Genomic DNA, 44,943 nt, shown 5'->3' on the forward strand with positions numbered 1-44,943 from the left:
AACTGGCCAAGGCCCGGCAACTCGACCCCGCCACCGGTCGGCCGCTGCCGGGGTCACCCCACTTCATCACGGTCGATGCACCCGCGCCGGTCTGCGACAGCGGCCAACCCTGCCTCCACGCCGGCTACTGGCAAGCCGTGGCGCTGACCCAGAATCGTCTGGCCCATCTCCACGACGGCGCCATTCGCCGCTTCGAACAGGGCGAAATCCTGCCCACGCTGCTGGTGCGGCAGAGCCATCGCCGCCTCTGGCCGCTGCCCGACAGGGTCACAGTGGGCGAGGAACTGGTTGAGTGGAGAATGCTCGGTGAAGCCTAGGGCTTGGGTGCTGGCTGTTTTGTTTTTGCTCCTGGCCGCCTGCGGCGGCCATGGACTCAAACTGAAAAAGGATTCCGCCCTGGACCCGGAACCGAGCATTTCCATCAGCCAGTCTTCGTTGATCGCCAGGCCGAGTTGACTAACATCTTGACCAGGTTGGCGTAGCGGTGAAGTCCAACCAGAGCGTCCGGGAGGCGCGACTTTCTGGCCGGCAGTTACTCCCTCCACCCATGTGTACAAGAACATTGCAGGTATCGGTTGGCCATCGGTAGGCGAATCAAGCAACTGCATTGCCCGTAGGAGCTGGCTTGCCAGCGAATGGCCCGTTTCGCTGGCAAGCCAGCTCCTACAAGGCTCTTGGCCTGCTGGTAAATTTCTCGCATCCGCTAACGCAGATATAGCGAATTCATTCGCCCAAGAGATGGGTTATCACAGTCATTCCCCGTCTTCTCCAACCGTCGCGTTCTCTTCCTTGGCCTTGGCCATGCTGTGGTGGAGGAAGGCCTGGGCGATCACTGCGCGGAGCTGGTCGTCGTCCCAGGGTTTGGTGAGGAACTTGTAGATGGCCCCCTGGTTGATGGCGTCGGTAACGGACTTCAGGTCGGTGTAGCCGGACAGCACGATGCGAATGGTGTCGGGATAGAGGTCCTTGACCCGGCTGAGGAACTCGGTGCCGTTCATTTCCGGCATGCGCTGGTCGGAAAGGATGACCTGGATGTCGTGCTTGGCCAGTTGCGCGAAAGCGTCCTGGGCGCGGGTAGCGGTGAGAATCTGGTAGCCGTCGCGGCGCAGTACGCGGGTCAGCGCGCGGAGGATGTTTTCCTCATCGTCCAGCAGCAGCAGGGTCTGGGTGTTGCTGGTGCCGGAGCGCGTGTCCAGGTAGGACGCCGGGCTCTTGTGATGTTCGTGGAGGAACTGGTCGAGCTGCTCGAAGGGCATGGGGCGGGCGAAGTAGTACCCCTGGAACTCGTCACAATGGCTCTTCTTCAGGAAGGCGAACTGGGATTCGCTTTCCACCCCTTCGGCGATCACGCGCAGTCGCAGGTGGTGGGCCATGGAGATGATGCCCTGGGTAATCGCCGCATCGTGCCGGTCGCTAATGATCTCCTGGACGAAGGCACGGTCGATCTTCACCTTGTCGATGGGCAGCCGCTTTAGATAGTTGAGGCTGGAGAAACCGGTGCCGAAGTCGTCGATCGACAGACGCACGCCCAGGGTCTTGAGTGCCTGCAAGGTGGCGATGGCGCGCTCGGCGTTGTCCAGCAGCACGGTTTCGGTGATCTCCAGTTCCAGCAACTCGGCCGGCAATCGCGTTTCTTCGAGGACGCGCCGCACGCTGTCGACGAAGATGTTGCGCTGGAAGTGCACTGCCGAGATGTTCACCGCCACCACCGTGCCGGTCATGCCCCGATCCAGCAGTTCACGGCAGTCGCGACAGGCGGTGGCGAGAACCCATTCGCTCAGGGGGATGATCTGCCCGGTGTCTTCGGCTACCGGTACGAACTGCGCCGGCGAAATGAAGCCAAGCAGCGGGTGCTGCCAGCGCAGCAGGGCTTCGAAGCCGGTGACGCGACCGTTGCGGCCGTCGATCTGCGGCTGGTAGTAGAGCATGAAGGCGTTGGCTTCCAGGGCCTTCTGCAGCTCATTGCGCAGGGTCACCCGTTCGCTGACTTTCTGTTCCAGGTCGGTGGTGTACCACTGGTAGCAGTTGCGTCCCTGTTGCTTGGCCTTGTACATCGCCAGGTCAGCCTGCTGGATCAGCTGCATGGGCTGCTGCATGCCTTTCTCGCTCACGGCGATGCCCAGACTGGCGGTGATGTGTATTTCGCTGCCGGCTATGGGATAGGGGCGGGCGATGCAGTCGATGACCCGCTCGGCCACCTGCAGCACGTCTTCCTCACGGGCCAGGTCCGGCAGGATCAGGATGAACTCGTCGCCCCCCAGGCGCGCCACGGTATCGCCGGGGCGAACCTGCTGGGTCAGCCGCCGCGCCACTTCCACCAGTATCTGGTCGCCGATGCCATGGCCCATGGAGTCGTTGATCGGCTTGAAACCGTCCAGGTCGATGAACATGACCGCCAGCTTGCGCTGGTAGCGCTGGCTGATCTGGCAGCCCTGGCGCAGGCGGTCTTCCAGCAGCGAGCGGTTGGGCAAGCCGGTGAGTACGTCGTGGCTGGCGTTGTAGGCCAGCTCGGACTCCACTCGCTTCTGCTCGGAAATGTCGTTCTGTACACCGATGAAGTGCGTGATCTCGCCATGCTCGTTGGGGACCGGGGCGATGTAGAGGTCGTTCCAGAATGGCGTGCCGTCCTTGCGGAAGTTACGCAGCACGACGTGGACCTCACGCTTCTCCGCCAGCGCATGGCGGATCTCGGCTATGCCGGCCTGCTCGTGGTCCGCGCCCTGGAGGAAGCGGCAGTTTCGCCCCATGGCCTCGGCTGCGGTGTAGCCGGTGATGCGCTCGAAGGCCGGGTTGACGTAGACCACCGGCAGGTCGCTGGCGGTGGCATCGCAGATCATCGCGCCGTTGTAGCTGGCCTCGATGCTGCGCTGGAGGATGCGCAGCTGTTTCTCCGACTCCTTGGCGCGGCTGATGTCGCGGAACGCAATGACCCAGCCGCCGAGGGTCTGCGCGTGCAGGAGCGGCGCGCAGTCGTAGGCTATATGGCGCTCGCCGTCCAGGCTGACTTCACCATGGCGACCCGTGGTGGCGGGAGTGCTGTAGAGGTCCAGTGGCAGGTGATCGATCAGGGCCTGGCCAAGCAGGGCCTCGGGGCTCTGGCCGAGCAGTTCGGCGGCAGCCGGGTTGACGAAGTTCAGCCGTCCCTGGCGATCCACCGCGAGCAGTCCCTCGCCGACGCTGTTGGTGATGGCCGAGGTGAAGTCCAGTTGCTCCTGCAGGCGCTGTTCGCCGGAAAGCACCTGTTGCACCAGACGGATGTTTTCCAGCGCCGCCACGGCCATCTGCGCGAACTGCTGGGCAATCGCCAGGTCGTCCTGGTTGAAGTCGCCGTCGTACTTGTCGGAGAGCTGGATCAGGCCTAGATGGCGCCCGCCGTGGTCGATCAGCGGCACCGCCAGCCAGCCCTGCAGCGGTAGCTGGCCGCTGCCCGCGTCGCCTGCCGCATCCAGTTCGGCACGAGTCAGCAGCACCGGCTGGTTGCCGACGCAGGTTCGGGCATAGAGCGCGACACCTTCAGCAGGCAACTGCGGTGTCTGCCAGTCCTGGTACTTGGGTGATAGCGAGAAGGCGCCCGGACCCTGGCCATCGCCGAGGTCGATCAATGACTGATGGGAGCCCACCAGCAGGCGCAGTTGCTCGCACATGAAGTCCAGCAGGGTGCGGGTGTCGAGAATGCCGCCAATACGCAGTGCAGTGTCGCTGAGACCGTGCAGGAGCAACGCCTTGCGCTCCGACTGGACGAGCGTGTCCTGCAGGGCGCGGGTCATGCGGTTGCGTTCGCCGATGTTCTTGGCGATGCCGAAAACCCCGACTATCTGCCCTTCGACGACGATGGGCAGGTGGGTGATGTCCAGCTCCAGCGAGCCGCCAGCCCGGTCGTGGCAGCGCACTTCGAAGCGCTGCGCCTTGCCCTTGAGGGCGCTGCGGAAATGCTCGCGGACGTGTTCGATTTCGGCGTCGAGCACCAGCCGGGAAAACGATTCGCCGAGCAGGTCTTCGGCGTTGAAGCCGATCAGCTCGCAGCCGGCCTGATTGAGACTGAGGAAGCGACCATTGCGGTCCAGGGAGAACACCGGGTCAGGGTTGAAGATGAACAGGGAGCGGTAGCGCTGCTCGCTTTCCAGGAGCCGCAGGCGATCGTTCTGGCGTTCGATGGCGATGGCCGCGAGCTGGCCGGCGGTGCCGATCAATTGCAGGGACTCGTCGTCCGGGGAGCAGGGCTGGTGCAGGTAGACGGCGAATGTGCCGAGTACGTCGCCGTGGTGGGAGATCAGCGGGATCGCCCAGCAGGCGCGCAGGCCGTGGCGCATGGCCTGGTCACGGTGTTCGTGCCAGAGGGGGTCTTCGCTGATGTCTTCGCTGACCACCATCTGCCTGCGGAATACCGCGGTTCCGCAGGCGCCGGCCAGGGGGCCGATGGACTGGCCGTCCAGCGCCTGGTTGAAGGCGTCCGGCAGACTTGGCGCGGCGCCCAGGCGCAGGTGCTTGTGATCGCCGCTAACCAGGAGGACCGAGCACAGGGCTGAGGGGTCGAGGGTTTCGCTCATCAGGCAGATGGCCTTGAGGATCTCCGCCAGCGGCTGGTCGGTGGAGATCATGCTGAGGATGTCGCGCTGGTCCTCGGCATAGGCTTCATGACGCACCAGGCTGGTGATGTCGTGGGCGACGGCGAACAGGGTGCGCTCGCTCTCCGACCAGCCGGCGGACCAGAGGAGGTGGACGACGCTGCCATCCTTGCGCTGGCAGCGGTTGCGCACGGCATCCCATGACTCTCCCTGGATGATGGCTTCGATATCGCCGCGTGTGCGCTCGCGGTCCTCGTTGAGGACGAAGTCGGTGTAGGGGCGGCCGATCATCTCCTCCGGCCGATAACCGAGCACGCTGTGGCTGGAGGGGCTGACCTGGGTGAAGCGCTCGGAAGCGTCGATGGAGCAGAGCACATCCATGGAGTGGTCCATGATCCGCTGGTTCTGCGCCTGCAGGCGAGCCTGGTGCTGCAGGCTCAGTTCCAGTTCGCGGTTGCTTTCGCGAAGGCGCTGGCTGCGTTCGAGGGCGAGCCGGGAGAAGCTCTGGCTGACCATCAGGAGGAAGGTGAAACCCAGGCCGAACAGCATGAACAGCGGTGGTAGATAGACCGAGGCGTAATCGCTGCGCGGCAGGGCCTGGTAGGTGCGCATACGCCAGCGGCCCTCCGGGCCCAGGTCGGTGAACTGCACGCCCACCGGGAACAGGCTGCGGCCATCTCTGCCCGTGCCGGACTCATAGATGCGCCGCTGGCCTTCGAAGACCTCCAGTACGAATCCATCCAGGTTCCTTCCCAGTTGGCGATCCAGGGTGGCGCTGATGTCCAGGCTGGCCACCAGCAGCGCCTTGGGTTGGCCGTCGATGTGCAGAGGTGTAGCGACCAGCGTGCTGTTGTCGGTGGCGCTGAAGCTCTGCGCCGGGCTCATCTGTGCAGCAGTACCCTGACGCACCTGTTGAAGCCAGTCGCGCAGCTCGGACTGGGCGAGGAAGCGCGCCAGCCAGTCGTCTGCCACGCGGTTGCGTCCTTGCTGCAGGAGTGGCTTGAGATCGGCGTCGAGTACGGCGATCAGGTTGAGGTTGGGGAAGTCCCGCAGGTAGCTGTCCGCTTCCTGTTGCCAGAGTCGCTCCGGCGGCATTCCTTCCAGGGTCTGCCAGCGCTCGGCCATGCGCTGGACGAGCTGCCGGCGCACGGTAACGGTATTTTCGATGGTGGATTGGGCGCGCAGCAGAAGCTGGTGGCTGTGGGCATTGAGGGTGGAAATCTCATTCAGGCTGAGGAGGAACCAGCCGATGCAGGTGGTCAGCGTGCCCAGAATGCCGGTGGCCATGGCACGCCGGTTCAGCAGGCTGCGCTGGTCCTGCGGCAGCGCACAGAGAATCAGCACGGCGGTGCCGAGCAGGGCGATGAAAAGGTGGGTGACGTGCCCGGATTCCGGCCGGAAGGCGAAGCGAGGCAAGCCGTGGCCGGCGCCCAGCAGCGACAGTTCCGAAAGCAGTGCCAGACCGATCAGTGTGATACCACAGAGCTGGCTGAGCCAGCGGCCACCCTGGCGGGTGACGGCCAGGAGCATTGCCAGGCCGAAGAGGCAGGCGACGATCGCCAGTTCACTGCGAATGCGCCAGTACCCACTGATTAGCGAGCGGCCATGGTCACTGCCGCCGGACAGCACGTTGTGTCCGAGGCTGTAAGCGGCCAGGGCGACCAGGGCCAGTCCCGCCAGCCACGAGGCGCGGCGCCAGGCGCGGGTAGCGCTCAGCAGGGCGCTGCCGGCGAAGATGGTGATCATCGCGCTGTCGGGCAGCAGTACCAGTTCGTAGCGCGCCGGATTGGTCATGACCGCGAAGGCGACCATGCTGGTGACGCCCAGCGCGATCAGGGCAAAAGCCAGGCAGTGCAGGTAAGCCTGGTAGCCGAGGTTGCGGTTGTGCTTGGCCATGGGGGCGTGCCGTTCCGGTGGCGGGGGTGGTACTGGCTGACCGGACTCAGTCATCCAGGTCGCAGTCCTCGAGCAGCACGGCGCCATCGGCGTCGCGGCGCACACGAGTCAGCCCCGGGTGCTCGCTTTCCAGGCGCAGCAGTTCACGGTGCTGGCGCTCCAGGGTGTCCTGCTGGCCACGAACCTGTTCCAGTAGGCGACGGTTTTCGTCGCGCAGCAGGAAGAGGTCGACGGCGGCCTGCAGGGCGCTTTCGATGTCGTAGTTCTCCCAGGGTTTGGAGAGGAAGCGATAGACCTCGGCACGGTTGATCGCCTGCATCAGCGTGGCGCGGTCGCCATGGGCGCTGAGCAGCATGCGCAGGGCATCGGGCTGTCGCTGACGAGCGAACTGCAGATAGGTCAGGCCGTCCAGTTGCGGCATGTTGAGGTCGCAGATGATGGCGGCGTACTGGTGTTCGGCCAGCGCAGCCAATGCCGTTTCGGGGTTGTCGAAGGGGTGCAGGACCCAGCCCTGCGGTCGCAACAGGCGTTGCAGGGCGCTGAGGATATGGGGTTCGTCGTCCACCAGCTGGATCTTGATCATCGTGGCTGCTCCTTTGCCGTGCTCCCGGCTGCCTCCGGCAGGCGGACGTGAAGGGTATAGCGCGCGCCTTCGCTGGCCTCGAAGGCAATGAGCTTGTCGATCAGGGTGCGGCTGAGCTGTTTGCCTGCGTTGAGCAGGAGCATGCCGCTGTCGGCCCGGAGATTTCGGGTCAGGACCATGCCCGGTTCCAGGCGACGGGTGTCGACGGCGAGGATGCCGGGATCAGCCTCAAGCAGGTCCGGCGCATGGCGGGTGCATAGATCGATGAATTGCCGGCAGAGCGCCGGATCGTAGAGGCGTCCTGCGTAACGGGCGAGAAGTTGCAGGGCTTCCGGTCGGGGCACCGGACGCTGCAGTACCAGCCCGCACTGCAGCTCGACGAAGTCCACTGCCAGTTTGAGCAGGCGTGCGCCGTAGGGAATGACTTCGCCGTGCAGTTGATCCGGGAAGCCGGTGCCGTTCCAGCGTTCCTGGTGGTGGCGGATAAGCCGCCCAGCGTCGTGGAGCGGCTCCAGTGCCATGAGCAGACTTTCGCCCAGCTGCGGATAGCGGCAGTAGCGCTCCCGCTCCTCGCGGTGCAGCAGGTCGCTGGGCCGGTTGAGCAGGTGGTCGTCCCAGGTCAGCTTGCCGAGGTTGTAGAGGGCTGCTGCCATGGCCAGGTCGCGGGTATCCGCCTCCGGCAACTGATGTTCGTTGGCAAAGGCCCGCACCAGGGCGATGACCTGGGCATTACCCTGCTTGTCGCCTGGAAGGCGCTGGGAGAGTAGGGAGGAGAACACTTCTGTGGCGGTCACGTAGCTGTGCCGCAGTTCGTCGTAAGCCAGGTCGAGCATGTCGGCGGTCTGCTGCAGCTCGGCGGTACGGTCGCGGACCCGCTGCTCCAGGCTGGCGTTGAGCTCCTGCAGGCGCTGGTTCTGTTCCAGGGTGAGGCGCTCGAGCCGCTGGTGCTCGCGCTCGGCATGCTGATGGGCGAGGGCCTGGCGCAGGGTGAAACGCAGCTCGTCGTCATTCCAGGGTTTGCCCAGATAGCGGTAGATCTGTCCCTGGTTGATGGCGCGGATGCTGGTGTCCAGATCGGTGGCGCCGGTGAGCATCAGCCGCAGTGTGCCGGGCCAGCGCTGTTGTACTTCGGCAAGCAGGGCGGGGCCATCGAGCCCGGGCATGCGGGCGTCGGAAACCACCAGGTCGACCTCGTTCGCGGCCAGCAGACCGAGTGCCTCAGTGCCTCCGTTGGCGGTGAGCAGTTCGTAGGGTTCGCCTCGCAGGACACGTCGAAGGGCGCTCAGGATGTGTTCCTCGTCATCCACCAGCAGCAGGGTGGGGCGGTACTGGGCTTCACTCATGCCTGCGTCCCGCCGGGCAGGGGTTGCTTGCGGGGCAACCAGACGCGGAAGCGCGTGCCATGGCCGGGCTGGCTCACCACTTCGATGCGGCCGTTGTGTTTCTGCACGATGTTGTAGGAGAGCGCGAGACCCAGCCCCGTACCTTTACCCACCGGTTTGGTGGTGAAGAAGGGCTCGTAGATACGATTGAGAATGGCCGGGTCGATGCCCTTGCCGTTGTCTTCTACCTCCAACCAGACCCAATCGCCTTGTTGGCCGCTGCGCAGGCAGATGCGGCCGAAACTCTCGATGGCATGGGCAGCATTGATCAGCAGGTTCATCACCACCTGGTTGATCTGCGATGGGATGCACTCCACCAGCGGCAGCTCGCCGTAATCGCGCACCACTTCGGCCTTGTACTTGAGTTCGTTGTTGACCAGATTGAGGGTACTGTCGAAACCCTTGTGCAGGTCGGCGGCGCGGAACTCCTCTTCTTCGATGTGGGAGAAGTCCTTGAGGGCGGTAATGATTTTCTTGACCCGTTCGATGCCATCCTCGGACTCGTGGATCAGGGCCTCGACGTCGTTGCGGATGTAGTCGTACTCCAGGCTGCGCTTGAGCTGCTGGAGTTCTTCCAGGCTCCCGACGCCGTCTACCGCGTCGACGATGCGCAGCAGGTCGTTGACGTAGCCGGTGAGGGTCTTGAGGTTGGAGAACACGTAGCCGATGGGGTTGTTGATCTCATGGGCCACGCCGGCGGCCAACTGGCCGATTGCTGCGAGCTTTTCCGACTGCAGCAGCTGGGCGTTGGCTTTCTCCAGCTTGTGTACCAGTTGTTCCTGTTCCAGCTGCTTGCTGCCCAGGGCGTTGAGAGCGGCGGCCAATTGCTCGTTGGAACGGGCGAATTCGGTGGTGTCGTAGAGCAATAGCCCCAGGCAGCGTTCACCGCCGCAATCGAAGGGAAACAGCAGGGTGCTCTGCAGGCGCAGGGGGGTCACCTGACCTTCGGGGCTGTAGGGGAGCTGGATCAGGTAGGGATCTTCCCGCCAGTGGGTGTAGGCGTGCAGACCCTGGTCGCGAGCCCTGGCCACCATCTTGCCGAGGCGTGGCGTGTCCGTTTCCGGGAAGACAGCGGTCAGGGGTTGTCGCAGGGCCGGGCCCAGGACTTTTCCGCTGCGCTGGCTGACGAATTCGTTCCAGTGAAGGATGCGCAGCTCCTGGTCGAGGATGATGACGCCCACCTCGATCTGTTCTACCAGGGCTCCGGCAAGGTCCAAAGGGCTGCTTTCCATGATGTCGCCCGCTTTTTTCGCTGTGGAACGGTTGGCAGGGTTGAATTCTGGCGCTTGTCCGACTTTGTTGTACGAAGTGTATGACAGATTTCAGGCGTCTGAATCCTGTCGAAGATTGCGCCTGATGGCGCCTGGGAATCCCTTCAACTGGAATGCAAGGTTAGACCATGGGGCTGGAGCCAAGGGCTGAGGCACAGGTTCGCTACGAATTCGGGTTTCCCGACGGCCGCCTATGGGTGCATGAGGTGGACCTGGCGGGGCAGAGCGAAAGCTCGGATAACGCGCCTGAATGGGCCCGGCTGGGCTTCGGGCAGTGCACCCATTGCCCGCTGAAGGCGACGGAGGTGCGCGATTGCCCCTTCGCGCGGGTGCTGGCGCGGCCGGTGGCGGTGCTGGCGCGTTCACCGTCTTACGAGGAAGTACGGGTGGCCGTGTTCTGGCGGGGCCGGGAAATTCGCCAGCAGACCACCTTGCAACGTGCGCTCGGCTCGCTGCTGGGACTGCTCGGGGCGACCAGCGGTTGCCCGCATACCCGGATGTTAAGGGCGATGGCCTGGTTCCATTGGCCATTCAGCAGCTCGGCGGAAACGCTTTATCGTGCCCTGGGCACCTACCTGCTTGGGCAGCACCTGCGCAGGCAGCGCGGGCTGGAACCGGACTGGGACATGGATGGCTTGCGCGAGCAGTACCGTAACCTGCGGCTGGTCAATCTGGGGATGGCCGGACGCCTGCGCGCTGCCGCGGAGGAGGATTCCAGCCTCAACGGACTGATCCTGCTGGACCTGCTGGCGGCCGACACCCTGTATTCGCTGGACAGCTACGAAGGGGAGCTGGATGGGTTCTTCGCGGAGTTTTTCGAGGACAGTTGAAGCGAGCTCTGTTGTGGGGGCGAATTTGTTCGCCAAGGGCAGCGACGTTGCCCCCTCGAACGCATCAGGGCGGACCTGTGGCCCGCTTGGCGATTGAAATCGCCCCTACAGAAGCACTCCAGCCGAGCGGTCAGCCGTTGAAACCCAGGCGTTCCTTCCAGCGCTTTTCCAGCGCCTTGGTTTCGTGGTCGAGCGGGTGGAATCCGGGGCGGTAGTAATCCAGATAGGGCTTGATCATCTTCGGGAAGTAACCGTTGCGCGGGCCGAGAAGCGTCTTCAGGCCACGGGCCCAGCTGCGCCAGTTGAACAGCTGGCCATCCTTGCGCATCAGGTGGACCTGGAAGGTCATGATCACGCCGAAGAACAGAAGCGTGGTCAGCACCATTGTGCCGGTGCGGATCAGGTAGCCGCCGCCAATTGCGTTGTAGGCGTCGTAGCAGACCGCCTTGTGTTCGTTTTCCTCGATCGCGTGCCACATCCACAGCTTGTACATCTTCGGGTCGTCCATCTGGGTGTTGATGTCTTCCCGGCGCAGCAGTTGCTCGGCCATGGTGGCGGTGAAGTGTTCCAGCGCGCATGTGGCGGCCAGGCGCTGCTTCCTGGTGGTGATGCGAGTGACCCACTCCAGCAGTACCTTGATGCGAAGTTCCAGGCGCTCCAGATCGATGCCGTGCTCGGCGGCGTAGTCGTTGTAGGTCGCGTGCTCCTTGGAGTGCATGGCTTCCTGGCCGATGAAGGCGCTGATGTCCTTCTGCAGCTGGGGGTCACTGACCTGGTCGCGCACGGCGCGGACGCTGTCGACGAAGAATTTTTCGCCGTACGGGAAGAGCGAGGAGAGGTTGTTCATGAAGTGCGTCATGAAGGGATCGCCACTCCACCAGTACTTCTGGGTCGACGCAAAGCTGAAGTCCATGCGGCGGACAGGAAAGTTGGCCTTGGGCAGGGGGGCGCTGGCGCTGGCTGTCATGCGGGAATCCTCTCGGGCTCGGCGAGCCGTCCATTCGTTGTTATCGGCGGGCACGTCAACCGTGCCATCAGTCGATGTAACTATTGAGGATCGAGCGAGGAGGCGCGAGGGGCTGGGCGCCAACTTTCGGCGGGTGATTGCGGCGTGGCGTGGGGTGAGGAGTAACGCCAGCCGGAAGCGATGTAACCCGCAGCGGCTGGCTGTGCTTCGGTTGGGGCCCGCTGGCGCAGGCCCGCAAGTCCGATCAGCGTTCGTCGAGGGCGAAGGCGGTTAGGGCGAAGGTGGGGATGCCGGCGTCGGCGAGGCGTTCGGAGCCTCCCAGCTCGGGCAGGTCGATGATGGCAGCGGCCTCGAACACGCTGGCGCCCATGCGCCGTACCAGGCGGGTGGCGGCCAGCAGGGTACCGCCGGTGGCGATCAGGTCATCGAAAATCAGTACCCTGTCGCCGTCGCACAGGCTGTCGCTATGCACTTCGAGGAAGGCTTCGCCGTATTCGGTCTGGTAGGGCTCGGAAAGCACGTCGGCCGGAAGTTTGCCTTGCTTGCGGAAGAGCACCAGGGGCTTATTGAGTTCGTAGGCGATGATCGAGCCGATCAGGAAACCACGAGCGTCCATCGCACCGATGTGGCTGAAGTCGGCTTCGACGTAGCGCTGGATGAAGCTGTCGGCCACCAGGCGCAGGGCGCGGGGGGACTGGAACAGCGGTGTGATGTCGCGGAACACGACGCCGGGCTTGGGGAAGTCCGCAACAGGGCGGATCAGTGTCTTGATGGAGAAGTCGTCGAAGATCATCGTGGATGCCTGATGGGAAGGGCGGGTGGAACAGGCGGGGCCGTCAGATTGGCGGGCCCGCAACAATCAGCTTTCGATGGTCCCGCCAGCCATGGCGCAGAGTTCGATTGGGTCGAGGATATGCACTTCCTTGCCCTCGGCAGCGATCAGGTTGGCCTGCTGGAATCGGGTGAAGACCCGGGAAACGGTTTCGACCGCCAGCCCCAGGTAGTTGCCGATTTCGTTGCGCGACATGGCCAGGCGGAACTGATTGGCGGAGAAACCACGGGCGCGGAAGCGGGCCGAAAGGTTGACCAGGAAGGTGGCGATGCGCTCATCGGCTGTCTTCTTGGAAAGCAGCAGCATCATCTGTTGGTCGTCGCGGATTTCACGGCTCATCACACGCATCAATTGGCGGCGCAACTGCGGCAACTGGACCGAGAGCTCATCGAGGCGCTCGAAGGGAATTTCGCACACGGAGGTGGTTTCCAGTGCCTGGGCGGAAACCGGGTAAAGCTCGGTATCCATGCCAGAGAGGCCAACCAGTTCGCTGGGCAGGTGGAAACCGGTGATCTGTTCTTCGCCGGTGTCGGTCACGGTGAAGGTCTTGAGCGCACCGGAGCGCACGGCGAAGACTGAACCGAAGGCATCGCCTTGGCGGAAAAGGAGCTCACCTTTCTTCAGGGGACGGCCGCGCTTGACGATTTCGTCCAGCGAATCCATGTCCTCCATGTTGAGCGACAGCGGCAGGCAGAGTGCGGCCAAGCTGCAATCCTTGCAATGGGCCTGGGGGAGGTTGCGCACCTTGATGATCTCGGACATGAGCTATTCCTTGCAGAGCAAACACACATAGCGCGTAAGGTTAACGCAGGGTCCTGGCAACGGCCAGAAAAAGCCTGCCTGACTCTCAGTTCAAGATTGATCGATAACGGCCGATATCTGGGCTGAGTTTCAGGCAAGGAGCGGCCTTATGTTGCGCTTTGATACCAATGGCCCGGTGTATCGGGTAGCTGACGCAGTGCGGCGACAGGTCGCACGTGAGGACGACGCCCCCGTTGACCAGAATGCCGTGCGCCAGGGGATCCGCGTCAGTCTTTCCGATCTGGGCAAGACGCGTGCGGCACAGAAAAACGACGACATCGATCAGAGCAGCCTGCCCGATGGCATCATGGAGCTGTTGAAGTTGATCCGCGCGCTAAAGGCGCAGATTGCCGAGCGGCAGGCTGAACTGGAGGCAATAGCAGCCGACCAGAGCCTGGACGAGGAAGCCCGTTTGCAGCGCCTGGAAGCGTTGCGCGGCGAACTGGCTTCACTGCAAGGCGCGCTCAGCAGTGCCAACCTCAATCTCGCCAAAGCGATTCGCGAAGCCGGGCTCAGCGATGAGCAATCGCTCGAAGTCGGCAAGCTGCTGAGCGCATGAGTCGGCTCAGATCACCCGTGAGAAACGCTGCTGGTTGTGGTCGGCCAGGTAGTGGTCGAAGAGCATGCACAGGGAACGTACCAGGAGACGACCGGCAGGCAGTACGTCGATTTGGCTGTCAGTGAGGTCGATCAGACGATCCTGGTGCATTTGCTGAAGTTGCGGCCAGATATTGGCGAAATAGCCGCGGAACTCAATATTGAAACGGGTTTCGATGCTGGCGAAATCCAGTTCGAATTCACAGATCAGTTGTTGAATCACCGCCCGTCGGATGCGGTCATCCTCGTCGCACAGCAAACCGCGATTGGTTGCGAGCAGATTCCGCTCCAGTTCGCCCTGGTACTCGTTGAGTTGCACCGCGTTCTGGCAGTAGAGGTCGCCAATCTGGCTGATGGCGGAAACGCCGAGACCAATCAGGTCGCAATGACCGTGGGTGGTATAGCCTTGGAAATTTCGCTGCAGGCGGCCGTCTTCCTGGGCGATGGCCAGTTCATCGTCAGGCAGGGCGAAGTGGTCCATGCCGATGTAACGATACCCGGCGGCGCTCAGTTGCTCGACGCTACGCTGGAGCATTTCCAGCTTCTGTCCGGGGCTGGGAAGGTCTTCACCGCGAATCCGCCGCTGCGGCATGAAGCGATCTGGCAAGTGGGCGTAATTGAACACCGAGAGCCGGTCCGGTTGCAGGGCGATCACTTCGTTCACGGTGCGGGCAAAGCTCTCCGGGGTCTGCTTGGGTAGGCCATAGATCAGGTCCAGATTCAGCGAACGGTACTGCAAGGTGCGCGCGGCTTCGACTATGGCACGGGTCTCATCGAGGCTTTGCAGGCGGTTGACAGCGCGTTGCACTGCTGGCTCGAGGTCCTGTACGCCGAGGCTGACGCGGTTGAACCCCAAGTCGCGGAGAAGGCCCATGGTGGACCAGTCGGCCTCGCGAGGGTCGATCTCGATGCCGTAGTCGCCGGAGTCGTCGTCCAGCAGATTGAAGTGCTTGTGTAGATGGCCCATGAGCCGTCGCAGTTCATCATGACTCAGGAAGGTGGGGGTGCCGCCACCAAAGTGCAGCTGCTCGACTTTCTGTTGCGGATCGAGGTGGCAGGCGATGAGTTCGATTTCCCGCTCCAGGTGCTCCAGGTAGGGCAGGGCGCGGCCGCGGTCCTTGGTGATGACCTTGTTGCAGGCGCAGTAGTAGCAGATGTTCGCGCAGAACGGCACGTGTACGTACAGCGATAGCGGACGGCGGGCTTTGCGGCTATCGCGCAGGGCGTGGAGCAGGTCGAATGACCCCACCTTGTGGTTGAACTGAACGGCGGTGGGGTAGGAGGTGTAGCGGGGGCCTGGAGTGTCGTAGCGGCGGATCAGGTCCGCGTCCCAGCGAATATTGTCGAGCATACGGGAATCCCCGGTTCGGCTGTCTGTGCCAGGGAGTCTATGGGGCCGCCATCAGGGCGACCTTGATTTGCATCAAGCCGTCTAAGGGCTGTGGGTGCCGTGCTGGTGCTCGTTGCTGCCGGCGCTGCTGTCATGGGCTCCGTGTCCCATCAGCCAGGCCTGGTGCGGGCCGGGAAGGGTCCAGAGGCCGAAGAGGATCACCAGCACGCCGCCGGCGACGCGAACCCCACGCTTGCGCAGCAGGGTCGTCACGCGTTCGGCGGCAAGACCGGTGGCGATCAGCACCGGAAGGGTACCGACCCCGAAAGCGAGCATCAGCAAGGTGCTGTCCACAGCAGACCCCTGGCTGGCGGACCAGAGCAGGGTGCTGTAGACAAGGCCGCACGGCAGCCAGCCCCAGAGTCCGCCCAGCAGCAGGGCGCGAGGCAGGCTGGACACCGGCAGCAGCTTGCGCGCCACAGGCTGGATATGGCGCCAGAGCCCTTGCCCCAAGGCCTCGATGCGGGTCAGGCCGCTCCACCAACCGGCCAGGTAGAGCCCCATGCAGATCAGCAGCAGCGCGGCCACGACTCGCAGGGCCATGGCTGCCGGACTGCTGGCGACGGCCCAGCCGGCCAAGCCGATGAGCAAACCGGCAAAGGCGTAGCTGAGGATGCGCCCAAGGTTGTAGGCCAGCAGCAGGCGCAGTCGGCGGGCGCGCTGTTCAGGAGGAATGGCCAGTGTCAGCGCGCCCATCAGGCCGCCGCACATGCCGAGGCAATGGCCGCCGCCGAGCAGACCGAGTATGAGCGCGGAAAGCAGCAGGGGAGCGAGTTCAGCCACGGGGATCGTCCTGCTCGTCCTCTTTGTCTTTCTCGCTGCCCTCGGCTTCGGCAACGCCGGCCTTGTGCTTGGGGTCCTCGTCATCGAAGAGGATGCTGTGGGCCGGGCCGTCGAGGTCGTCGTACTGGCCACTGTCCACGGCCCAGAAGAACAGCCAGATGGCGAAACCGACCAGGCCGATGGCGACCGGGATCAGTATGTAAAGCGCTGGCATCAGGGGCTCCGATTGAAGATTCGTGGGTCAGGTGCGGGCCAGGCGCAGGGCGTTGACCACCACCAGCAGCGAGCTGACCGACATGCCGAAGGCAGCCCAGAGAGGGGTGATCCAGCCGAGGGCGGCGAAGGGCAGCACCAGACCATTGTACAAGGTCGCCCAGGCCAGGTTTTCGATGATGATGCGGCGTGTCCGCCGAGCCAGGGTGAACGCCTGGACAAGACTGTCTAGTCGGTTGGAAAGCAGCACGGCATCCGCGCTGGTCTTGGCCAGGTCGGTAGCGCTGCCCATGGCGACGCTGATATCCGCTCCAGCCAGGACCGGTACGTCGTTGACTCCGTCACCCAGCATCAGCACCTTGTGGCCGTGTTCATGGAGTTGGCGCAGCACTTCAAGCTTGGCATCCGGAGTCAGGCCGCCACGGGCATCTTCGATGCCCAGCTGGCGAGCGATGCCGTGCACCATGGGTGAACTGTCGCCGGACAGCAGCAGGAGTTTCCAGCCACGTTCGCGGCAGGCATCCAGCAGGGCAGGGGCGTCTTCCCGCAGACGATCGTCAAGGACGAACCAGGCCAGCGGCCCCTGTTCATCACCCAGCAATAGCCACTGCCCCTGGTTGCCGGGAATGTCGGGTGCCGCCGTGCGGCTGAGCTCAGCGACGAAACCGGGCTGACCGATGCGCAGTTGTCTATCGCCGACACGACCTTCCAGCCCGCGGCCGGGCACGCTTTCTACTTGAGCGGCTGCTTGCGGAGCACGGCCGAAAGCACGGGCAATGGGGTGTTCTGAACGGTTCTCGAGGGCCGCGGCCAGACTCAGGCAGGCATCGCGATCCAGGTCTCCCAGAGGGTGGATGGCGCTCAGGGTCAGGCGGCCTTCGGTCAGGGTGCCGGTCTTGTCGAATATCACCGTGTCGATCTGGTTCAGCCCCTCCAGCACGTGGCCACGGGTCAGAAGCAGGCCGAGCTTGTGCAGGCTGCCTGTCGCGGTAGTCAGAGCGGTCGGGGTGGCCAGGGCCAAGGCGCAGGGGCAGGTGGCTACCAGCAGGGAAAGCACAACCCAGAAGGCGCGATCCGGATCGATCTCCCACCAGACGATACCGACAATAGCGGCAGCTGCGAGCACGATCAGCAGGAACCACTGGGCAACCTTGTCGGCTACTTCGGCCAGGCGCGGCTTGTCCGCCTGGGCGCGTTCCAGCAGACGGACTATGGCTGAGAGACGGGTATCGTCGCCCAGCGCTTGGACTTCGATGGTGAGCGGACCTTCGACGTTCAGGGTGCCGGCGGTTACCGCATCGCCTTCGCCGCGTGGATGGGGCAGGTATTCACCAGTTAGCAGGGACTCGTCGACGCTCGACTGACCGGACAGGATCTGGCCATCGGCTGGCAGCAGGGCGCCCGGGGGGACCAGCACGCGATCACCGGTCTTCAGTTCGCTGAGCAGGATGCGCTCGCTATGTCCTGTCTCGTCCAGACGCAGGCAGGAGGCTGGCAACAGGTTGACCAGTTGCGCGGTGGCCGCAGCGGTGCGCTCCCGAGCGCGGCGCTCCAGGTAGCGGCCTGCCAGCAGGAACAGGGCGAACATTCCCACGGCATCGAAGTACAACTCTCCGATGCCGGTCACCGTGGACCAGATGCCCGCAACGTAGGCACCGCCGATGGCCAGTGAGACGGAAACGTCCATGGTCAGGTGGCGAGTGCGCAGATCCCGCAGGGCTCCGCGGAAGAACTGGCCGCAGCAATAGAAGACGATTGGCGTGGTCAGGAACAGGCTGACCCAGCGCAGGATGGTATCCAGCTCGGGTGAGAGGTCGATATTGAATTCCGGCCAGGTCGCCATAGCGGCCATCATCACCTGCATCCAGAGCAGGCCGGCGACACCGAGCTGGCGCATGGCGCGCCGGTTCTCGCTGGCGAGGTGTACGGCGGCTTCGTCGGCCTTGTAGGGGTGACCGGCGTAACCGATCTTGCGCAGCTCTTTCAGCAACTGGCTCAGTGGCAGTTGGCTGTCGGACCAACGCACTTGCAGGCGATGGTTGGACAGGTTGAGGTTGGCCTCGGCAACGCCCGGTAGAGCCTTCAGGTGTTTTTCGATCAACCAGCCACAGGCGGCGCAACTGATACCTTCGATCAGCAGGCAGGTCTCGCTCAGTTCGCCCTGGTGCTGCACGAAGGGCTGTTGCACTTCGGCACGGTCGTAGAGGGCCAGCTCGTCAGGTAGCTCGCGGGGCAGGGCGTCGGGATTGGGGGCAGTTTCGCTGCGGTGGCGGTAGTAGTTCTCCAGGCCGCTGGCGACGATGGCTTCGGCCACCGCCTGGCATCCCGGGCAACACATGGCCCGCGTCTCTCCCAGCACGCGGGCCTCGAAACGGCTGCCGGCCGGAACCGGCAAACCACAGTGGTAGCAGGGAAGCGGTGCGCTCATGCGCTTATTCGCCGAGGCGGATAACGCTGCCCTTGTCGAGGGTTTCTTCCTCGAACAGACGCCAGTCCTGGCCCTGCTCCTGGCCGATCAGTTCGACGAAGCGACGGCCGTTGACCGGATCCTGAAGATGGCCGCGGTATTGGCCGTCGGCCTGGGGCTGTAGCACGACGCGGCGATCTTTCTCCGGCTGGGTAGGGGAGAGCAGGCTCAGTACCAGTTGTTGCGGACGGCTTTCGCCCACGAGTTGCAGTGCGACTTCGCCGCTGCCTTCGTCGATTTTCAGGCTGGCTTGCATGCCAAGCTGCGTGGCCAGGTTCTCACGCTCCAGCGAGGTGTTGATACCCTTGCCGACTTCGTAATAGTTGTCAGCGACCAGGCTCGGCGGGTTACGTGTGGCAATCACCAGCATGGTGGTGCCTAGGACCACCGATGTGCCGAGGATGGCGAGGATGAACCACGGCCAAGGCTGTTTGTACCAGGGGCTGGGAGTGTCGGACTGCATGGGTCTTCCGTTTGCTAGCGGACGCTTGGGCCGATGAAGCGGCTGTCTGCGTCGGTCTTGATACTGGGGTCATCCGCGCTGTGGACGCGGAAGAGGATCTTGTTGGTGCTGGACGGCAGCTGGTCGGGCTCGATGGACAGTTCCACCGGTACCGAGAGCACTTCGCCGGCGTCGGCGCGGACTTCGCGCTTGCCTTCGTAAACCAGTCCATCGAGGCCTTCGGCATCAATGACGAAGGTCTGATCGACCTGTGCCTTGTTCATGATCTTCAGGGTGTAGACGTTCTCGATGCGCCCCTGCTCGTTCTCGCGGAACAACACGCGGTCCTTGATTACGTCCAGTTCAACCAGGGAGCGGATGGCTACGGCGTAGGCAAAAAGGCCGATCATGGCAACGAGGGCGATAGCGTAACCGATCAGACGTGGGCGCATCAGATGGGTTTTCTGGCCATTCAGGTTGTGCTCAGTCGTGTAGCTGATCAGCCCTTTCGGGTAGTTCATCTTTTCCATGATGCTGTCACAGGCGTCGATGCAGGCGGCACAGCCGATGCACTCGATCTGCAGTCCATCACGGATGTCGATACCAGTGGGGCAGACCTGAACGCACATGGTGCAGTCGATGCAGTCACCCAGGCCCTGGGCCTTGTAGTCGAGGCCCTTCTTGCGTGGGCCACGAGACTCGCCACGGCGCGGATCGTAGGAAACGATCAGGGTGTCCTTGTCGAACATCACGCTCTGGAAGCGTGCGTAGGGGCACATGTAGATGCACACCTGTTCGCGCAGCCAGCCAGCGTTGCCGTAGGTGGCGAAGGTGAAGAACGCGATCCAGAAGTAGGCCCAGCCGCTGGCAGAGCCGGTGAAGAAGTCGATAACCAGGTCGCGGATGGGGGTGAAGTAGCCGACGAAGGTCAAGCCGGTGGCGAAGCCGATCAGCAACCAGAGGCCGTGCTTGGCTGACTTGCGCAGAAGCTTCTGGCCGCTCATGGAGGCCTTGTCGAGCCTCATGCGCTGGTTACGGTCACCCTCGGTGACTTTCTCGCACCACATGAAGATCCACGTCCAGACACTCTGGGGGCAGGTGTAGCCGCACCAGACGCGTCCAGCGAAGACGGTAATGAAGAACAGGCCGAAGGCACAGATGATCAACAGCCAGGAGAGAAGGACGAAGTCCTGTGGCCAGAAAGTGGCGCCGAAGATGTAGAACTTGCGCTCGGGCAGGTTCCACCAGACAGCCTGGCGGTCGTTCCAGCTGAGCCAGACGGTACCGAAGTAGAGCAGGAAGAGGAAGGCTCCGCCGGTCATCCGAAGGTTGCGGAACAGGCCAGTGAAGGCTCGGGTGTAGATCTTTTCGCGGCTGGCGTACAGGTCGGTGGTTTCACCGCCCTTGGCCGGGGGAGGGGTGACGTTCTTGACGGGAATCTGTTCGCTCATCGTTCTCATACCACGGCGGTTGTCGGCGCCCTGACCAGTACATGGCCGGTCGGAGTCTTTCTGCCCGCTATATATGGTACGCCTGATAGCGGCCTGCCATGTGCGACAGTGCGTCGCGCATGGCAGGCGAGGGTATTACTTGGTTTCAGCTTCTGCAGCAGGTTTCTGCGACAGGCTGTACACGTAGGCAGCCAGCAGGTGCACCTTGTCGTTACCGAGGATTTGCTCCTGGGCCGGCATGGTGCCTTGGCGACCATAGCGGATGGTCTGTTGCAGCTGGGCGTAGCTGCTGCCGTAGATGAAGGCGCCCGGGTGGGTCAGGTTCGGAGCGCCCATCGCCGGGGTGCCTTTGCCTTCCGGACCGTGGCAGGCCACACAGTTGGCAGCGTAGATGGCTTTACCGGCTTCCGGATCAGCCTTCACGTCCTTCGGCAGATCGCGACCGTGCAGGGTCACGCGCAGGAAGGCAGCAACGTCGCGTACGCCCTGGTCGCCGACGACTTCACCCCAGGCCGGCATCACGCCGTGGCGGCCACCCATGATGGTGGTCTTGATGGTGGCGGCTTCGCCACCCCAGCGCCAGTCTTGGTCGGTGAGGTTCGGGAAACCGTAGGCGCCCTTGGCGTCGGAGCCATGGCACACGGAGCAGTAGGACGCGAACATGCGGCCGCCCATTTTCAGGGCTTTCGGGTCCTGGGCCACTTCCTCGATCGGCATGGCAGCGTACTTGGCGAAGATCGGACCGTATTCCTTATCGGCCTTGTCCATCTCCTTTTCCCACTGGTGAACGCCAGTCCAGCCGGTCTGGCCGTTGGCGAAAGGCTTGCCGTCGGTTACTTCGTTGTAACCGGGGAAGATGCCTTTCCAGTTGCCCATGCCCGGGTACATGACCAGGTAGCCGACGGCGAAGATCAGGGTGCCGACGAACAGCATGAACCACCACTTGGGCAGCGGGTTGTCATATTCCTCGATGCCGTCGAAAGCATGGCCGACGGTTTCTTCGGTGCTTTCCTGGCGCTGGCCACGACGGGTGGCGAAGATCAGCCAGGTCAGCGCTACCAGCGTGGCGCTGGTGAGCAGGGTTACATACCAACTCCAGAACGAAGTCATTCTTTGTTACTCCTAGAATCTTGCTCGTCGCGCTCGGAGGATTTGGGCGGCTCATCCGCGAAGGGCAGGTTGGCAGCTTCGTCGAAGCTGCTTTTGCGCTTGCTGCTGTAGGCCCAGAGCACGACGCCGATGAAGGCGACGAAGACAACGAAGGTACCTATGCCGCGGAGAGTCCCGATATCCATCTTGCGTTACCGTTTGTTCTTGATAGAGGTGCCCAGGCCTTGCAGGAACGCGACCAGCGCGTCCATCTCGGTCTTGCCTTTGACTGCCGCCTTGGCGCCGGCGATGTCTTCGTCGGTGTAGGGCACGCCCAGCTTGCGCAGAGCTTCCATCTTGTCAGCGGTGTGCTTGCCGTCGAGCTTGTTCTCAACCAGCCAGGGGTAGGCGGGCATCTTCGATTCCGGCACTACGTTGCGCGGGTTGTACAGGTGCGCACGTTGCCAGTCATCGGAGTAGCGGCCGCCAACGCGTGCCAGGTCCGGGCCGGTACGCTTGGAGCCCCACAGGAAGGGGTGATCCCAGACGCTTTCGCCAGCGACGGAGTAGTGGCCGTACCGCTCGGTTTCGGCACGGAACGGACGGACCATCTGCGAGTGGCAGCCAACGCAACCTTCGCGGATGTAGATGTCACGGCCTTCAAGTTCCAGCGCTGTGCGCGGCTTCATGCCTTCCACAGGAGTGTTGGTGACGTCCTGGAAGAACAGCGGCACGATCTGCACGAGGCCGCCAATGCTCACGGCAATGACCATGAACAGGGCCAGCAGGCCGATGTTCTTCTCAACTAATTCGTGTTGCTTCATTAGTGAGCTCCTTGCGGGATCTGCGCAGCGGCGTCGTATTCAGCCGGCTTCGCAGCACGTACGGTGCGATAGGTGTTGTAGGCCATCAGCAGCATGCCGGCTACGAAGAAGGCGCCGCCGATCATGCGCACCAGGTAACCCGGGTGGCTGGCTTCCAGCGCTTCGACGAAGGAGTAGGTGAGGGTGCCGTCTTCGTTGACCGCACGCCACATCAGACCCTGGGTGATGCCGTTGACCCACATGGAGGCGATGTACAGAACGGTACCGATGGTAGCCAGCCAGAAGTGGGCGTTGATCAGGCCAACACTGTGCATCTGCTCGCGGGCGAACACCTTCGGAATCAGGTGGTACAGCGAACCGATGGAGATCATCGCTACCCAGCCGAGGGCGCCGGCGTGTACGTGGCCGATGGTCCAGTCGGTGTAGTGGGAAAGGGCGTTGACGGTCTTGATGGCCATCATCGGGCCTTCGAAGGTGGACATGCCGTAGAAGGCCAGGGATACCACCAGGAAGCGCAGGATGGGGTCGGAGCGCAGCTTATGCCAGGCGCCGGACAGGCTCATCATGCCGTTGATCATGCCACCCCAGCTCGGGGCCAGCAGGATCAGGGACATGGCCATGCCCAGGGACTGGGCCCAGTCCGGCAGGGCGGTGTAGTGCAGGTGGTGCGGACCAGCCCAGATGTACAGGGTGATCAGCGCCCAGAAGTGCACGATGGACAGGCGGTAGGAGTAGATCGGACGCTCCGCCTGCTTCGGTACGAAGTAATACATCATCCCCAGGAAGCCGGTGGTGAGGAAGAAGCCCACGGCGTTATGGCCGTACCACCACTGGATCATGGCGTCGGTCGCGCCGGCGTACATGGAGTACGACTTGAAGGCGTAGACCGGCATTTCCATGCTGTTGACGATGTGCAGCATGGCGGTAACCAGGATGAAAGCGCCGAAGAACCAGTTGCCCACGTAGATGTGCTTGGTCTTGCGCTTGATGATGGTTCCGAAGAAGACGACGCAGTAGGTGATCCAGACGATACCCAGGAGGATGTCGATCGGCCACTCCAGTTCAGCGTATTCCTTGGAGGAGGTGTAACCCAGCGGCAGGGTGATGACTGCCAGCACAATCACGGCTTGCCAGCCCCAGAAGGTGAAGGCGGCCAGACTATCGGATACCAGACGGGTCTGGCAGGTGCGCTGCACCACATAGTAGGAAGTGGCGAAGAGTGCGCATCCGCCGAAGGCGAAGATCACCGCGTTGGTATGCAGGGGACGCAGGCGGCCGAACGAAGTCCAGGGAAGGTTCAGGTTGAGTTCCGGCCACACGAGTTGTGCGGCGATGAACACGCCTAGACCCATCCCTATGACCCCCCAGATCACCGTCATAATGGCGAACTGGCGGACCACCTTATAGTTATAAGCAGTCTGACTGATTGCTGTGCTCATGCTAGGGGTTCCACGGTTAATGGAGTTTTTTGGGGACAAAAAATCGGCGGCAAGTATGGAGAAAGAGGGTAGCCATTGCAACGACACAAGCCGACACAATCCGGGCTGAGAGGCCCACTGGACAAGGATTTGCGGCTGTGCTGGCGACTCTTTTCGACTTGCCGTCGACGCCAGGGGTGTTGCGTGGCTGGAGGGATCGCCTTGGAGTTGTGACAAGTAGCGACTGAAAAGCAGCTTAGTCGATGTCAAATGGGCGAGGGTGCTACTGGTCGGAGAGGTGCGACACTGGGTCGCACTATATAAAGGAAGGGGTGGACACTTCCCTGTGTCCCAGGTACCCGGCTCAGGGTGCCTTTTTGCGCGGCATGCAGTTCGGCCTTGCGGCCTGGCTGCCAGGTTGGAGCGGCGCTTCCTTGCACCACCCCAGCTTTCCTATTACTTGATCGCTAACTCCTGGTCCTTTCGGGACAGGCTGTAGATGTAAGCAGCGAGTACATGGACCTTGTCCTGGCCCAGGTACTCTTGCTGTGCGGGCATCTGGCCATTGCGGCCGTGGCGAATGGTCTGTTGCAGTTGGGCGAGGCTCGAGCCGTAGATCCAGCCGGCCGGGTGAGTCAGGTCAGGCGCCCCCATGGCTTCAGTGCCCTTGCCTTCGGCGCCATGACAGGCAACGCAGGTACTCGCGAAGAGTGCCTTGCCGGCTTCCGGGTCAGCCTTGGTGCCTTCCGGCAGATTCAAGCCTGCCAGGTCCTGTCGCACATAGGCAGCGACGTTCTTCACGCCTTCGTCACCCAGCACTTCGCCCCAGGCCGGCATGGCAGCGATGCGACCATGGAGAATGGTCGTTTTGATGGTTTCCGCTTCGCCTCCCCAGCGCCAGTTGTTGTCGGCGAGGTTTGGGAAACCCATGGCGCCTTTGGCATCCGAGCCATGGCAGATCGAGCAGTAGGTGGCGAACAGGCGTCCGCCCATCTTCATCGCCTGCGGGTCCTGGGCTACTTCTTCGATGGACATGGCCGAGTAGCGGGCGAAGATCGGTCCGTACTGTTGTTCGGCCTTGTTCACTTCGCGCTGCCATTGGCCCTCCTGGGTCCAGCCTTCGGCGTAACCGGGGAACAGGCCTTTCCAGTTCCCCAGGCCCGGGTACATGACCAGGTAGCCGACGGCGAAGATCAGGGTGCCGACGAACAGCAGGAACCACCACTTGGGTAGAGGGTTGTCATATTCCTCGATGCCGTCGAAGGCGTGTCCCATGGTCTTATCGGTGGTGCCCTTGGACTCGCCCCTGCGGGTGGCGAAGATCAGCCAGAGCAGTGCCAGCAAGGTGAATATGGTGAGCAGGGAGATGTACCAGCTCCAGAAAGTGGTCATGCGCGATTGCTCCTAGAATCGTTCCGGTCATCGTCGGCGAAGGGCAGATTGGCAGCCTCGTCGAAGCTGGACTTGCGTTTCCCGCTGTAGGCCCAGCAGATCACTCCGAGGGTGGCGATCAGCACCAGCAGGGTGCCAAGGCCACGCAGGGTTCCGATGTCCATGGACTTACCTCTTGTTTTTCAGGCTGGTCCCCAGTACCTGCAGGTAGGCGACCAGGGCGTCCATTTCGGTCTTGCCCTTGACCGCAGCCTGGGCGCCCGCGACGTCTTCGTCGCTGTAGGGCACGCCGAGGGTCTGCATGGCGCGGACCTTGGCGGCCGTGTCTTTGCCGTCCAGGGTGTTCTCCACGAGCCAAGGGTAGGCGGGCATCTTCGATTCCGGCACTACGTTGCGCGGGTTGTACAGGTGGGCACGGTGCCAGTCGTCCGAGTAGCGGGCACCAACACGGGCCAGGTCCGGGCCGGTACGCTTGGAGCCCCACAGGAAGGGGTGATCCCAGACACTTTCGCCTGCAACGGAGTAGTGGCCGTACCGCTCGGTTTCGGCACGGAACGGACGGATCATCTGCGAGTGGCAGCCAACGCAGCCTTCGCGGATGTAGATGTCACGGCCTTCCAGTTGCAGGGCGGTGTAGGGCTTCATGCCTTCCACTGGTGTGTTGGTCACGTCCTGGAAGAACAGCGGCACGATCTGCACCAGGCCGCCGATGCTGACCGCCAGGATCATGAACAGCGCCAGGAGACCGACGTTCTTTTCGAGTTTCTCGTGCTGTTTCATCAATGGGCTCCTTGCGGGATCTGCGCAGCAGCGTCGTATTCGGCGGGCTCGGAGGCCTTCACGGTGCGCCAGGTGTTCCAGGCCATGAGGAACATGCCGCTAAAGAAGATGGCGCCGCCGATCACTCGTACCACGAAGCCGGGGTGGCTGGCTTCCAGCGCTTCGACGAAGGAGTAGGTGAGGGTGCCGTCTTCGTTGACCGCGCGCCACATCAAGCCCTGGGTGATGCCGTTGACCCACATGGAGGCGATGTACAGAACGGTACCGATGGTGGCCAACCAGAAATGGGCGTTGATCAGGCCGGTGCTGTACATCTGCTCGCGACCGAACACCTTCGGAATCAGGTGGTACAGCGAGCCGATGGACACCATTGCGACCCAGCCGAGGGCGCCGGCGTGTACGTGGCCGATGGTCCAGTCTGTGTAGTGGGACAGCGCGTTGACGGTCTTGATGGCCATCATCGGGCCTTCGAAGGTGGACATGCCGTAGAAGGCCAGGGATACCACCAGGAAGCGCAGGATGGGGTCGGAACGCAGCTTATGCCAGGCCCCGGAGAGGGTCATCATGCCGTTGATCATGCCGCCCCAGCTCGGGGCCAGCAGCACCAGGGACATCACCATGCCAAGGGACTGGGCCCAGTCCGGCAGGGTGGTGTAGTGCAGGTGGTGCGGACCAGCCCAGATGTAAACCGCGATCAGTGCCCAGAAGTGCACGATGGACAGGCGGTAGGAGTACACCGGGCGCTCGGCTTGCTTGGGCACGAAGTAATACATCATCCCCAGGAAGCCAGCGGTGAGGAAGAAGCCCACGGCGTTGTGGCCGTACCACCACTGGATCATGGCGTCGGTGGCTCCCGAATAAAGCGAGTAGGACTTGGTCAGGGTGACCGGGATTTCGAGGTTGTTCACCAGGTGGAGGATGGCGACGGTGAGGATGAAGCCACCGAAGAACCAGTTGCCCACGTAGATGTGTTTGGTCTTGCGCTTCACCACGGTCCCGAAGAAGACGATGGCGTAGCTGACCCAGACAATGGTGATCAGAATGTCGATCGGCCATTCCAGCTCGGCGTATTCTTTCGAGCTGGTCCAGCCCATCGGCAGGCTGATCGCGGCCAGCACGATCACCAGTTGCCAGCCCCAGAAGGTGAAGGCGGCAAGCTTGTCGGAAATCAGGCGGGTCTGGCTGGTACGCTGAACGGCGTAGTAGCTGGTGGCGAATAGCGCGCATCCGCCAAATGCGAAGATCACTGCGTTGGTGTGCAGTGGGCGCAATCGGCCGAAGCTCGTCCAGGGAAGGTTGAAGTTTAGTTCCGGCCAGGCCAATTGTGCGGCAATGAGAACGCCGAGCCCCATCCCGACTATTCCCCAAACCACCGTCATGATGGCGAATTGGCGGACCACCTTGTAGTTATAGGCGGTACTGCTTGCTGTGCTCATTTTATGGGCTTCCGTCCACGGTTTTTGGATTGCGCGGCAAGCATGGTGAAAGCCCATTTGGAGGCTATTGATCTGGATCAATCGCCCATATTCGACGGAGAAGTCTGAATGCTTTTGTGGAACAGGCCTGAAGGCCCGGCTTCGCACACCTTGATCCTGGCCCATGGCGCCGGGGCCCCCATGGATAGCCCGTTCATGGATGACATGGCGCAAAGGCTTGCCGCGCGCGGTGTTGCAGTGGCCCGCTTCGAGTTTCCCTACATGGCCGCACGACGCGAAGATGGCCGTCGCCGACCACCGAATCCCCAGCCCCAGCTACTGAACTGCTGGCGGGAGGTTCACGCCCTCGTGCGACAGCAAGTCACAGGGCCCCTGGCCATAGGCGGCAAGTCCATGGGAGGGCGGATGGCCAGCCTGCTGGCCGATGAGCTGGGCGCTCCCGCGCTGGTCTGCCTGGGATATCCATTCCATGCCGTAGGCAAGGCGGACAAACCCCGTGTGGCCCATCTGGCTGACCTGAAAACTTCGACGCTGATCCTCCAGGGTGAGCGTGACCCCATGGGCGATCGTCTGACAGTGGCGGGGTACGGCCTGTCGGATGCCATTGGCATGCACTGGCTGGCAGCAGCGGACCACGACTTGAAGCCCCTCAAGGCGTCGGGCCTGACCCATGAGCAGCACCTGGACACGGCTGCAGATGCGGTCGCGGCCTTCCTGTCCGGGGTGTGCAAGCCCTGAAATGAAGAGGGGCGCCATCTGGCGCCCTTCCTGGTTGCTTCAACGATTGAACCTGTCCACCAGGGAGTACTGACCCTGTGCCGTGTGGGTGAGTTCCTCGCTGAGCAACGCCGTGCGTTGAGCCTCTCCAGAGGTTTGGTCGGCCAGTTGGGCAATGCTGCTGATGCTCTGGTTGATCTGCTCGGCCACTGCGCTCTGTTCTTCCGTTGCTGCAGCGATCTGGTCAGCCATGTCCGCGATGTTGGCCACCGCCTCGCTGATGCCCACCAGCGCCTGGTCGGCCTGGAGCACGCGCTCAACGCCTTCGTCTGCCTGGCGACGACCGTTTTCCATGGTATGCACGGCCTCCTCGGCGGTCTTTTGCAGTTGGGCGATCAATTGATGGATCTGCCCCGTGGATTCCGCAGTGCGCTGGGCCAGTTGGCGTACCTCGTCGGCGACGACTGCAAAGCCGCGGCCCATTTCACCTGCCCGCGCGGCCTCGATTGCGGCGTTCAGTGCCAGCAGGTTGGTTTGGTCGGCGATGCCTTTGATCACATCCACGACACCACCGATCTCGTTGCTGTCCTGGGCCAGGCGCGTGACGGTTTCGCCGGTCTCGCCCACAGATTGTGAGAGGCGCTGGATGGCCTCGCGGGTTTCAGCGGCGATGTTGCGGCCCTGGCTGGTCAGGCGGCTGGCCTCCTGGGTGGCATCGGCGGTGCGCTGCACATTGTTGGCCACTTCCTGGGTGGTGGCGGCCATCTGGTTCACCGCGGTGGCCACCTGTTCGGTTTCCACGCGTTGGCGCTCCAGCCCTTCGGAGCTGTTGTGGGCCAGGGTGTCGGCCTCTCGAGCCTGCTGGGTCAGGTGTTCCGCGGTGTCCTGTAGACGCGTCAGGCAGGTCTTAAGGCGTGCTTCCTGGCTGAGCATGGCCATTTCCAGGCGCGCCTGGACGCCTCGGCTGTCGGTATACATCTGAGCGATCAGCGGGTCCGAGGTGGTTTGCTCGGCCAGGTGCAACAGGCGCTTGATTCCGCGGTTCTGCCAGGCGAGTCCAGTCAGGCCCAGCGGTACAGAAAGCAGTGCGGCGAGGAGGAAGCCCCAGTGGGAGTTCAGCCAGGCGCCGATCAGGAAACCGACCTGGCTGATTAGGATGAAGGGCAGCCAGTCCTGGAGTACTGGCAACCACTTGTCACGGCTGGGGATGGCCGCCTTGCCGGTGTTCAGGCGCTGGTAGAGGGCTTCGGCGCGACGCACTTGTTCAGCTGTGGGTCTGATCCGTACGGACTCGTAGCCAGTGACTTGGTTGCCTTCGAATATGGGTGTGACGTAAGCATTAACCCAGTAGTGGTCGCCATTCTTGCAGCGATTCTTCACGACTCCCATCCATGGGCGACCCTTCTTCAGGGTGGTCCACATATGGGCGAACACGGCGGGCGGTACGTCAGGGTGACGCACCAGGTTGTGTGGGGAGCGAAGCAGTTCGTCGCGGCTGTATCCGCTGATCTCGACGAACGCCTCGTTGACATAGGTGATGACGCCCTTGCTGTCCGTAGTGGAAATCAGGCGCTGTTCGACTGGGAAACTGCGTTCCCGCTGGGTGATGGGCTGATTGTTTCTCATGGTTTCCTTCCGCAAGGCTTACAGCTTCTATCGGCATCTGCGCCCTAAGGTTGAGCCTTTTATTTTGGGCGCCAGTCTACCCGGATTGCGGATCCGACTGCCCGATTGCCTTGCGGGAGCGGTTCGATTACCCCGCTCGCCCAGGCACTGGGGCAGGGGCCAAGGCCCCGGAGAGCAAGGTGCTCAGCTTCCGGGGCTTTGTGCAGACGCGTTGGGCGTGTCAGCCGGCGAGCATCTGTCGCAGCACGTAGTGAAGGATGCCGCCGGCCTTGAAGTACTCCACTTCATTCAGGGTATCGATGCGGCAGAGCAGTTCGGTTCGGTCCTTCGAACCGTCCTCGCGGGTGACTTCCAGGATGAGGTCCATGTGCGGGCGCAGGCTGGCGCTATCCAGGCCACTGATGGCCAGGGTTTCCTTGCCGGTAAGGTTGAGCGTCTTGCGATCCTGGCCGTTCTTGAATTGCAGCGGCAGCACGCCCATGCCCACGAGGTTGGAGCGGTGGATGCGCTCGAAACTCTCGGCGATGACTGCCTTGATCCCCAGTAGGTTGGTGCCCTTGGCGGCCCAGTCGCGGGAGGAGCCGGTGCCGTATTCCTTGCCGGCGACTATCACCAGCGGCGTGCCTTCGGACTGGTAGCGCATGGCGGCGTCGTAGATGGCCAACTTCTCGCCACTGGGCACGTGCAGGGTGTTGCCGCCTTCCTCGCCGCCGAGCATCTCGTTGCGGATGCGGATATTGGCGAAGGTCCCGCGCATCATCACTTCATGATTTCCGCGCCGTGAACCGTAGGAGTTGAAGTCCGCCGGAGCCACACCATGCTCGCGCAGGTAACGCCCGGCCGGACTGTCGGCCTTGATATTGCCGGCGGGCGAGATGTGGTCGGTGGTCACCGAGTCGCCCAGCAGGGCGAGGATGCGTGCCTGGCGAACGTCCTCCACCTTCGGCGGTGCGCCGGTAATATCAGCGAAGAAGGGTGGGTGCTGTATGTAGGTTGAGTCGGCCTGCCAGGCATAGGTGTCGGACTCCGGTACCGCTATCGATTGCCACTTCTCGTCGCCGGTGAAGACTGCGGCGTACTCCTTGCGGAACATCGCGGTATCCACCTTCTGGATAGCTGCGGCGATTTCCTGCTGGCTCGGCCAGATGTCCTTGAGGTAGACCGGTTGACCATCCCCGCCCACGCCAAGGGGCTGGCTGGCGAGGTCCAGGCGCACGCTGCCGGCCAGAGCGTAGGCAACCACGAGGGGCGGAGAGGCGAGCCAGTTGGCTTTTACCAAGGGGTGCACCCGGCCCTCGAAGTTGCGGTTGCCGGACAGCACCGAGGCGACGGTGAGGTCCGCTTGCTGGATGGCTTGCTCGATGGGCTCCAGCAGGGGGCCGGAGTTGCCGATGCAGGTGGTGCAGCCGTAACCCACCAGGTTGAAGCCGAGCTGGTCCAGGTAGGGCGTGAGGCCGGCAGCACGAAAATACTCGGTCACCACCTTGGAGCCGGGTGCAAGTGAGGATTTGACCCAGGGCTTTCGGCTCAGGCCCTTTTCCACCGCCTTTTTCGCAACCAGACCGGCGGCCATCATCACGCTGGGGTTGGAGGTGTTGGTGCAGGAGGTGATGGCGGCGATGACCACGGCGCCGTCTTCCAGGTCGAATCGCTCGCCGTCATCCAGCGTCACGCTGACGCTTCCAGCGACTGTGGTGCCGGCCGGCTTGAGCTGTAGGTCCAGCAATTCGCTGAACGCCGCGGGCACATTGGGTAGAGGCACGCGGTCCTGCGGGCGTCGGGGACCGGCCAGGCTGGCCTCGACGCTGCCGAGATCCAGCGACAGCGAATCGGTGAATACCGGTTGATGGCCCGGTTCCCGCCACAGACCCTGGACCTTGCTGTAGGCCTCCACCAATTGCACGGTTTCCTCCGGCCGGCCGGACAGGCGGAGGTAACCCAGGGTGATGTCGTCCACCGGGAAGAAGCCGCAGGTGGCGCCGTACTCCGGGGCCATGTTGGCGATGGTGGCGCGATCGGCCAGGGGGAGGTCGGCCAGGCCGTCACCATGGAATTCGACGAATTTTCCCACGACGCCTTTCTTGCGGAGCATCTGCGTGACGGTGAGCACCAGGTCGGTTGCGGTAATGCCTTCACGCAGCTTGCCGGTGAGTTTGAATCCGATCACCTCGGGAATCAGCATCGACACCGGCTGGCCGAGCATGGCTGCCTCCGCTTCGATGCCACCAACCCCCCAGCCGAGCACGCCCAGGCCGTTGATCATGGTGGTGTGGGAGTCGGTGCCGACCAGAGTGTCCGGGAAGGCATAGGTGAGCCCGTCTTCTTCACGGGTCCAGACCGTGCGGGCAAGGTATTCGAGGTTGACCTGATGGCAAATGCCAGTGCCCGGAGGCACCACGCTGAAGTTGTCGAAGGCTCGCTGACCCCAGCGGAGGAAGGCATAGCGTTCGCCGTTGCGCTGCATCTCGATCTTGACGTTCTGCTCGAAGGCCATCTGGGAGGCGAAGCGGTCCACCATCACCGAGTGGTCGATCACCAGATCCACCGGCGAAAGCGGGTTGATCCGTTGTGGGTCGCCACCTGCTGTGGCCACGGCGGCGCGCATGGCGGCGAGGTCGACAACTGCGGGAACCCCGGTGAAGTCCTGCATCAGCACGCGCGCGGGGCGGTACTGGATTTCGCGATCCGAGCTGCGCGGACCCAGCCAGTCCGCCATTGCCTTGAGATCGGCGGCACTGACCGTTTCGTCGTCCTCCCAGCGCAAAAGGTTTTCCAGCAGCACCTTCATCGACATGGGCAGTCTGTCGATCGCGCCTAGGCGCTTGGCTGCCTCGGGCAGGCTGAAGTAGTGGTAGGTCTTGCCGGCGATTTCCAGGCTGCGGCGGCAGTTCAGGCTATCCAGGGAAGGCATCGGGATTACTCCTTGAGGCCCACACGGCATGGGCCGGCTGCTCGTACGGAAGCTAAAACCCTAGCTCTGCTTGGCGGGTCTTGCCATTTCAGCCGACCGTCAGGTGGAAATAGGGTTCCTCTGTGGCTGTATCCGGCTGTAGGAAATTACTTCCTGGGCTGTGTGAAAACGGACGGTGCGCAACTATAGTGCGCGCCCAGGAGGAAACCCGATGAACACCTTGCTGTTGCACTGCCGCCCCGGTTTCGAGGGCGAGGTCTGCGCCGAAATGACCGATCACGCCGCCCGCCTCGATGTGGCCGGTTACTCCCGGGCCAAGCCGCAGAGCGCCTGCGCCGAATTCGTCTGCAGCGAGCCCGGTGGCGCCGAACGGCTGATGCGCAAAGTGCGCTTCAGTCAGTTGATCTTCCCGCGTCAGTGGGCGCGTGGTGAGTACGTCGACCTACCGGAAACCGACCGCATCGGCGTGCTGCTGGAGGCGCTGGCCGCTTACCCGGTGTGCGGCAGTCTCTGGCTGGAGGTGCTGGACACCAACGACGGCAAGGAGCTGTCGACTTTCTGCCGCAAGTTCGAGAAACCCTTGCGTGCCGCACTGACCAAGGCCGGCAAACTCAAGGACGATCCGCAGCTGCCACGACTGCTGCTGACTTTCCGCAGCGGCCGTCAGGCCTTCGTCGGCCTGGCCGAGTCGAACAACTCGGCGCTCTGGCCGATGGGTATCCCGCGCCTGAAATTTCCCAGAGAGGCCCCGAGCCGCTCCACCCTCAAGCTGGAGGAAGCCTGGCACCAGTTCATCCCGCGTAACCAGTGGGATGCACGCCTGGCGCCGGGAATGACGGCCGTCGACCTGGGCGCCGCGCCGGGTGGCTGGACCTGGCAACTGGTGCAGCGGGAAATCAAGGTCACCGCCGTCGACAACGGTCCTATGGCGGAAAGCCTTATGTACTCCGGCTTCGTCGAGCATCAACGCGCCGATGGTTTCACCTTCAAGCCGCGCCGGCCGGTTAACTGGATGGTGTGTGACATCGTTGAAAAACCCGCCCGCACCGCCGCGATGATCGAGACCTGGCTCGGCGAGGGCTGGTGCCAGGAGGCCGTGGTCAACCTCAAGCTGCCGATGAAGCAGCGCTATGCCGAAGTGCAGAAGTTGCTGGCGCGTATCGAGGCGGGCATGAAGGGCAGGGGCCTGAAGGTGTCCATCGACTGCAAGCAGCTCTATCACGACCGCGAGGAAGTGACGTGCCATCTGCGCAGGCTGTAGGGCCAGTTCCAGATTCGGGCGTCCTCTTGTAGGGGGGAGTGAATTCACCCCTACAGTTCCATCCGCTCCACCCAGTAACTCTGCTTGTGCCCTCGCGCCTGATACTCCGCCATCAGCTGTTCGGCTTCATCGCGGCGCAGCCCGGCACGCAAAACGAATACGTTGCCGTTTTCATCCAGCCGCTTGACGCACCAGTTGCGTTCAGGGGATTCAGGCATGGCGAGCTCCCGCAAAGCTCCATGCTGCACCGCCTTTCACTGGCTGGCGAGCGGTGCATCCAGGGGTAATAGCGGCGGCAGGCTGACGAGGCCTTTTAACGTCGTCACGCGCAGACTCCAGGAACTGTTGAACAGGTACTGGCCGCTGAAACCACTGACCTGCAGGCCCAGTTCATCGCCGGGCTGGAGCAGGGCGCTGGAGGCAGCGAGGTCCACCTGGCGAGCATTGATCGGAGTGCTCTGTTCGCTGAGTGCTTCTACCTTTCCGCCGACACGTCTTACCGCCAGCGAAGCGAACAGCAGTGGCGCATCGGCGTTGCGATCCAACTCCAGGTGCACGCTGCCCACCAATCCGCTGGCTGCGTCGACTTTGCGCAGGGGAATGAAGCTGGATGGTCTGAGCCAGCCGCTGGTCAGCGGTCGGATTCGAGTTTCCGGCAGGGGCTGCGGCGCTCCAGCCTGGGGAAGTTGATTCAGCGCCAGTCCATGGTCAAGGTCGAGACTGAGACAGAGATTCGGCACGCTGTCAGCGGCCCCTGGCCGCCCACGCAGCTTGTCCTCGTACCAGGCGACCACCGCCTGATAGAGGTTGATGGCGCGATCGCCACAATGCAGGACCGGCTCGTTGTTGAACGGCGGCAGGCCGCTCCAGCGCTGAAGCGGGGGGGGCAGGATGTGCCCACCCTGCATCCCCAGCAGGCGCACATCGGCCTCACCTTTGTGCAGGCATTCGCGGATGGCCAGGCCCTGGTCGAGCGGGAAAAGCGTGTCCCGCATTCCCTGAATCAGCAGCGCGTCGGCATGGGGGCGCTGGCCGCGCTGGCAATAGCTCGCGAGGCTGTGTGCCTTGAGCTCGGCCTGTACCTGGGGCGTCATCTCACCGCTTGCGCTTCTCAAGTAAGGGGCCTGGGTGAACTTGCCCAGGTCGTAGCCAGTGGCAAGGCCGAGGCCTAGCAATACGCCGGTCCAACCCACTTTCATGTGTCCGCCTGGTGCCAGGGCCTCGGACAAGTCGTACCAGGTGGCGATGGGGACGATGGCGTTGATGCGCGGATCTTCCGCCGAGGCCAGCAATTGCACGGCGCCGCCATAGCTTTCGCCCAGCATGCCGACACGTGGGTCACCAGGGCCGTCCATGCTCAGGCGCGGCAGATGGCTGACGGCCCAGTCGATGACGGCAAGTGCATCCTGTACCTCGTAGCGCGGGTCCATCATCTGGATGTTGCCGTCACTGCCGCCCCAGCCGCGCTGGTCGTAGCTGATCACCCAGAAACCCGCGCGCCAGGCCTTGAGCGCGGCACGTCCGGACATCATCTGCTGACCATAAAAACCCTCCGGCCCGGTCACCCTCCATCCACCCCAGCCATGGGTGTGCACCACCAACGGGGCCTGTTCACCCGGTTTGAGGGCGGGTTGAAATACGGTGGCGGAAAGCCGCGTGCCGTCGCGGGCGGTGATGACGGTCTCGAAGTGCGTGGCGGGCAGCTCGCGGTCGGCAAGGGCGCTGAAGTCGGGGAGCTGTTCGCGGGCGGCGCAGCCGCCGAGTAGGAGGAGGGCGAGTAGCAGGTTGGCGAGGCGCATCGGAGGACCGCTGGCAGGAATTATCGCCTCAGCTTGCCCGAGTGGCCGGTGTGGAGGAGCCTATCCAAGGTTGTGCAACGCTGTGGCCGGACGTCGCAGCAAGGGCCTCAAGGCTGGGCGGGAAACCGGCTTTGCGCCACAATAGCCGCCAGTTTTCGGAGTGCCCCATGTCCCAACAGCCTGATGCCATTCTTGATGCCACCGGCCTGAACTGCCCAGAGCCAGTGATGATGCTGCACAACAAAGTGCGCGATCTGCCGGCTGGCGGCCTGCTCAAGGTCATCGCCACCGACCCGTCCACGCGCCGTGACATCCCGAAGTTCTGCGTCTTCCTCGGTCATGAGCTGCTGGACCAGTCGGAAGAAGCCGGTACCTACTTCTACTGGATTCGCAAGAAGTCCGACTGATGTCTTTCTACTTCGCCTACGGTTCGAACATGAATCCGGCGCGCATGCGCAGTCGTGGCCTCGCATTCAGCGAAGCTCTCGCCGGGCGCCTGGAGGGCTATGCCCTGTGCTTCAACAAGCGCGCCCATGACCGTCCCGGTCGTTCCTACGCCAACATTCGCTACCAGCGGGGCGGGGTGGTAGAGGGTGTGCTCTACCGTCTGGAGCACGAGGATGAGATCTGGAAGATGGACCCCTTCGAGGGCACGCCGATCTTCTATAGTCGCGAACGCATGCCAGTGGTCACCGCCGGCGGCGTGCAGCCTGCCTGGGTCTATGTGGCCAATCCGTCGATGCGCGAGGACGGTCTGTGGCCGACCCGCAGCTACCTGGAGCACCTGCTTGCCGGCCGCGAATTCCTGACCCCTGCATACTGGGAAGACCTGGCCGCCGTTCCGGCTCATCCAGACGAGTGAAAGTTCCGCTGCAAGGAAAAGGGCCGCTTGAAGCGGCCCTTTATCATCTGCTGCGAATCCTCGCGCGCGCACTGCGCGCCAGTCGCAGGCTGAGCAGCAGAGCCGCGCAGGTCAGACCTACGACCAGGCCCTGCCAGAGCCCTTTGGGGCCGCTGGGCTGGCCCAGCCAGTTGGATAGCCCGAGCGCATAGCCCACGGGTAGGCCGATTCCCCAGTAGGCGAACAGCGTGATGATCATGGTCGCGCGGGTGTCCTGATAGCCGCGCAGGGCGCCGGCCGCGGCAACCTGGATGGCATCGGAGAACTGGAACAGCGCCGAGTAGACGATCAGCATTGCGGCCACGGCGATCACCTGCGGGTCGGGGGAGTACATCTTCGCGATCAGCTCACGGCACAGCAGCATCAAGCTGGCCGAGATACAGGCGTAGGCCAGCGCAGTACCGATGCCAATACCTGCCGCGAAGCGTGCCGCCCGCGGATCGCCACGGCCCAGGGCCTGGCCGACGCGCACGGTGACGGCCATCGCCAGCGCATAAGGGATCATGAAGATCAGCGCACTGAAATTCAGAGCGATCTGGTGACCGGCGACCACGGTGGCGCCCAGTCCTCCGATCAGAAGGGCGATCACGGCGAAGATGCTCGACTCGGCGAAGACGGCGATGCCGATGGGAACGCCCACCGATAGCAGGCGTTTGATCAGCGACAGTTGCGGCTTGTCGAAGCGCTCGAACAGCTTGCTCGGTTTGTACGTCGGGGCGCGGGTCACCCAAGTCAGCATGCCCAGCAGCATGAACCACATCACCATGCCGCTGGCCCAGCCGCAGCCGACCCCGCCCAGTGCGGGCATGCCGAAATGGCCATAGATCAGGATGTAGTTCAGCGGAATGTTCAGCAGCAGTCCGCAGATGCCCAGCACCATGCTTGGACGAGTGCGGCCAAGGCCATCGCTGAAGCAGCGCAGTACGTAGTAGAGCGCCACGGCGGGGAAGCCGAAGGCGATACCGTGCAGGTAGCCCATGGCAGGATCGATCAGTTCCTGGTCCACGCCCATCAGCTCGAGCACCGGGCGCGCATTGACCAGCAACAGGGCGCCGCTGAGACCCACTGCCAAGGCCAGCCAGAGGCCCTGGCGCACCAGTGGGCCGATCTCTTCCTGCTTGCCGGCGCCAAAACGCTCGGCAACCTTGGCGGTGGTGGCAAGGAGGATGCCGGTCATCAGGAGGAAGACCGGGATCCAGATGGAGTTGCCGAGTGCCACGGCGGCGAGGTCGCGAGGGCTGACGCGACCGGCCATGACGGCATCGACGAAGCCCATGGCGGTGTTAGAGAGCTGGGCGATCATGATTGGCGCCGCCAGCTTGAGCAGCGCGCGCAGTTCCGTGCTGGCGCGGCTGAAACGGGTTTCTGCGTTGTTCACTGAGAGTTCCATATCGATAAGGCGTCCTCCGGGCGTGCCGGTGGTGTCCATGCTGAGAGTGGCTGAAAGGGATCTGGACATTGCCTGGTCGCGACGGGCTCGCGACGGTTCACTATCCCAGCCTTTGCAGGAGAGGCTGCCGGCGGAACGGGACGTGGAGGCTGAGGGGGCCTTAGTCTACGCCCTGACGCAACGGTCAGAAAAGAGGGACAGCGGATTGCCGCTTGGGCGTAGGACTGGGTGATTGCGTAGAATAGCGGTCTCTCTGCAGGAGCCTGCCATGCGAATTGTTGCCGACGAAAACATCCCCCTGGTCGACGCCTTCTTCGGCGCCCTGGGTGAAATCCGCCGCCTGCCGGGTCGCGCCATCGATGCGGCCGCCCTTGCCGATACCGATCTTCTGCTGGTGCGCTCGGTGACCCGCGTCGATCGCGCGCTCCTGGCCGGCAGTCCGGTGCGATTCGTCGGCACCTGCACCATCGGTACCGACCATCTCGACCTTGAGTATTTCGCTGAAGCGGGCATCGCCTGGTCCAGCGCGCCCGGCTGCAATGCCCGCGGCGTGGTCGACTATGTGCTGGGCAGTTTGCTGCTACTGGCCGAGGACGAAGGCGTTCGACTCGCCTCGCGTACCTTTGGCGTCGTGGGGGCCGGCCAGGTGGGTGGGCGCCTGGTGGAGGTATTGCGCGGCCTCGGTTGGCGGGTGCTGGTTTGCGATCCGCCTCGCCAGACGGCTGAGAGCGGCGACTTCGTCGATCTGGAGACCATCCTCCGCGAGTGCGATGCGATCAGCCTGCACACACCGCTGGACAATGGTGGTGATCACCCGACCCATCATTTACTGGACGCTGAGCGGCTGGAGCGTCTGCGGCCAGGCGCGTGGCTGGTCAATGCCAGCCGGGGTGCGGTGGTCGACAACCGCGCATTGCGTGGCCTGCTGGGGCGTCGCCAGGATCTGCGGGCGGTCCTGGACGTCTGGGAAGGCGAGCCTCTGGCTGATATGGAACTGGCACACCTGTGTCGTATCGCCACGCCCCACATTGCCGGCTACAGCCTCGACGGCAAGCTGCGTGGTACCGCGCAGATCTATCAGGCGTGGTGCCGCTTCAGCGGCCAGGCGGAAAGTGTGCGACTGGACGAGCTGCTGCCGACGCCCTGGCTGGGGGAGCTGACCCTGGACGCCAGCAGCGACCTCGACTGGGCCCTGGCGACCCTGTGCCGGGCGGTGTACGACCCGCGCCGCGACGACGCGGACTTCCGACGTAGCCTCGTAGGTGACGAGCACCAGCGCCGAGCCGCCTTCGATGCGCTGCGCAAGCACTATCCGGTGCGACGGGAAATCGACGGGTTACGGGTACGTTTGACGGGAGAAGCGCCGCGGTTGGCGGAAATCGTCCGGGCGCTGGGGGCCGAGCTGGTTTAGATGACGGGCCCGGGATTGCCCCGGGCCCAGGCGCTTCAGGCCTGTCTCCGCTCGGATGCCAGCTGCTTGTGAAGCTCCTGGCAGGCACGCTGGATCATGATTTCGGTAATCGGAATCTCACGGCCTTCGGCGTCGATTATCGCGCCGCCGACGGGACGACGCGGTTGCAGCGGGATCACGCGGCTATCGGAAGTGCTGTCGTGCAAGCTCATGGCCTGTCTCCTCATTCAGGTGTTGCGCGCAGTCTAGGTAGAGCATATGAACGCGCGGTGACAGTCGGCGCGAAGGGTGCGCCGGAAAAACGAAAGACCAGAAAACACTAGCAGCGAATATGCCAACTGCGAGCGTCCTGGTCCTGGTGGATGGACCCCTGCGTGGGGCGAGAGTTCAGTACGAGGTAAGCATGTCCCTGTTCCACATGGGTCTGATCATCAACCCGCTGGCCGGCCTGGGTGGCCCAGCGGCGCTCAAGGGTAGCGACGGGGTCGCCGTCGAAGCCCTGGCCAGAGGCGCCGAGCCCCGGGCCGCGGCGCGTACGCGTCTCGCGCTGGAGTGCCTGTTGCCGCTTGTCGGGCGCATTCAGTTCATTACGTTCCCCGGCCCGATGGGCGCCGACCTGCTGGCCGAGATGGGCTTTTCCCACCGCGTCCTTGGGCATCTAGATGGCCCGATGACTTGCGCCGATGACACGCGCCACGCCGTCGAGGCCCTGCAGGCGGCCGGCGTGGCCGTGATTCTTTTCGCGGGCGGTGACGGTACCGCGCGTGATGTCAGCGCGACGGTTCGTGACGATCAACCTGTGCTGGGCATTCCCGCTGGGGTGAAGATCCACTCCGGCGTCTATGCCATCAGCCCGCGTGCCGCCGGGGAATTGGCGCGGCGATTGGTGGAAGGTGGCCTCGTTCGTCTGGCCAGTGGCGAGGTGCGTGACCTGGACGAGACAGCGCTGCGCGACGGCAAGGTGGCGGCGCGCTGGTACGGCGAATTGATGGTGCCGGTGGAAGGGCACTACATGCAGCACGTCAAGCAAGGCGGCATGGAGTCGGAAGAGCTGGTGCTGGTGGAGCTCGCCGACTGGCTGAATGACAGCTGGGAAGAGGGCGTGCGCTACGTGTTCGGGCCGGGCTCGACGCTCCATGGCCTGGCCGACAACCTGGGCCTGGAGACGACTCTGCTGGGCGTCGATGTGATCGAGAGCGGCGTGGTAATCGCCCGTGACGTGACCGAAGCGCAACTGTTCGAATTGGTGGACGGGCATCCCACGCGGCTGCTGGTCACCGCCATCGGCGGCCAGGGCCATATCATCGGCCGCGGCAACCAGCAGATCAGCCCGAGGGTTCTGCGTGCCATTGGCCTTGAGCACCTCCGGGTAGTAGCCACCAAGCGCAAGCTCGGCACCTTGGAAGGCCGCCCATTGCTTGTGGACAGCGGCGATCCAGCACTGGACGACGCTTTCCCAGATGTGGTTCGTGTCTGGGCCGGTTACAAGGAAGAACTGCTCTACCCACTCGGTTGGGGCGACGAGGGCTGACGCCGCTCACCGGTTTCCCGGGGGATCGGATACTATCGACGACACTTTCCCGTAGATGCAGGAGCATCGCGATGGATGCCGAGCAGTACCCGCCCTACGTTCGATCCGGTGAGCGCGTCGTGCTTTTCGACGGGGTCTGCAAGCTCTGCAATGGCTGGGCGAAGTTCCTGATTCGCTATGACCGCGCGCGCGTGTTCAAGCTCGCCTCGGTGCAATCTGCGGAAGGGCAGGCGATTCTCCGCTGGTTCGGCCTGCCTACTGACAGCTATGCAACCATGCTCTATGTCGAAGGCCGCGAGCTGTTCGTCCGCTCCGAGGCCATCGCACGGATCATCCGCCAGTTGCCGGCGCCCTGGCCGCTGCTGGGGGTATTCCGCATCCTGCCCCTGGGCTTGCGGGACTGGTGTTATGACCGTATTGCCCTGAATCGCTACCGTCTTTTCGGCCGACACGACGTCTGCCTGCTACCGTCGCCCGACCACGAGGGGCGCTTCCTGAATGCCGATCGTTGATCTGCGGCGCTTTGCAATGCTGGCCCGTTGTGGGCTGGCGTTCCTGTTTCTCTACCACGGCCTGGTGCCGAAGCTGCTCTGGCTTAGCACTGACGAGAGATTGATGATCGCCGCTCATGGCCTGACCCACGTCGAGCGTGTGGCGACCCTGGCTGGGCTGGCCGAAATCATCCTTGCGCTGCTCCTGCTGGGTGTGCGCCAGTCGCGTTGGCCCCTCGTACTCGCGGCGTTCCTGCTGGCAGGGCTGTTGCTGGACGTAGCGTTGTTCACTCCAGGCCTGCTGATCCAGGCCTTCAACCCGCTTTCTACCAATCTGGTCGCGTTGTGCCTCTGCCTGGTGGGTTGGTGGGCGGAAGCGCCCGCACGCAGCGAACATTCCCTTGAACAACCCGACTGAGCCCCCGATGACATCCCTCCTTTCCGCTAGGCAGCGTAATGCGTTGCGCATGGCTGGGCGCTTCGTTGCGCCCTATCGCTGGCGGGTGATCGGCGCCTTGCTGGCGCTGCTGTTCACCGCCGGGATCACCCTGTCCATGGGGCAAGGCATTCGCCTCCTGGTCGACCAGGGACTGGCCACGCAGTCCGAGGCGTCGTTGCGACATTCGATCATGCTGTTCTTCGGCCTTGTGCTGGCTCTGGCACTGGGTACCTTCACTCGCTTCTACCTGGTTTCCTGGATCGGTGAGCGTTTCGTCGCAGACATCCGCAAGCGCGTGTTCGACCATCTGATCCAGCTGCACCCCGGTTTCTACGAGAGCAATCGCGCGTCGGAAATCCAGTCACGGCTGACGGCGGACACCACCTTGTTGCAATCGGTGATCGGCTCCTCCCTGTCCATGGCATTACGCAACGGGATCATGCTGGTCGGGGGCATCGGCCTGTTGTTCGTCACCAACCCCAAGCTCACCGGCATCGTGCTGCTGGCGCTGCCGCTGGTGCTGGCGCCGATCCTCATCTTCGGTCGGCGCGTGCGGAAATTGTCGCGTCAGAGCCAGGACCGAATCGCCGACGTCGGCAGCTACGTGGGCGAGACCCTTGGACAGATCAAGACGGTGCAGGCGTACAACCACCAGGCTCAGGACCGCCAGCGATTCGCCGGCACCGTGGAAGGCGCCTTCGATACCGCGCGCCGCCGGATTACCCAGCGCGCCTGGCTGATCACCCTGGTGATCCTGCTGGTGCTGGGGGCCGTGGGTGTGATGCTCTGGGTGGGAGGCACGGATGTTATCGCCGGGCGCATCTCTCCCGGTGACTTGGCGGCTTTCGTGTTCTACAGCCTGATTGTGGGAGCCGCTTTCGGTGCCATCAGCGAGGTGATCGGTGAGCTGCAGAGTGCCGCGGGTGCAGCAGAACGTATCGCCGAACTGCTGCAGGCGCGCAATGCCATTCATGCACCGCTTGAGGGGCCGATGACGCTGCCAGAGCGGGTCAGTGGGCAAATCGAGCTGGAGGAGGTGCGCTTTGCCTATCCGGGGCGACCTGATGTGAACGCCCTGGACGGCGTCAGCCTGGCGGTTCGCCCTGGAGAAACCCTGGCTTTGGTGGGACCGTCCGGTGCAGGCAAGTCGACCGTGTTCGAGCTGCTGTTGCGCTTCTTCGATCCCCAGGCCGGCAGCATCCGTGTGGAGGGCGTCGAGTTGCGTGAGCTTGACCCTGCCGATTTGCGTCGCTGCTTCGCCCTAGTGTCCCAGAGTCCGGCCCTGTTCTACGGCAGTGTCGAAGACAACATCCGCTATGGTCGCCCCGAGGCCAGCGATGCCGAGGTCGAGGCCGCTGCCCGTGCCGCCCACGCGCACGAATTCATCGCCCGCCTGCCGCAGGGTTACCAGACCCATCTGGGGGAGGGCGGTATCGGTCTCTCAGGTGGACAGCGCCAGCGCCTGGCAATTGCCCGTGCGCTACTGGTGGATGCCCCCATCCTGCTGTTGGACGAGGCCACCAGCGCCCTGGATGCGGAGAGCGAACACCTGATCCAGCAAGCGTTGCCGGCGCTGATGAGCGGGCGGACCACCCTGGTGATCGCACACCGCCTGGCTACGGTACAGAATGCCGATCGCATCGCGGTGATGGAGCGGGGCAAGGTGGTGGCAATTGGTCGTCACGCGCAACTTGTGGCCGGTAGCCCGCTCTATGCACGGCTGGCTGAGCTGCAGTTTGGTATCCAGACGGAGAATGAGGTCGAGTAGCGGTACCGCGAGTCCAAAAAAAAAAGGTTCTTCGCGGAGTCTGGGGGAAGAGCGCGTTGACAGTCAGGGAAGTGGGTAAATTGGCAGTCGCCAAACGAACCAACCCCCATTCCCTGCTGCCGCCGTGCATCCTATTGATCTTGCCCAGTTCTGGCCAGGCTACGAAGTCGTCGCCTGTCGCCCCTCTGCCGACAACACCCTGCTGATCGAACTCAAGCCTCAAGCCGACGCCATCCCCGAATGTGGGGGCTGTGGCCAAGCTTGTCCGCTGATCCATGAGCGCCGACTGCGTCGGGTGCGCGATCGGGATTTGTTGGATCAGCGCGTTCTGCTCCAGGTGCCAGTGCGCCGCGTCGATTGTCTGCGATGTGGGCGGGTGACCGAGCGGATCGCCTGGCTGGCGCCGGCGTCACGCCTGACGCGGCGCTTGCAGGCCTGGCTCGAGGCTTTGCTGCAACTGCTGCCGATCAGCCACGTCAGCCGCCTCACCGGCCTGCATTGGCACACGCTCAAGCAGCTCGACAAACGTCGCCTGGATGCCGCCGTCGGCACCTTCGAGCCGGGTGATGTGCGTCACCTGGTGATGGACGAGTTCGCCCTGCACAAAGGCCATCGCTACGCCACGGTGATCATGGATGCCGAGCGCACGCGGGTGCTGTGGGTCGGTCATGGCAACAGCCGCGAGGCGATCCGCCCATTCTTTGAGTTACTGGGCGAGCACTGCCAACGGATCGAAGCGGTGGCGATGGACATGAACACCGCCTTCGACCTGGAGGTGCAGCGGCATTGCCCGCAGGCCGAAGTGGTGTACGACCTGTTTCATGTGGTGGCGCGCTACGGCCGCGAGGTGATCGACCGGATCCGCGTCGACCAGGCCAACCGCCTGCGCGAGGACAAGCCGGCGCGCAAGGTGGTCAAGCAGAGCCGCTGGCTGTTGCTGCGCAATCGCGAAAACCTGAAGGACGGGCAGGCCGTGCAGTTGCAGGAGTTGCTCGACGCCAACCAGCCGCTGGCCACGGTCTACCTGCTCAAGGATGCGTTAAAGGAAGTCTGGTACGCCCCCACTGTGCGGGAGGGCTGGCGGCGCTGGCGAAGTTGGCTACGGCATGCTCGGGACAGCGGTCTGGCGCCGCTCCAACGCTTTGCCCGGAATCTGCGCAAATACGCCCGGGGCATCCTGGCCAGCGCCCGCTTCCCCCTGCACACCAGCGTCCTCGAAGGCGTGAACAACCGCATCAAGGTGATCAAGCGGATGGCCTATGGCTTCCGGGACTCCAACTACTTCTTCC

Annotated in this window: 39 protein-coding genes and 1 pseudogene; 13 read left to right on the top strand and 27 right to left on the bottom strand. The window is 63.3% G+C overall.

Features of this window, described 5'->3' with window-relative positions; translation table 11 throughout:
* A pseudogene (locus tag E8E75_RS03050) lies at positions 1-317 on the top strand (sel1 repeat family protein); the annotation flags it as partial.
* A 435-nt stretch (positions 318-752) separates the two neighbouring features.
* Here the strand turns inward: E8E75_RS03050 and E8E75_RS03055 are convergent.
* Genes E8E75_RS03055 through E8E75_RS03070 form a run of 4 tightly spaced genes read right to left on the bottom strand, consistent with a single transcriptional unit; the run spans position 753 to position 9,658 of the window.
* Positions 753-6,461 carry an EAL domain-containing protein gene (locus E8E75_RS03055; protein WP_153922560.1) on the bottom strand — a complete coding sequence of 1,903 codons (5,709 nt, stop codon included), beginning with the start codon at positions 6,459-6,461 and terminating at the stop codon, positions 753-755.
* Between the two features lie 46 nt (positions 6,462-6,507).
* Positions 6,508-7,044: a response regulator gene (locus E8E75_RS03060; RefSeq protein WP_120650065.1), complete on the bottom strand. Its 537-nt coding sequence runs from the start codon at positions 7,042-7,044 to the stop codon at positions 6,508-6,510.
* On the bottom strand, positions 7,041-8,387 hold the full coding sequence (locus tag E8E75_RS03065; RefSeq protein ID WP_120650066.1) for an HD domain-containing phosphohydrolase: 1,347 nt from the start codon (positions 8,385-8,387) through the stop codon (positions 7,041-7,043). The genes E8E75_RS03060 and E8E75_RS03065 overlap by 4 nt, the downstream gene beginning before the upstream one ends.
* Positions 8,384-9,658 (bottom strand): ATP-binding protein, encoded by a 1,275-nt coding sequence (locus E8E75_RS03070; RefSeq protein ID WP_120650067.1) that lies wholly within the window; start codon positions 9,656-9,658, stop codon positions 8,384-8,386. The genes E8E75_RS03065 and E8E75_RS03070 overlap by 4 nt, the downstream gene beginning before the upstream one ends.
* 167 nt (positions 9,659-9,825) lie before the next feature.
* Here E8E75_RS03070 and E8E75_RS03075 point away from each other — a divergent pair, with 167 nt between their 5' ends.
* On the top strand, positions 9,826-10,527 hold the full coding sequence (locus E8E75_RS03075) for a hypothetical protein (RefSeq protein ID WP_120650068.1): 702 nt from the start codon (positions 9,826-9,828) through the stop codon (positions 10,525-10,527).
* A 130-nt stretch (positions 10,528-10,657) separates the two neighbouring features.
* Here E8E75_RS03075 and E8E75_RS03080 read toward each other — a convergent pair whose 3' ends face one another.
* The 3 genes from E8E75_RS03080 to fnr all read right to left on the bottom strand — a co-directional run bounded on the left by E8E75_RS03080 (position 10,658) and on the right by fnr (position 13,088).
* On the bottom strand, positions 10,658-11,494 hold the full coding sequence (locus E8E75_RS03080) for a metal-dependent hydrolase (RefSeq protein ID WP_120650069.1): 837 nt from the start codon (positions 11,492-11,494) through the stop codon (positions 10,658-10,660).
* Positions 11,495-11,738: 244 nt separating this feature from the next.
* Positions 11,739-12,287, bottom strand: coding sequence for an adenine phosphoribosyltransferase (locus tag E8E75_RS03085; protein ID WP_120650070.1), 549 nt, complete (start codon positions 12,285-12,287; stop codon positions 11,739-11,741).
* 66 nt (positions 12,288-12,353) lie between these two features.
* Positions 12,354-13,088: a fumarate/nitrate reduction transcriptional regulator Fnr gene (fnr, locus tag E8E75_RS03090; protein WP_120650071.1), complete on the bottom strand. Its 735-nt coding sequence runs from the start codon at positions 13,086-13,088 to the stop codon at positions 12,354-12,356.
* A 148-nt stretch (positions 13,089-13,236) separates the two neighbouring features.
* Between fnr and E8E75_RS03095 the strand changes: the two genes are divergently transcribed.
* Positions 13,237-13,686, top strand: a complete 450-nt coding sequence (locus E8E75_RS03095) for a hypothetical protein (protein ID WP_256673364.1) — start codon at positions 13,237-13,239, stop codon at positions 13,684-13,686.
* A gap of 6 nt (positions 13,687-13,692) precedes the next feature.
* Here the strand turns inward: E8E75_RS03095 and hemN are convergent, their stop codons facing one another.
* From hemN to ccoN (E8E75_RS03165), 14 genes are all read right to left on the bottom strand, one after another.
* Positions 13,693-15,075 carry an oxygen-independent coproporphyrinogen III oxidase gene (gene hemN, locus E8E75_RS03100; RefSeq protein ID WP_153922558.1) on the bottom strand — a complete coding sequence of 461 codons (1,383 nt, stop codon included), beginning with the start codon at positions 15,073-15,075 and terminating at the stop codon, positions 13,693-13,695.
* A gap of 81 nt (positions 15,076-15,156) precedes the next feature.
* Complete coding sequence (locus E8E75_RS03105) at positions 15,157-15,897, bottom strand: sulfite exporter TauE/SafE family protein (RefSeq protein WP_120650073.1); 741 nt, start codon at positions 15,895-15,897, stop codon at positions 15,157-15,159.
* Positions 15,890-16,111 carry a cbb3-type cytochrome oxidase assembly protein CcoS gene (ccoS, locus tag E8E75_RS03110; RefSeq protein WP_153922554.1) on the bottom strand — a complete coding sequence of 74 codons (222 nt, stop codon included), beginning with the start codon at positions 16,109-16,111 and terminating at the stop codon, positions 15,890-15,892. Before ccoS ends, E8E75_RS03105 begins: the two co-directional genes overlap by 8 nt.
* Before the next feature lie 27 nt (positions 16,112-16,138).
* A complete protein-coding gene (locus E8E75_RS03115; RefSeq protein ID WP_153922552.1) occupies positions 16,139-18,538 on the bottom strand; it encodes a heavy metal translocating P-type ATPase in 2,400 nt (799 codons plus the stop codon).
* A gap of 4 nt (positions 18,539-18,542) precedes the next feature.
* Positions 18,543-19,040, bottom strand: a complete 498-nt coding sequence (locus E8E75_RS03120; RefSeq protein ID WP_120650076.1) for a FixH family protein — start codon at positions 19,038-19,040, stop codon at positions 18,543-18,545.
* A 14-nt stretch (positions 19,041-19,054) separates the two neighbouring features.
* Positions 19,055-20,470 carry a cytochrome c oxidase accessory protein CcoG gene (gene ccoG, locus E8E75_RS03125; RefSeq protein ID WP_120650077.1) on the bottom strand — a complete coding sequence of 472 codons (1,416 nt, stop codon included), beginning with the start codon at positions 20,468-20,470 and terminating at the stop codon, positions 19,055-19,057.
* A gap of 135 nt (positions 20,471-20,605) precedes the next feature.
* Positions 20,606-21,580, bottom strand: a complete 975-nt coding sequence (gene ccoP, locus E8E75_RS03130) for a cytochrome-c oxidase, cbb3-type subunit III (protein ID WP_153922551.1) — start codon at positions 21,578-21,580, stop codon at positions 20,606-20,608.
* On the bottom strand, positions 21,577-21,765 hold the full coding sequence (locus tag E8E75_RS03135) for a cbb3-type cytochrome c oxidase subunit 3 (protein WP_120650079.1): 189 nt from the start codon (positions 21,763-21,765) through the stop codon (positions 21,577-21,579). Before E8E75_RS03135 ends, ccoP (E8E75_RS03130) begins: the two co-directional genes overlap by 4 nt.
* Before the next feature lie 6 nt (positions 21,766-21,771).
* Complete coding sequence (gene ccoO, locus E8E75_RS03140; RefSeq protein WP_120650080.1) at positions 21,772-22,383, bottom strand: cytochrome-c oxidase, cbb3-type subunit II; 612 nt, start codon at positions 22,381-22,383, stop codon at positions 21,772-21,774.
* Positions 22,383-23,822 (bottom strand): cytochrome-c oxidase, cbb3-type subunit I, encoded by a 1,440-nt coding sequence (gene ccoN, locus E8E75_RS03145; protein ID WP_120650081.1) that lies wholly within the window; start codon positions 23,820-23,822, stop codon positions 22,383-22,385. The genes ccoO (E8E75_RS03140) and ccoN (E8E75_RS03145) overlap by 1 nt, the downstream gene beginning before the upstream one ends.
* A gap of 435 nt (positions 23,823-24,257) precedes the next feature.
* On the bottom strand, positions 24,258-25,193 hold the full coding sequence (ccoP, locus tag E8E75_RS03150; protein WP_120650082.1) for a cytochrome-c oxidase, cbb3-type subunit III: 936 nt from the start codon (positions 25,191-25,193) through the stop codon (positions 24,258-24,260).
* Positions 25,190-25,357 (bottom strand): cbb3-type cytochrome c oxidase subunit 3, encoded by a 168-nt coding sequence (locus tag E8E75_RS03155; protein ID WP_153922549.1) that lies wholly within the window; start codon positions 25,355-25,357, stop codon positions 25,190-25,192. The genes ccoP (E8E75_RS03150) and E8E75_RS03155 overlap by 4 nt, the downstream gene beginning before the upstream one ends.
* Positions 25,358-25,361: 4 nt before the next feature.
* Positions 25,362-25,973: a cytochrome-c oxidase, cbb3-type subunit II gene (gene ccoO / locus E8E75_RS03160; protein ID WP_280358000.1), complete on the bottom strand. Its 612-nt coding sequence runs from the start codon at positions 25,971-25,973 to the stop codon at positions 25,362-25,364.
* Positions 25,973-27,409 (bottom strand): cytochrome-c oxidase, cbb3-type subunit I, encoded by a 1,437-nt coding sequence (gene ccoN / locus E8E75_RS03165; RefSeq protein ID WP_280358002.1) that lies wholly within the window; start codon positions 27,407-27,409, stop codon positions 25,973-25,975. Before ccoN (E8E75_RS03165) ends, ccoO (E8E75_RS03160) begins: the two co-directional genes overlap by 1 nt.
* A 108-nt stretch (positions 27,410-27,517) precedes the next feature.
* On the opposite strand from ccoN (E8E75_RS03165), the gene E8E75_RS03170 reads away from it, so the two are divergent.
* Positions 27,518-28,147: an alpha/beta family hydrolase gene (locus E8E75_RS03170; protein WP_120650086.1), complete on the top strand. Its 630-nt coding sequence runs from the start codon at positions 27,518-27,520 to the stop codon at positions 28,145-28,147.
* A gap of 39 nt (positions 28,148-28,186) precedes the next feature.
* On the opposite strand, the gene E8E75_RS03175 is transcribed toward E8E75_RS03170, so the two are convergent.
* On the bottom strand, positions 28,187-29,752 hold the full coding sequence (locus E8E75_RS03175; RefSeq protein ID WP_280358004.1) for a PAS domain-containing methyl-accepting chemotaxis protein: 1,566 nt from the start codon (positions 29,750-29,752) through the stop codon (positions 28,187-28,189).
* Positions 29,753-29,972: 220 nt separating this feature from the next.
* On the bottom strand, positions 29,973-32,663 hold the full coding sequence (gene acnA, locus E8E75_RS03180; RefSeq protein ID WP_153922547.1) for an aconitate hydratase AcnA: 2,691 nt from the start codon (positions 32,661-32,663) through the stop codon (positions 29,973-29,975).
* Positions 32,664-32,874: 211 nt separating this feature from the next.
* Here acnA and rlmM point away from each other — a divergent pair, with 211 nt between their 5' ends.
* Positions 32,875-33,924 (top strand): 23S rRNA (cytidine(2498)-2'-O)-methyltransferase RlmM, encoded by a 1,050-nt coding sequence (gene rlmM, locus E8E75_RS03185; protein WP_120650089.1) that lies wholly within the window; start codon positions 32,875-32,877, stop codon positions 33,922-33,924.
* A gap of 50 nt (positions 33,925-33,974) precedes the next feature.
* On the opposite strand, the gene E8E75_RS03190 is transcribed toward rlmM, so the two are convergent.
* Positions 33,975-34,142 (bottom strand): hypothetical protein, encoded by a 168-nt coding sequence (locus E8E75_RS03190; RefSeq protein WP_162945792.1) that lies wholly within the window; start codon positions 34,140-34,142, stop codon positions 33,975-33,977.
* A 36-nt stretch (positions 34,143-34,178) separates the two neighbouring features.
* Positions 34,179-35,723 (bottom strand): alpha/beta fold hydrolase, encoded by a 1,545-nt coding sequence (locus E8E75_RS03195; RefSeq protein ID WP_153922545.1) that lies wholly within the window; start codon positions 35,721-35,723, stop codon positions 34,179-34,181.
* Between the two features lie 167 nt (positions 35,724-35,890).
* Here E8E75_RS03195 and tusA point away from each other — a divergent pair, with 167 nt between their 5' ends.
* Together tusA and E8E75_RS03205 are read left to right on the top strand one after the other, a co-directional pair.
* A complete protein-coding gene (gene tusA / locus E8E75_RS03200; protein WP_077526325.1) occupies positions 35,891-36,130 on the top strand; it encodes a sulfurtransferase TusA in 240 nt (79 codons plus the stop codon).
* Entirely contained in the window at positions 36,130-36,585 is a 456-nt protein-coding gene (locus tag E8E75_RS03205; protein ID WP_153922543.1) for a gamma-glutamylcyclotransferase family protein, read from the top strand. Before tusA ends, E8E75_RS03205 begins: the two co-directional genes overlap by 1 nt.
* Before the next feature lie 43 nt (positions 36,586-36,628).
* On the opposite strand, the gene E8E75_RS03210 is transcribed toward E8E75_RS03205, so the two are convergent.
* On the bottom strand, positions 36,629-38,014 hold the full coding sequence (locus tag E8E75_RS03210; RefSeq protein ID WP_120650092.1) for an MATE family efflux transporter: 1,386 nt from the start codon (positions 38,012-38,014) through the stop codon (positions 36,629-36,631).
* A 268-nt stretch (positions 38,015-38,282) separates the two neighbouring features.
* On the opposite strand from E8E75_RS03210, the gene pdxB reads away from it, so the two are divergent.
* Positions 38,283-39,425, top strand: coding sequence for a 4-phosphoerythronate dehydrogenase PdxB (gene pdxB / locus E8E75_RS03215; protein ID WP_120650093.1), 1,143 nt, complete (start codon positions 38,283-38,285; stop codon positions 39,423-39,425).
* 35 nt (positions 39,426-39,460) lie between these two features.
* Here the strand turns inward: pdxB and E8E75_RS03220 are convergent, their stop codons facing one another.
* Positions 39,461-39,637: a PA1571 family protein gene (locus tag E8E75_RS03220; RefSeq protein ID WP_162945793.1), complete on the bottom strand. Its 177-nt coding sequence runs from the start codon at positions 39,635-39,637 to the stop codon at positions 39,461-39,463.
* A gap of 191 nt (positions 39,638-39,828) precedes the next feature.
* Between E8E75_RS03220 and E8E75_RS03225 the strand changes: the two genes are divergently transcribed.
* The 5 genes from E8E75_RS03225 to E8E75_RS03245 form a co-directional block, all read left to right on the top strand.
* Positions 39,829-40,956: an ATP-NAD kinase family protein gene (locus E8E75_RS03225; protein ID WP_153922542.1), complete on the top strand. Its 1,128-nt coding sequence runs from the start codon at positions 39,829-39,831 to the stop codon at positions 40,954-40,956.
* A 71-nt stretch (positions 40,957-41,027) separates the two neighbouring features.
* Positions 41,028-41,468 carry a thiol-disulfide oxidoreductase DCC family protein gene (locus tag E8E75_RS03230; protein ID WP_120650095.1) on the top strand — a complete coding sequence of 147 codons (441 nt, stop codon included), beginning with the start codon at positions 41,028-41,030 and terminating at the stop codon, positions 41,466-41,468.
* Entirely contained in the window at positions 41,455-41,865 is a 411-nt protein-coding gene (locus E8E75_RS03235; RefSeq protein WP_120650096.1) for a DoxX-like family protein, read from the top strand. Before E8E75_RS03230 ends, E8E75_RS03235 begins: the two co-directional genes overlap by 14 nt.
* A gap of 7 nt (positions 41,866-41,872) precedes the next feature.
* Positions 41,873-43,654, top strand: a complete 1,782-nt coding sequence (locus tag E8E75_RS03240) for an ABC transporter transmembrane domain-containing protein (protein WP_153922540.1) — start codon at positions 41,873-41,875, stop codon at positions 43,652-43,654.
* Between the two features lie 124 nt (positions 43,655-43,778).
* Positions 43,779-44,943: ISL3 family transposase (locus E8E75_RS03245; RefSeq protein ID WP_280358009.1), on the top strand; the 1,165-nt coding region annotated here is incomplete at its 3' end.

This window comes from Pseudomonas sp. BN606 (assembly GCF_029873115.1).
Lineage (GTDB): Bacteria > Pseudomonadota > Gammaproteobacteria > Pseudomonadales > Pseudomonadaceae > Metapseudomonas.

What these genes read in the sequence shown, in the direction of transcription:
- acnA (WP_153922547.1), bottom strand. Translation starts at nt 32,663, where the DNA reads ATGCCTTCCCTGGATAGCCTGAACTGCCGCCGCAGCCTGGAAATCGCC.
- E8E75_RS03060 (WP_120650065.1), bottom strand. Translation starts at nt 7,044, where the DNA reads ATGATCAAGATCCAGCTGGTGGACGACGAACCCCATATCCTCAGCGCC.
- pdxB (WP_120650093.1), top strand. Translation starts at nt 38,283, where the DNA reads ATGCGAATTGTTGCCGACGAAAACATCCCCCTGGTCGACGCCTTCTTC.
- E8E75_RS03120 (WP_120650076.1), bottom strand. Translation starts at nt 19,040, where the DNA reads ATGCAGTCCGACACTCCCAGCCCCTGGTACAAACAGCCTTGGCCGTGG.
- E8E75_RS03170 (WP_120650086.1), top strand. Translation starts at nt 27,518, where the DNA reads ATGCTTTTGTGGAACAGGCCTGAAGGCCCGGCTTCGCACACCTTGATC.
- E8E75_RS03115 (WP_153922552.1), bottom strand. Translation starts at nt 18,538, where the DNA reads ATGAGCGCACCGCTTCCCTGCTACCACTGTGGTTTGCCGGTTCCGGCC.
- ccoO (WP_280358000.1), bottom strand. Translation starts at nt 25,973, where the DNA reads ATGAAACAGCACGAGAAACTCGAAAAGAACGTCGGTCTCCTGGCGCTG.
- E8E75_RS03240 (WP_153922540.1), top strand. Translation starts at nt 41,873, where the DNA reads ATGACATCCCTCCTTTCCGCTAGGCAGCGTAATGCGTTGCGCATGGCT.
- E8E75_RS03230 (WP_120650095.1), top strand. Translation starts at nt 41,028, where the DNA reads ATGGATGCCGAGCAGTACCCGCCCTACGTTCGATCCGGTGAGCGCGTC.
- ccoP (WP_153922551.1), bottom strand. Translation starts at nt 21,580, where the DNA reads ATGACTTCGTTCTGGAGTTGGTATGTAACCCTGCTCACCAGCGCCACG.
- E8E75_RS03075 (WP_120650068.1), top strand. Translation starts at nt 9,826, where the DNA reads ATGGGGCTGGAGCCAAGGGCTGAGGCACAGGTTCGCTACGAATTCGGG.
- tusA (WP_077526325.1), top strand. Translation starts at nt 35,891, where the DNA reads ATGTCCCAACAGCCTGATGCCATTCTTGATGCCACCGGCCTGAACTGC.
- E8E75_RS03235 (WP_120650096.1), top strand. Translation starts at nt 41,455, where the DNA reads ATGCCGATCGTTGATCTGCGGCGCTTTGCAATGCTGGCCCGTTGTGGG.
- E8E75_RS03190 (WP_162945792.1), bottom strand. Translation starts at nt 34,142, where the DNA reads ATGCCTGAATCCCCTGAACGCAACTGGTGCGTCAAGCGGCTGGATGAA.
- E8E75_RS03065 (WP_120650066.1), bottom strand. Translation starts at nt 8,387, where the DNA reads ATGAGTGAAGCCCAGTACCGCCCCACCCTGCTGCTGGTGGATGACGAG.
- E8E75_RS03225 (WP_153922542.1), top strand. Translation starts at nt 39,829, where the DNA reads ATGTCCCTGTTCCACATGGGTCTGATCATCAACCCGCTGGCCGGCCTG.
- E8E75_RS03070 (WP_120650067.1), bottom strand. Translation starts at nt 9,658, where the DNA reads ATGGAAAGCAGCCCTTTGGACCTTGCCGGAGCCCTGGTAGAACAGATC.
- ccoN (WP_280358002.1), bottom strand. Translation starts at nt 27,409, where the DNA reads ATGAGCACAGCAAGCAGTACCGCCTATAACTACAAGGTGGTCCGCCAA.
- E8E75_RS03195 (WP_153922545.1), bottom strand. Translation starts at nt 35,723, where the DNA reads ATGCGCCTCGCCAACCTGCTACTCGCCCTCCTCCTACTCGGCGGCTGC.
- E8E75_RS03210 (WP_120650092.1), bottom strand. Translation starts at nt 38,014, where the DNA reads ATGGAACTCTCAGTGAACAACGCAGAAACCCGTTTCAGCCGCGCCAGC.
- ccoP (WP_120650082.1), bottom strand. Translation starts at nt 25,193, where the DNA reads ATGACCACTTTCTGGAGCTGGTACATCTCCCTGCTCACCATATTCACC.
- ccoG (WP_120650077.1), bottom strand. Translation starts at nt 20,470, where the DNA reads ATGAGCGAACAGATTCCCGTCAAGAACGTCACCCCTCCCCCGGCCAAG.
- E8E75_RS03155 (WP_153922549.1), bottom strand. Translation starts at nt 25,357, where the DNA reads ATGGACATCGGAACCCTGCGTGGCCTTGGCACCCTGCTGGTGCTGATC.
- ccoS (WP_153922554.1), bottom strand. Translation starts at nt 16,111, where the DNA reads ATGCCAGCGCTTTACATACTGATCCCGGTCGCCATCGGCCTGGTCGGT.
- ccoN (WP_120650081.1), bottom strand. Translation starts at nt 23,822, where the DNA reads ATGAGCACAGCAATCAGTCAGACTGCTTATAACTATAAGGTGGTCCGC.
- E8E75_RS03055 (WP_153922560.1), bottom strand. Translation starts at nt 6,461, where the DNA reads ATGGCCAAGCACAACCGCAACCTCGGCTACCAGGCTTACCTGCACTGC.
- E8E75_RS03205 (WP_153922543.1), top strand. Translation starts at nt 36,130, where the DNA reads ATGTCTTTCTACTTCGCCTACGGTTCGAACATGAATCCGGCGCGCATG.
- E8E75_RS03085 (WP_120650070.1), bottom strand. Translation starts at nt 12,287, where the DNA reads ATGATCTTCGACGACTTCTCCATCAAGACACTGATCCGCCCTGTTGCG.
- E8E75_RS03095 (WP_256673364.1), top strand. Translation starts at nt 13,237, where the DNA reads ATGTTGCGCTTTGATACCAATGGCCCGGTGTATCGGGTAGCTGACGCA.
- hemN (WP_153922558.1), bottom strand. Translation starts at nt 15,075, where the DNA reads ATGCTCGACAATATTCGCTGGGACGCGGACCTGATCCGCCGCTACGAC.
- fnr (WP_120650071.1), bottom strand. Translation starts at nt 13,088, where the DNA reads ATGTCCGAGATCATCAAGGTGCGCAACCTCCCCCAGGCCCATTGCAAG.
- E8E75_RS03135 (WP_120650079.1), bottom strand. Translation starts at nt 21,765, where the DNA reads ATGGATATCGGGACTCTCCGCGGCATAGGTACCTTCGTTGTCTTCGTC.
- ccoO (WP_120650080.1), bottom strand. Translation starts at nt 22,383, where the DNA reads ATGAAGCAACACGAATTAGTTGAGAAGAACATCGGCCTGCTGGCCCTG.
- E8E75_RS03080 (WP_120650069.1), bottom strand. Translation starts at nt 11,494, where the DNA reads ATGACAGCCAGCGCCAGCGCCCCCCTGCCCAAGGCCAACTTTCCTGTC.
- E8E75_RS03175 (WP_280358004.1), bottom strand. Translation starts at nt 29,752, where the DNA reads ATGAGAAACAATCAGCCCATCACCCAGCGGGAACGCAGTTTCCCAGTC.
- E8E75_RS03220 (WP_162945793.1), bottom strand. Translation starts at nt 39,637, where the DNA reads ATGAGCTTGCACGACAGCACTTCCGATAGCCGCGTGATCCCGCTGCAA.
- rlmM (WP_120650089.1), top strand. Translation starts at nt 32,875, where the DNA reads ATGAACACCTTGCTGTTGCACTGCCGCCCCGGTTTCGAGGGCGAGGTC.